This window comes from Ruoffia sp. FAM 24228, from assembly GCF_045528575.1.
Classification (GTDB): domain Bacteria; phylum Bacillota; class Bacilli; order Lactobacillales; family Aerococcaceae; genus Ruoffia; species Ruoffia halotolerans.
Map to the genome: position 1 here is coordinate 1 of NZ_JBGQQZ010000001.1, position 56,261 is coordinate 56,261.

Annotated in this window: 70 protein-coding genes, 1 other RNA gene and 1 other annotated feature (1 of these 72 running past the window's edge); of the genes, 17 read left to right on the forward strand and 54 right to left on the reverse strand. The window is 34.7% G+C overall.

Going from position 1 to position 56,261, the window contains the following annotated elements:
• Window positions 1–122: 122 nt before the first annotated feature.
• From ACEN33_RS00005 to ACEN33_RS00100, 20 genes are all read right to left on the reverse strand, one after another.
• Window positions 123–557, reverse strand: a complete 435-nt coding sequence (locus ACEN33_RS00005; protein WP_407094295.1) for a hypothetical protein — start codon at window positions 555–557, stop codon at window positions 123–125.
• Window positions 558–560: 3 nt separating this feature from the next.
• A complete protein-coding gene (locus ACEN33_RS00010; RefSeq protein ID WP_407094296.1) occupies window positions 561–1,403 on the reverse strand; it encodes a hypothetical protein in 843 nt (280 codons plus the stop codon).
• A gap of 192 nt (window positions 1,404–1,595) precedes the next feature.
• The gene (locus ACEN33_RS00015) at window positions 1,596–2,006 is read right to left on the reverse strand and encodes an ArpU family phage packaging/lysis transcriptional regulator (RefSeq protein WP_407094297.1); all 411 of its coding nucleotides are present in this window, start codon (window positions 2,004–2,006) and stop codon (window positions 1,596–1,598) included.
• An 18-nt stretch (window positions 2,007–2,024) separates the two neighbouring features.
• Entirely contained in the window at window positions 2,025–2,228 is a 204-nt protein-coding gene (locus ACEN33_RS00020) for a hypothetical protein (RefSeq protein WP_407094298.1), read from the reverse strand.
• Between the two features lie 15 nt (window positions 2,229–2,243).
• Entirely contained in the window at window positions 2,244–2,711 is a 468-nt protein-coding gene (ssb, locus tag ACEN33_RS00025) for a single-stranded DNA-binding protein (RefSeq protein WP_407094299.1), read from the reverse strand.
• Window positions 2,708–2,866: a hypothetical protein gene (locus ACEN33_RS00030; RefSeq protein WP_407094300.1), complete on the reverse strand. Its 159-nt coding sequence runs from the start codon at window positions 2,864–2,866 to the stop codon at window positions 2,708–2,710. The genes ssb and ACEN33_RS00030 overlap by 4 nt, the downstream gene beginning before the upstream one ends.
• A complete protein-coding gene (locus ACEN33_RS00035) occupies window positions 2,856–3,038 on the reverse strand; it encodes a hypothetical protein (RefSeq protein WP_407094301.1) in 183 nt (60 codons plus the stop codon). Before ACEN33_RS00035 ends, ACEN33_RS00030 begins: the two co-directional genes overlap by 11 nt.
• Window position 3,039: 1 nt before the next feature.
• Complete coding sequence (locus tag ACEN33_RS00040; RefSeq protein WP_407094302.1) at window positions 3,040–3,375, reverse strand: hypothetical protein; 336 nt, start codon at window positions 3,373–3,375, stop codon at window positions 3,040–3,042.
• Window positions 3,376–3,506: 131 nt separating this feature from the next.
• Window positions 3,507–3,701: a hypothetical protein gene (locus ACEN33_RS00045; RefSeq protein ID WP_407094303.1), complete on the reverse strand. Its 195-nt coding sequence runs from the start codon at window positions 3,699–3,701 to the stop codon at window positions 3,507–3,509.
• Window positions 3,702–3,721: 20 nt separating this feature from the next.
• Window positions 3,722–4,018: a hypothetical protein gene (locus ACEN33_RS00050; RefSeq protein WP_407094304.1), complete on the reverse strand. Its 297-nt coding sequence runs from the start codon at window positions 4,016–4,018 to the stop codon at window positions 3,722–3,724.
• Between the two features lie 19 nt (window positions 4,019–4,037).
• Complete coding sequence (locus ACEN33_RS00055) at window positions 4,038–4,514, reverse strand: hypothetical protein (protein WP_407094305.1); 477 nt, start codon at window positions 4,512–4,514, stop codon at window positions 4,038–4,040.
• A gap of 16 nt (window positions 4,515–4,530) precedes the next feature.
• Window positions 4,531–4,848 carry a MazG-like family protein gene (locus tag ACEN33_RS00060; RefSeq protein ID WP_407094306.1) on the reverse strand — a complete coding sequence of 106 codons (318 nt, stop codon included), beginning with the start codon at window positions 4,846–4,848 and terminating at the stop codon, window positions 4,531–4,533.
• Complete coding sequence (locus ACEN33_RS00065) at window positions 4,823–5,101, reverse strand: ORF6C domain-containing protein (RefSeq protein WP_407094307.1); 279 nt, start codon at window positions 5,099–5,101, stop codon at window positions 4,823–4,825. The genes ACEN33_RS00060 and ACEN33_RS00065 overlap by 26 nt, the downstream gene beginning before the upstream one ends.
• Entirely contained in the window at window positions 5,079–5,303 is a 225-nt protein-coding gene (locus ACEN33_RS00070; protein ID WP_407094308.1) for an ORF6C domain-containing protein, read from the reverse strand. The genes ACEN33_RS00065 and ACEN33_RS00070 overlap by 23 nt, the downstream gene beginning before the upstream one ends.
• On the reverse strand, window positions 5,296–6,237 hold the full coding sequence (locus tag ACEN33_RS00075) for a DUF3102 domain-containing protein (protein ID WP_407094309.1): 942 nt from the start codon (window positions 6,235–6,237) through the stop codon (window positions 5,296–5,298). Before ACEN33_RS00075 ends, ACEN33_RS00070 begins: the two co-directional genes overlap by 8 nt.
• 5 nt (window positions 6,238–6,242) lie before the next feature.
• A complete protein-coding gene (locus tag ACEN33_RS00080) occupies window positions 6,243–6,752 on the reverse strand; it encodes a Holliday junction resolvase RecU (protein WP_407094310.1) in 510 nt (169 codons plus the stop codon).
• Window positions 6,753–6,756: 4 nt separating this feature from the next.
• The gene (locus ACEN33_RS00085) at window positions 6,757–7,647 is read right to left on the reverse strand and encodes a DnaD domain protein (protein ID WP_407094311.1); all 891 of its coding nucleotides are present in this window, start codon (window positions 7,645–7,647) and stop codon (window positions 6,757–6,759) included.
• 109 nt (window positions 7,648–7,756) lie between these two features.
• The gene (locus ACEN33_RS00090; protein WP_407094312.1) at window positions 7,757–8,056 is read right to left on the reverse strand and encodes a hypothetical protein; all 300 of its coding nucleotides are present in this window, start codon (window positions 8,054–8,056) and stop codon (window positions 7,757–7,759) included.
• A 206-nt stretch (window positions 8,057–8,262) separates the two neighbouring features.
• A complete protein-coding gene (locus ACEN33_RS00095; RefSeq protein WP_407094313.1) occupies window positions 8,263–8,469 on the reverse strand; it encodes a helix-turn-helix domain-containing protein in 207 nt (68 codons plus the stop codon).
• A complete protein-coding gene (locus tag ACEN33_RS00100; protein WP_407094314.1) occupies window positions 8,466–8,789 on the reverse strand; it encodes a hypothetical protein in 324 nt (107 codons plus the stop codon). The genes ACEN33_RS00095 and ACEN33_RS00100 overlap by 4 nt, the downstream gene beginning before the upstream one ends.
• Before the next feature lie 50 nt (window positions 8,790–8,839).
• Between ACEN33_RS00100 and ACEN33_RS00105 the strand changes: the two genes are divergently transcribed.
• A complete protein-coding gene (locus ACEN33_RS00105; protein ID WP_407094315.1) occupies window positions 8,840–9,319 on the forward strand; it encodes a DUF2321 domain-containing protein in 480 nt (159 codons plus the stop codon).
• On the opposite strand, the gene ACEN33_RS00110 is transcribed toward ACEN33_RS00105, so the two are convergent.
• Both ACEN33_RS00110 and ACEN33_RS00115 read right to left on the reverse strand, forming a co-directional pair.
• Window positions 9,316–9,495 (reverse strand): hypothetical protein, encoded by a 180-nt coding sequence (locus tag ACEN33_RS00110; RefSeq protein ID WP_407094316.1) that lies wholly within the window; start codon window positions 9,493–9,495, stop codon window positions 9,316–9,318. The two genes, ACEN33_RS00105 and ACEN33_RS00110, sit on opposite strands and share 4 nt — an antisense overlap.
• A 13-nt stretch (window positions 9,496–9,508) precedes the next feature.
• Complete coding sequence (locus ACEN33_RS00115; RefSeq protein WP_407094317.1) at window positions 9,509–9,742, reverse strand: helix-turn-helix domain-containing protein; 234 nt, start codon at window positions 9,740–9,742, stop codon at window positions 9,509–9,511.
• A gap of 161 nt (window positions 9,743–9,903) precedes the next feature.
• On the opposite strand from ACEN33_RS00115, the gene ACEN33_RS00120 reads away from it, so the two are divergent.
• The 7 genes from ACEN33_RS00120 to ACEN33_RS00150 all read left to right on the forward strand — a co-directional run bounded on the left by ACEN33_RS00120 (window position 9,904) and on the right by ACEN33_RS00150 (window position 15,337).
• Window positions 9,904–10,590, forward strand: coding sequence for a LexA family protein (locus ACEN33_RS00120; protein WP_407094318.1), 687 nt, complete (start codon window positions 9,904–9,906; stop codon window positions 10,588–10,590).
• 79 nt (window positions 10,591–10,669) lie between these two features.
• A complete protein-coding gene (locus ACEN33_RS00125; RefSeq protein WP_407094319.1) occupies window positions 10,670–11,032 on the forward strand; it encodes a PH domain-containing protein in 363 nt (120 codons plus the stop codon).
• Window positions 11,033–11,462: 430 nt separating this feature from the next.
• On the forward strand, window positions 11,463–12,290 hold the full coding sequence (locus ACEN33_RS00130; protein ID WP_407094320.1) for a tetratricopeptide repeat protein: 828 nt from the start codon (window positions 11,463–11,465) through the stop codon (window positions 12,288–12,290).
• A gap of 11 nt (window positions 12,291–12,301) precedes the next feature.
• Complete coding sequence (locus tag ACEN33_RS00135; protein WP_407094321.1) at window positions 12,302–12,922, forward strand: hypothetical protein; 621 nt, start codon at window positions 12,302–12,304, stop codon at window positions 12,920–12,922.
• A 25-nt stretch (window positions 12,923–12,947) separates the two neighbouring features.
• Window positions 12,948–13,427: a S24 family peptidase gene (locus tag ACEN33_RS00140; RefSeq protein WP_407094322.1), complete on the forward strand. Its 480-nt coding sequence runs from the start codon at window positions 12,948–12,950 to the stop codon at window positions 13,425–13,427.
• A 53-nt stretch (window positions 13,428–13,480) separates the two neighbouring features.
• Window positions 13,481–14,074, forward strand: coding sequence for a DUF5067 domain-containing protein (locus ACEN33_RS00145; protein WP_407094323.1), 594 nt, complete (start codon window positions 13,481–13,483; stop codon window positions 14,072–14,074).
• 123 nt (window positions 14,075–14,197) lie between these two features.
• Entirely contained in the window at window positions 14,198–15,337 is a 1,140-nt protein-coding gene (locus tag ACEN33_RS00150; protein WP_407094324.1) for a tyrosine-type recombinase/integrase, read from the forward strand.
• An 86-nt stretch (window positions 15,338–15,423) separates the two neighbouring features.
• Here ACEN33_RS00150 and ACEN33_RS00155 read toward each other — a convergent pair whose 3' ends face one another.
• On the reverse strand, window positions 15,424–15,636 hold the full coding sequence (locus tag ACEN33_RS00155) for a YneF family protein (protein WP_138403917.1): 213 nt from the start codon (window positions 15,634–15,636) through the stop codon (window positions 15,424–15,426).
• 72 nt (window positions 15,637–15,708) lie between these two features.
• Window positions 15,709–15,957 (reverse strand): DUF896 domain-containing protein, encoded by a 249-nt coding sequence (locus ACEN33_RS00160; RefSeq protein WP_197104010.1) that lies wholly within the window; start codon window positions 15,955–15,957, stop codon window positions 15,709–15,711.
• An 88-nt stretch (window positions 15,958–16,045) separates the two neighbouring features.
• Here ACEN33_RS00160 and lexA point away from each other — a divergent pair, with 88 nt between their 5' ends.
• Window positions 16,046–16,663, forward strand: a complete 618-nt coding sequence (gene lexA, locus ACEN33_RS00165) for a transcriptional repressor LexA (RefSeq protein ID WP_197104009.1) — start codon at window positions 16,046–16,048, stop codon at window positions 16,661–16,663.
• An 83-nt stretch (window positions 16,664–16,746) separates the two neighbouring features.
• On the opposite strand, the gene ACEN33_RS00170 is transcribed toward lexA, so the two are convergent.
• The 15 genes from ACEN33_RS00170 to ACEN33_RS00240 form a co-directional block, all read right to left on the reverse strand.
• Entirely contained in the window at window positions 16,747–17,259 is a 513-nt protein-coding gene (locus tag ACEN33_RS00170) for an adenine phosphoribosyltransferase (RefSeq protein WP_407089947.1), read from the reverse strand.
• Between the two features lie 8 nt (window positions 17,260–17,267).
• The gene (gene recJ, locus ACEN33_RS00175) at window positions 17,268–19,601 is read right to left on the reverse strand and encodes a single-stranded-DNA-specific exonuclease RecJ (RefSeq protein ID WP_407089945.1); all 2,334 of its coding nucleotides are present in this window, start codon (window positions 19,599–19,601) and stop codon (window positions 17,268–17,270) included.
• Between the two features lie 5 nt (window positions 19,602–19,606).
• On the reverse strand, window positions 19,607–20,017 hold the full coding sequence (locus ACEN33_RS00180) for a lipopolysaccharide assembly LapA domain-containing protein (RefSeq protein WP_407089944.1): 411 nt from the start codon (window positions 20,015–20,017) through the stop codon (window positions 19,607–19,609).
• On the reverse strand, window positions 20,018–20,824 hold the full coding sequence (locus ACEN33_RS00185) for an SDR family NAD(P)-dependent oxidoreductase (RefSeq protein ID WP_407089943.1): 807 nt from the start codon (window positions 20,822–20,824) through the stop codon (window positions 20,018–20,020).
• A gap of 16 nt (window positions 20,825–20,840) precedes the next feature.
• Entirely contained in the window at window positions 20,841–21,764 is a 924-nt protein-coding gene (gene rnz, locus ACEN33_RS00190; protein WP_407089942.1) for a ribonuclease Z, read from the reverse strand.
• A 134-nt stretch (window positions 21,765–21,898) separates the two neighbouring features.
• Window positions 21,899–23,746 (reverse strand): acyltransferase family protein, encoded by a 1,848-nt coding sequence (locus ACEN33_RS00195; RefSeq protein WP_407089941.1) that lies wholly within the window; start codon window positions 23,744–23,746, stop codon window positions 21,899–21,901.
• Window positions 23,747–23,754: 8 nt separating this feature from the next.
• Window positions 23,755–25,065 (reverse strand): GTPase ObgE, encoded by a 1,311-nt coding sequence (gene obgE / locus ACEN33_RS00200; protein WP_407089940.1) that lies wholly within the window; start codon window positions 25,063–25,065, stop codon window positions 23,755–23,757.
• A 34-nt stretch (window positions 25,066–25,099) separates the two neighbouring features.
• The gene (glyS, locus tag ACEN33_RS00205; RefSeq protein WP_407094325.1) at window positions 25,100–27,145 is read right to left on the reverse strand and encodes a glycine--tRNA ligase subunit beta; all 2,046 of its coding nucleotides are present in this window, start codon (window positions 27,143–27,145) and stop codon (window positions 25,100–25,102) included.
• A gap of 13 nt (window positions 27,146–27,158) precedes the next feature.
• Window positions 27,159–28,043, reverse strand: coding sequence for a glycine--tRNA ligase subunit alpha (gene glyQ, locus ACEN33_RS00210; protein WP_138403928.1), 885 nt, complete (start codon window positions 28,041–28,043; stop codon window positions 27,159–27,161).
• Window positions 28,044–28,299: 256 nt separating this feature from the next.
• Complete coding sequence (gene recO, locus ACEN33_RS00215; protein WP_407094326.1) at window positions 28,300–29,088, reverse strand: DNA repair protein RecO; 789 nt, start codon at window positions 29,086–29,088, stop codon at window positions 28,300–28,302.
• A gap of 17 nt (window positions 29,089–29,105) precedes the next feature.
• Entirely contained in the window at window positions 29,106–30,011 is a 906-nt protein-coding gene (gene era / locus ACEN33_RS00220) for a GTPase Era (RefSeq protein ID WP_407089937.1), read from the reverse strand.
• A 9-nt stretch (window positions 30,012–30,020) separates the two neighbouring features.
• A complete protein-coding gene (locus ACEN33_RS00225; RefSeq protein ID WP_407089936.1) occupies window positions 30,021–30,407 on the reverse strand; it encodes a diacylglycerol kinase family protein in 387 nt (128 codons plus the stop codon).
• Window positions 30,385–30,882, reverse strand: a complete 498-nt coding sequence (ybeY, locus tag ACEN33_RS00230) for an rRNA maturation RNase YbeY (protein WP_407089935.1) — start codon at window positions 30,880–30,882, stop codon at window positions 30,385–30,387. The genes ACEN33_RS00225 and ybeY overlap by 23 nt, the downstream gene beginning before the upstream one ends.
• A gap of 17 nt (window positions 30,883–30,899) precedes the next feature.
• Window positions 30,900–33,122, reverse strand: coding sequence for an HD family phosphohydrolase (locus ACEN33_RS00235; RefSeq protein WP_407094327.1), 2,223 nt, complete (start codon window positions 33,120–33,122; stop codon window positions 30,900–30,902).
• A 22-nt stretch (window positions 33,123–33,144) separates the two neighbouring features.
• Window positions 33,145–34,104, reverse strand: a complete 960-nt coding sequence (locus ACEN33_RS00240) for a PhoH family protein (RefSeq protein WP_407094328.1) — start codon at window positions 34,102–34,104, stop codon at window positions 33,145–33,147.
• Between the two features lie 234 nt (window positions 34,105–34,338).
• Between ACEN33_RS00240 and ACEN33_RS00245 the strand changes: the two genes are divergently transcribed.
• Window positions 34,339–36,255, forward strand: coding sequence for a metallophosphoesterase (locus ACEN33_RS00245; protein ID WP_407089932.1), 1,917 nt, complete (start codon window positions 34,339–34,341; stop codon window positions 36,253–36,255).
• Between the two features lie 97 nt (window positions 36,256–36,352).
• Here the strand turns inward: ACEN33_RS00245 and ACEN33_RS00250 are convergent, their stop codons facing one another.
• The 3 genes from ACEN33_RS00250 to ACEN33_RS00260 form a co-directional block, all read right to left on the reverse strand.
• The gene (locus tag ACEN33_RS00250; RefSeq protein WP_407089930.1) at window positions 36,353–36,796 is read right to left on the reverse strand and encodes a GatB/YqeY domain-containing protein; all 444 of its coding nucleotides are present in this window, start codon (window positions 36,794–36,796) and stop codon (window positions 36,353–36,355) included.
• 21 nt (window positions 36,797–36,817) lie between these two features.
• Window positions 36,818–36,991 carry a 30S ribosomal protein S21 gene (gene rpsU / locus ACEN33_RS00255; protein WP_138403937.1) on the reverse strand — a complete coding sequence of 58 codons (174 nt, stop codon included), beginning with the start codon at window positions 36,989–36,991 and terminating at the stop codon, window positions 36,818–36,820.
• Between the two features lie 217 nt (window positions 36,992–37,208).
• Entirely contained in the window at window positions 37,209–37,664 is a 456-nt protein-coding gene (locus tag ACEN33_RS00260; protein ID WP_138403938.1) for a Fur family transcriptional regulator, read from the reverse strand.
• 62 nt (window positions 37,665–37,726) lie between these two features.
• Here ACEN33_RS00260 and ACEN33_RS00265 point away from each other — a divergent pair, with 62 nt between their 5' ends.
• Window positions 37,727–38,548 (forward strand): pyruvate, water dikinase regulatory protein, encoded by an 822-nt coding sequence (locus ACEN33_RS00265; RefSeq protein ID WP_407089929.1) that lies wholly within the window; start codon window positions 37,727–37,729, stop codon window positions 38,546–38,548.
• 62 nt (window positions 38,549–38,610) lie between these two features.
• Here the strand turns inward: ACEN33_RS00265 and ACEN33_RS00270 are convergent, their stop codons facing one another.
• The 3 genes from ACEN33_RS00270 to hisS are packed head-to-tail and all read right to left on the reverse strand — an operon-like array spanning window position 38,611 to window position 42,633.
• On the reverse strand, window positions 38,611–39,504 hold the full coding sequence (locus ACEN33_RS00270; protein ID WP_407089928.1) for a deoxyribonuclease IV: 894 nt from the start codon (window positions 39,502–39,504) through the stop codon (window positions 38,611–38,613).
• A 31-nt stretch (window positions 39,505–39,535) separates the two neighbouring features.
• The gene (aspS, locus tag ACEN33_RS00275; protein WP_407089927.1) at window positions 39,536–41,311 is read right to left on the reverse strand and encodes an aspartate--tRNA ligase; all 1,776 of its coding nucleotides are present in this window, start codon (window positions 41,309–41,311) and stop codon (window positions 39,536–39,538) included.
• Window positions 41,311–42,633, reverse strand: a complete 1,323-nt coding sequence (gene hisS / locus ACEN33_RS00280) for a histidine--tRNA ligase (RefSeq protein WP_407089926.1) — start codon at window positions 42,631–42,633, stop codon at window positions 41,311–41,313. Before hisS ends, aspS begins: the two co-directional genes overlap by 1 nt.
• A 41-nt stretch (window positions 42,634–42,674) precedes the next feature.
• Window positions 42,675–42,869 (reverse strand) — a binding site (T-box leader).
• Between the two features lie 443 nt (window positions 42,870–43,312).
• Here hisS and ACEN33_RS00285 point away from each other — a divergent pair.
• On the forward strand, window positions 43,313–44,569 hold the full coding sequence (locus ACEN33_RS00285) for an N-acetylmuramoyl-L-alanine amidase (RefSeq protein WP_407089924.1): 1,257 nt from the start codon (window positions 43,313–43,315) through the stop codon (window positions 44,567–44,569).
• Between the two features lie 56 nt (window positions 44,570–44,625).
• Here ACEN33_RS00285 and dtd read toward each other — a convergent pair whose 3' ends face one another.
• The 6 genes from dtd to ACEN33_RS00315 all read right to left on the reverse strand — a co-directional run bounded on the left by dtd (window position 44,626) and on the right by ACEN33_RS00315 (window position 50,389).
• Window positions 44,626–45,078: a D-aminoacyl-tRNA deacylase gene (gene dtd, locus ACEN33_RS00290; RefSeq protein ID WP_407089950.1), complete on the reverse strand. Its 453-nt coding sequence runs from the start codon at window positions 45,076–45,078 to the stop codon at window positions 44,626–44,628.
• A 48-nt stretch (window positions 45,079–45,126) separates the two neighbouring features.
• Entirely contained in the window at window positions 45,127–47,274 is a 2,148-nt protein-coding gene (locus ACEN33_RS00295) for a RelA/SpoT family protein (RefSeq protein ID WP_407094329.1), read from the reverse strand.
• A gap of 201 nt (window positions 47,275–47,475) precedes the next feature.
• Complete coding sequence (gene deoC / locus ACEN33_RS00300; RefSeq protein ID WP_407089923.1) at window positions 47,476–48,147, reverse strand: deoxyribose-phosphate aldolase; 672 nt, start codon at window positions 48,145–48,147, stop codon at window positions 47,476–47,478.
• Window positions 48,148–48,161: 14 nt separating this feature from the next.
• Window positions 48,162–48,911 (reverse strand): 16S rRNA (uracil(1498)-N(3))-methyltransferase, encoded by a 750-nt coding sequence (locus ACEN33_RS00305; RefSeq protein ID WP_407089922.1) that lies wholly within the window; start codon window positions 48,909–48,911, stop codon window positions 48,162–48,164.
• Window positions 48,911–49,873, reverse strand: a complete 963-nt coding sequence (gene prmA, locus ACEN33_RS00310; RefSeq protein WP_407089921.1) for a 50S ribosomal protein L11 methyltransferase — start codon at window positions 49,871–49,873, stop codon at window positions 48,911–48,913. Before prmA ends, ACEN33_RS00305 begins: the two co-directional genes overlap by 1 nt.
• A 12-nt stretch (window positions 49,874–49,885) precedes the next feature.
• Window positions 49,886–50,389 carry a DUF3013 family protein gene (locus tag ACEN33_RS00315; protein ID WP_407089920.1) on the reverse strand — a complete coding sequence of 168 codons (504 nt, stop codon included), beginning with the start codon at window positions 50,387–50,389 and terminating at the stop codon, window positions 49,886–49,888.
• A gap of 358 nt (window positions 50,390–50,747) precedes the next feature.
• On the opposite strand from ACEN33_RS00315, the gene gpsB reads away from it, so the two are divergent.
• The 3 genes from gpsB (at window position 50,748) to ACEN33_RS00330 (ending at window position 52,711) form a co-directional block, all read left to right on the forward strand.
• The gene (gpsB, locus tag ACEN33_RS00320) at window positions 50,748–51,104 is read left to right on the forward strand and encodes a cell division regulator GpsB (protein ID WP_138403948.1); all 357 of its coding nucleotides are present in this window, start codon (window positions 50,748–50,750) and stop codon (window positions 51,102–51,104) included.
• 14 nt (window positions 51,105–51,118) lie between these two features.
• Window positions 51,119–51,488, forward strand: an RNA gene (rnpB, locus tag ACEN33_RS00325) — RNase P RNA component class B.
• Between the two features lie 92 nt (window positions 51,489–51,580).
• A complete protein-coding gene (locus ACEN33_RS00330; protein WP_407089919.1) occupies window positions 51,581–52,711 on the forward strand; it encodes a class I SAM-dependent RNA methyltransferase in 1,131 nt (376 codons plus the stop codon).
• 64 nt (window positions 52,712–52,775) lie between these two features.
• Here the strand turns inward: ACEN33_RS00330 and ACEN33_RS00335 are convergent, their stop codons facing one another.
• Entirely contained in the window at window positions 52,776–53,222 is a 447-nt protein-coding gene (locus ACEN33_RS00335; protein ID WP_407089918.1) for a ribonuclease HI family protein, read from the reverse strand.
• Window positions 53,223–53,258: 36 nt separating this feature from the next.
• Here ACEN33_RS00335 and ACEN33_RS00340 point away from each other — a divergent pair, with 36 nt between their 5' ends.
• Window positions 53,259–54,224, forward strand: coding sequence for a hypothetical protein (locus ACEN33_RS00340; RefSeq protein ID WP_407089917.1), 966 nt, complete (start codon window positions 53,259–53,261; stop codon window positions 54,222–54,224).
• A 108-nt stretch (window positions 54,225–54,332) separates the two neighbouring features.
• On the opposite strand, the gene ACEN33_RS00345 is transcribed toward ACEN33_RS00340, so the two are convergent.
• Complete coding sequence (locus tag ACEN33_RS00345; protein WP_138403952.1) at window positions 54,333–54,731, reverse strand: DUF2187 family protein; 399 nt, start codon at window positions 54,729–54,731, stop codon at window positions 54,333–54,335.
• An 85-nt stretch (window positions 54,732–54,816) separates the two neighbouring features.
• Window positions 54,817–55,719: a diacylglycerol/lipid kinase family protein gene (locus ACEN33_RS00350; protein WP_407089916.1), complete on the reverse strand. Its 903-nt coding sequence runs from the start codon at window positions 55,717–55,719 to the stop codon at window positions 54,817–54,819.
• 195 nt (window positions 55,720–55,914) lie between these two features.
• Between ACEN33_RS00350 and ACEN33_RS00355 the strand changes: the two genes are divergently transcribed.
• On the forward strand, window positions 55,915–56,261 hold the 5' end (the start) of the coding sequence (locus ACEN33_RS00355) for a rhodanese-related sulfurtransferase (protein WP_407089915.1). The gene runs 628 nt beyond the window's last position; only the first 347 of its 975 coding nucleotides appear in the window; its start codon is at window positions 55,915–55,917; its stop codon lies off the right edge, out of view.

Consider the following 56,261-nt stretch of genomic DNA (forward strand, 5'->3'; position numbering starts at 1 on the left):
GTGGTGAATTAACCATATCAGAAAGGGGGTCTTTTTTCATCACCTAATGGGTGATGAAGCAGATTACTTTAAAGACTATTAAATCAATGTTAGGAAAGACTATTAGTAAAACTATGAATTATTCAGGATAATAGATTTACAATAAGAAGAACGAACACTATAAAATCTAGTACTGCCGAGAAATAAAAAGGAAAGAATAATCCTCTCAAACTCTTAAGTCCCTTTTTTTTAGAACCACTGTTATCCACAATATATACCAGGAATTCATTAGTAATCATCGCGGTCACAATAGCCACTGCGGATAGTGCAAAAGCAATTAAACCAAGATAGCCTCCTATTAATGTCATTATTAAATTGAATAATAAATCAAAGTAATTTCCTTCCGAAATAGAAAAACTTAGAAAAACACAAAATAAGATAGATAATATAAAACAAAATAACGCTCGAACAAGCCCGCTTTTACTGTATAATTCATTATAGTTTTCTTTTAACATCTTATAAAAAGTAATCTCTTTTACTGATTTAATAATCAAATCAACAGATTGTTCGCCTGCCATTTTTTATTCCTCCTCATCGTAATTAAATGCCCTATTTTGTATAAATAGAGGAGAATCTTTATTCTCTTGATTTACTGGATAAGTCTTTAATACTTCTTTGGATGTGTCGATAGAGATAGTTTTATTTTCTTCTTCTGAAAAGCCTTTTCCTTTGAATATTCCCCATCCATTACTTACGTAATCAATTAGTTCTGTTAAAATAGATGAGTTCTTATCCAAAGGTTTTCTTCGGTCACCTTTAAATGATAAGTCCACTTCTTTTGCTTCTGCATCAATCAGTGTATTACCTATATCCTCAAGTAAATCATCAGCTATTCCATTAGGCTTTACTAAAATAAATGAAGCTAAAGTTAGTTTGTCTATTCTAGATAGTTTCCTATGAAGTTCATCCTTATCAAAAATTAATTGGAAATCAACTTCTCCAATCTCTGGAAAATGTTCTTCGATTAATTTTTTAAAATAATCTAAGAACCTCTCTTTCCTGAAATCATTTTTTTGTACAAAAGCTAATTGTTGAATATCCGTTTTAAAACTAAACGGCACACTTGAAACCACATTTTTCAATAAATTAGTTTCTATTAAATTTGATTCTTCATCAGGTAATGTTTCAACTTCTACAGTTTTCGATACTTTTAACAATCTACCATTAACAGTACTTTTCTTAATATTTACATCGACTATATTTAATCGATAGAAAATATTTTCATCAACTAAATCATCTACAGATAAATTTCGATCAAGTCCATTAAATAGTATCTTCATAATGTCATTTGGGGTAGTTTCCCCGTCTCTGAATTTCTTTGAAAAATCCACTAAGTTGATTTTTGCTAAATAAATTTTTGCCATTATTTTCCTCTTTTTAGAATACTATACCAAAAACCACCCCGTCATGCGAGGTGGAAATAGGAGACTTTTAATGTCAGGTGGATATCTTCACTTATCCACAATATCATTCTACCACCCTAGACTCTCAAGTTATTCTCAACTTTCTCTCAATATTTTCTCAAATCATTCTCATTTTAGTTAAGTTGTAATTAACTACATCTCAACTATCAACTCTCCTAAGTGATAGACTTCTGCAAAAGCAAGTTGGGCTTTCTCCAGCTTTCTATAATAAGTCGCAACACTGATGTTGAACTTTGTTACTATCTCATATTCAGAAGGTGCACTGATTGTATAATGCTCCCACAATAGTTTACGCTGCTGACCATTCAACTTATTCAATGCATCGTGTATATGATTGATAATTTCAATTGCTGATACCTTTCTAGTAACCATATCTTCTACTGGCTTGCTTGTACCTCCATCGCCCTTAGGCTCCAATGTATAGCTTGCTGTAAGCTTTTGCTCGTATTGTCTACCAGCCAATCTTCGTAAACTATGATACTGCTCTAATAATTTCATTACATTTCTTCGTGTCATTTTTTCGTTTATTTCTGGTAGTAGCAATACGATTCCTCCTACAACTTATTTTCTAACTTTTTGAATATAAAATCCACATGGCATAACATCCCCATTACCATATCCAAACTTCTTCTTGCGTTTATTCTTCTTTTGTTTATTTGGATATTCAGTTAACAAATACTGATAAGCTAATCCCTTTGTCTTAAAGTATCCATGAACTAACTTCGAATCTTCAACGACTCTATAATGATAATCTTCAACTAGCAATATTAATACCCTCCCTTAAAATGGTAGATCATCGTCATCAATATCAACTGGTGTACCTTCAAATGGTTTACTTGGTTGATAATGTCGAGATGAATTCGCATCATAATTTGTAGTGCCTTGTGTATTGCTGTTTGATTTATTATTTTGGTTATTGCCTTGAATTTTGTTCTTTGACTCTAATAAGTGAAACTTATCAACGATTAGCTCAGTTGCATAGACTCGTTGACCTTCTTTGTTATCATATGTCCTTGTTTGTAATCTTCCTTGTACACCTAATAATGAACCTTTTTTCGTAAAGTTTGCTAGATTCTCTGCTGCTTTTCTCCAAATGACACAACTAATAAAATCTGCCTCTCTCTCACCATTTTTTGAAGTATAGTCTCTATTAACAGCAAGATTGAATGTTCCAACAGCAGTGCCGTTTGTTGTAAACTTCAAGTCAATATCTTTTGTAAGTCGTCCGACTAAATCAACTGAATTCAATTATTTCCACCGCCTTGTAAGTTGTCATGATGTTCATTGTATTTATTCGCTATATCAATAATCACATCTAAATTTTCACGGCAATTAATAGCATTAAATACTTCTTCTCTAAACCACGCATCTAAATCTGTTAAAGTTGTGTATTCAATCTCCATATTCCACCTCTGTTACTCTAATTACTTTTGGTTTAACGTCAAACCAATCTCCATCTGAACCCTTAAAACAATATTCAATTTCTTTAGCTGCTTCATCTTCATCATCTGCTTCAACTGGATATTCAAAATACTCTCCCTCGCTGAAAACTACGACATTAAATAATTTAGACATATTACGTCATCTCCTTAACGGTGTAGCCTTTCCATTTCTTTGGAGTTAACCGGCCATTTCCTCTTAGTAGCGCATCATAAAGTGCATCTGGATTTACTCCAGCCAATTGGATTAATTCTTTCCTAGATTCATATATTGTTCGTTTTCCATTTGGATCTATTAATACTAGTGGCTTGGATTTAGCTTTTCTTCTTCTTTCGTTTGATTTGACTTTACCACCACGAAAAAATAGCTTTAAATCATATAGTCTTACTTGCTCCGGTTTACTAAGATTTTTCATATCAAGCAGCGATAGCATTTCTAACCACTCTTCAAAATGTTCACTTGCTCTAGACATAAACTAACTTACCTTTCCGCACTTAATACAAACTCGATGATTAGAAACTTTATTTGTGTACACATCGTATCTAACATTAATTGCATAGTGATGATTGCATAATGCTTGTTTTATTCTTATTATTAAATTCTTCATTCCTTTTCCTCCCAAGTATTTTTAAATTTACAAATTAATACAAACTCCTTATTGTACTCATATGATAACTTCTTCATTTCTGTTATATACTCTTGTTGTGTGAGTGTTCCTATTTCTAGTCGGTAGAGTAAGTCCATACTTGTATGTATGTATTTTTTGTCTAGCAAGTTTATTTTTGTATTTATATCCATTCTTTTACTCCCTTACATAGTTATCTATCTTTCCCAAGCGTGCGATAAACTTCATAGTGTCCTTGAGTTCCATTAGTAACAACTTCTGGAAAATAGACTACTTGGTACAGATTTGGTCTAATATCATCTCCAGCTTCATACCAATGTACAGTTTGTGGATTAGTACCGCTTAATGTTTGTCCGAAAATTGGATCCACTGATAATTCTGAAACTTCCTCTTGAGTGTTATTCCCCATATAAATGTATAAAAGGAATGCCACTAATAAAATAACGGATATCGACAATACACCTTGAATTACTTTAAAAATGTTATTCATTCAACAGTTCACCCCAATATTAATTATCCCCAGTAAGCTCAGAAACTTTATCATTAGTATGATTTAACAACCCATTAACTTGTGCTTCAATCTGGCTCAACTGCCCATTAACTGCACCTAGTTCATTATTCAATTCATTAATACGATTTTGCTTCTCATTAATTTCTTGCTGCTTCGCTTCAATCTCTCTTTGTTTTTCTGTAATCTCACTATTCTTATTCGTGAGCTCTATAGAGTGATCTGTCTTAATTTGTTCAATATCTTGTTTTAATTGAGCTACTTCAGTTTGTAATTGTTCTTTACTTCCACTCTCACTATCTAGTTGAGCTTGTAATTGTTCAGCACGCTCTTTTTCTTGTTTAGCAAATGCGAATGTAAAATCATAGTCCTCGCGAATTTGGTTTAAACTATCAAATACATTCGAAGAGGCATAACCCGACACACCACCTAAAGCAAAAATACTTGCTGCTAATAACGCTATATATCTTTTTTTCATTTTATAATTCCTCCATTTAGTCTTTGCTTAAATCTTCCTGTTTTATAAAAATGCCGTTTCTTTTTACTCCAACTCGATCTGCAATTTCTGTATAAGCTTCATCAACACAATCTTGTATATTAAGTCCATGTTGCTGAGCTAAAATTACTAAGGTTACATAAACATCTCCAATGCTATCTATAATTAAAGGTAAGTCATTTCTAGCCATTCCAGATGCCACTTCACCTAATTCTTCAACTACCTTCAAAAACTGCTTAGAAGGCTCAGATTTATCCAATTCATGATTGATACTCCATAATTCAATCGCTCTAGTTAGTTGATTCATATCTGCCATTTTTTCTGCTCCCTTGCTTGAATATATTTATTAATTGATTGTTCTCGATGACAATTTCTTCTTTTAGTTGTTTATCTAATTCCCAATTCTCGATAAGCTCCATCGCTTCGTTATAATCTTTAGCAGGTATCTCCGCACGTCTAGGAATGCCAAAATATCGCTTAATCTCTTTGTTAATGGCTGAATATACTTTTCCTCGTATACTACGGTTGTTATAAGCACTAGACTCTTTACCCCCTCCAACTGATGACACGTTTATTAACCGCACTGGTAAGTTTCATCTCTTGAATACCGTTTACTCTCATAGTGTCCTCAACTTTAGACAGGCGTTTTTCATGATTTGTCATCTGAGTTGAAATAGCTTGTATTGCTTCGCCAATCTGTCCAATACTATTTATCAATGTAATTGCGTTAGTGTGATCCTTACTTTGTCCTACAATCTCATTTTTATTCATGTGTAAATTCCCCCTCAATAATAACTTTAGAATTTAGCTTTTTACGTAAATCAATTGCCCATGAATCCACTCTCGATAACAGTCGCTCTAGTTCATCAATCGCTAGTTTGTCTTGATTTAAAATGTCCATATCGTCCATATAGATTAAGTGCGATGCAGCATCTAAAAACTTATTCATTTCTTTGGTTGTGTCTATTAAATTGCGATATGCAGCAATCTCTTTCTGTTGTGCATTTAACTTACCTTCAGCTTTATGGATAGCTTGAGTAATCTCGTCATACTTCATAGACTTCTCTTCAACTTCTTTACGACTGTCTAGCAATTCATCGTATTGTTTCTTAATTGATTCATAGCTATCATTTAAAGATTTGTACTGACCTTTTAAATGCTCGTTTTGTTCTTTAGTCGCATCATAATCATCAGGTATAACATGTTTCTCAATAACGATTTCTTTCTCTTTTGCTAAAGTTTTATTTTGTTTCATGAGGCGATCTATATCTTTTTGTTTCGTCTCATTATCTTGTTCAGAGATTTTAAGCTGTATCTCAGCTCGTGATAACTGTTTTTTTAATTCCTGTAATTCTCTAACCGTCATTTCATCCGGTGTCTTTGTTTCGCCTTTTGAAGTAACATGTTCTTTTTCTCGTTCTTCTTCTGGAAGAGAAGCTATTAGATTTAATGCTGTAACACCTAAATGCGACAACGTTGTCGTATTTGGTAGTTCTAAAGAAACTTTCATCATTCTTTGAGCTTCACGTTGCCCAATCTTTATCTTGTCCAGCCACTTACCAAATTCACCATGCGTTAAGTTATTTGTTTTTACGTGATTTAATCTTTTACCAATCTCCCATACAGATTGACCGGCTATATTTTTATGATGCGTAATCTCCAACTCTAATTGGTTTAAGTCATTACTAAGTGATAATTCATGCATATATCTCACTCCTCTACTAATCCATCTAAAAATGGAATTAATCTACCTTGGTTTATGAGGCGATATGTTTCTAAATCCGTCTGATTAAGTGACTTCTTGCCAATGGATTCTTTAAGGCTTATCCACTCGCTGTAAGGCACTCTATAAAAGTCCTTAGCACTAAAACTAAGCAGTACAAAAGTAATAGCTCCTAGTTTATGATGCGCTTCAAGATCTAATTCTTGTTGACTACTAATCCGGTTAAATTCTATTCTTGGTGATTCCGTATGCTTCGCTTCAAAAATGACTGACGTCCCACCTGTTAAAGTTCCTGTAAAGTCTGGTTGAGCTTTTTTCTCGTATACAGCCATATACTGGCCTCTATTACGATTAAGTGCTCTAACTGGTCTCATCGGTTCAGGTGTCTTCTGTATGTAAGCTATACCTTGTTTAGAATAATGAATACATGATGCATTAATTAGATTCTCAAAAAAATCTCCGTTACGTTTAGCAGCATAAGCTCCTTTTACACTCATGTAATCACTCTCCTATCAATGCACTGAGTCGCTCTCTTAATGTTTCTTCGCTTTCACTTGATACTTCTGGTTCTTCAATTACTTCTTGTTTTTCCTTATCAGTCATCCAGCTTGGAATAATTTCTTCATAATTTGAGTTTTTCTTGAAGTTAGTTACCTTTTGTTTTCTATTTTTAAAAGCTACTTCTTCTGCTTTAACATCATCCATTGTTTTAATATTATTTTTTAACCAACGTTGCATAATGCTCTTTGCATATCCATAATTAGCATGTCTATCAACTGTTAGAGTTAAAGCATGGATAACCATGTCATAACCAAAAGTTTTATAACTGTCGATTAAATGCTCTGCAGTATTGGGCGCTAACATTCCAATGTTTTTTTGGTAGAAGTCTGAAATTTTCGCAATTTCTTCATCGCTACTTCTACTAGTATTATTATTGTTATTATTAAAACTGTTATTATTAGAACTGTTATTATTAGTACCTTCGTTTTGTATGCCTTTGTTTCCTATGCCTTCGTTTTGTATACCTTCGTTTTGTATACCTTCGTTTTGACGGTGTACTGTCTGTATACCTTCGTTTTGTAGGTATACGGTGTGAGCAATTGTGTAAACATTGTTGCTCCATCCAACTTCTTTGCGTTCTCGTTCAATTTTTATATATCCAGCTTCTACAAGTTGCTTTCTGTGTTTATATAATCTGTTTTCGCTAATTCCTAAATCTTCACAAATAAGGCTTACTGATGGAAAAGCTGTCTCTCCATTGCCTGCATAACTGCATAAGTATGCGTATATTGATTTTGCTTCAATCGAAATATTTTTGTCTTTCATTACCAACTTAGGTATAACTCCATAACCTAGAGACAAAATACCTTCTACTTTTAATTTTTCAGTCATATTATGCTTACCTTCTTTCCTGTTACGTGTCGTCATGTTATAATTGGTTTGAATATTTTATTAAGCCCGCTACGGGTTGCCGCTCTAGCGGTTTTTTTGTCTAATCGCATCATAATGCTCTACTTTCCTCAACATCATCAATCACTCCGTTTATGTATCTTCTAGGGTCATCATTAGCCATGACTACTTCGATGTTTAGCTCTTTAACTACTTCTCTTAATTCCAGTATGTCTTTGCCCATATGATCCTGTTCCCATATCGCATAACCTCTGTGATAGATTCCAGTCCTAAAGTATCCCATCATCATTTGAATGCATGCCGTATATATTTCTCCATGTTTACATGCATAGCTTTCATTTACTTCCCATCCTTCTTCTTTCTTTACAATTGTTTCTAGAATTATATTCATCTCTTTCTCCTTGTCTTAAATATGAGCAATAATATATACGGCCATCATTCCTATTACTAAAACAAAAAAATGAACAAGACTTCTAGATAATCGCTTTGATTCTAGCTCCGCTTTAACATGTCTTTGTACTTCATTTTCTATGGTGTATTTCATGTCTTTGATTTCCATTCTCACATCTCACTTTCCCTTAAATTTTGTATCATCTCTCATCTAATCACTCCGTACATAATTTCTTCTATTGTTACCCCGAAAAAATCTGCGTATTCTTCTAAACGTTCATCGCTTATTTCTAACTTTCCACTTTCCCAGTTCGATATGGTTGCATGATGTACATCAAATTCGTAAGCTAGCTCTCGGCATGTCATCCATGCACTTTCACGCAACAACCTTAAATTCTCTCCGATAAAACTCATACCACTTCCTCCCTTAGTAAATGTAAGCCATAAGCCTGAATCAATCTTGGCAAGTCATCATCGAACTTAATCGAACGACTCCCTGCATCCAGTAGCTCACGATTTTCGAAGTAGTGCGCAAAAGCGTAAATGTTATACAATGTCTTTGTGCCTTCTTCTGCCTTGTAAGGTTTAGTAGGATTGAAGTAATTAGGTCTGCTGTCGCAGAATGCTCTGAATGATGTTAATAGCTTGGTCGGGCTTTTGTAGCCAAAGATTAATGCGATGTCTTTGGGCAGTGCCCAATACTGGGGTGTGAAAGTTGCTTTGATTATATTCATTTTTATCTTCCTTTCTTTGGTATACTCTCCTTATGGAAGGAGGTGAAATAATGGGCTATTACAAAAATGCTACTATTTGCAAAAATGGCCATGTTCTTTCAGATTCAAATGCTAATTCACAAAAGTATTGTGATTTATGCGGTAAAGAAACTATCAGTGAATGTCAAAAATGTTCTACACTTATTCAAGGTGAATATGAAGTTCCTGATATTGTCTACTTAGGACCATCGACATATGATCGCCCAAACTATTGCTATAACTGTTCCAATCCGTTTCCTTGGACTCAACTCGTCATTGATAATGCAGTTGAATTAGTTGTACTAGATGAAAATTTAACTGAGGATAATAAAGAGCTAATAAAAAATATCATTCCAGATTTATTAGTAGATACTCCTACTTCTCCGATTGCTCAGGCGAAATATAAAACAACCATGCAAAAAGCAACTGATGTGGTTAAAAATGCAATGTATAATTTACTTGTCGATGTAATTAGTGAGACAGCTAAGAAAACGTTATTTCCAGATAATTAATTCTTATTCTTAACCCTCAAATACTCATTAATTACATCGGTTATTGTTGAATTATCAATATCGATTAACAAAAAGCCACTTTTATGTGCTAATTCTTTTTTACCCACTCGCCCTACTACCACACCGACTACCAATCCAGCAGTAATTAGGGTGAGTGTTTTTAATGTTGTTTTCATTAGAATCTCTCCTTTATAATCGTTCTTTTTTGGGAACGGTAGTTGTAAAAAAAATACCTAGTTCATTCTTGCTATAACCTAAAATGCTAGCCATCTTAACTAATTCATCTGCGCCAATATTAACAATACCATTTTCTCTTTTGGCATAAGGTGTTCTGGTTTTCCAGCCCATCTTTCGAGCCATTTCGTCTTGTGATAGTCCTTTAGCGACTCTCTCAGCTTTTAAGCGCAATAAATCAAGTGTCATAATACCCCCTTCTGTTCCCTTTCGGGAACACTTATAATATATTATGCTCGTTCTCGAATGTCAACACATAAACCTAAATTAAATTCAATTAATTTATTTTATCTTTATTATTGTATCCGTTTGGGAACGTTGGTATAATGTTGTCAAGGGAGGAGGTACTAATGAGAACAAACGATGAAATAGTTACAATAATAGAAGAAAGAGTTAAAGAAATGGGTATCTCGATGAGCGAGCTAGCCCGACGAGTTGATATGGCTAAATCTGCGTTATCGAGATATTTCAATCGCACGAGAGAATTTCCTATCAATAGAGCGAATGAATTTGCTAGAGTTTTAGGATTGACCCCTGAATATATATTGGGCTTTGAAAAAAATGAAGATATAATTCGCATCTACAATCAACTCGAACCGCCTAGACAAAAATATGTTTATGACGTTGCTGAACAACAATTGGAAGAACAAAACAACGTAGTGAAGTTTCCTGACGGCAAGAAAATCATTCGAGGGCGACAAACTGCAGCAGGTTCCGCGCTGTATTCTGATGATTACGGAGCACACACCGAAGTATTATCTGCTTCAATGGTTCCAAGAGGCGCTGATGAGCTAGTAGAAGTTGTTGGTAAGTCGATGGAGCCTTTGATAAAAGATGGTGAAGATGTTTATATCAGACATCAGCCACAAGTTGAAAATGGCGAGATTGCGATTGTAAGGATTGAAAATGATGGGGTTACTTGTAAGAGGTTTTATGTTGACGGTGATACAGTTACGTTGAAATCAGAAAACCCTGAATACGAAGATATGCACTTTGATCCAAGTCAAATTACTGTATTAGGTAAGGTGTTGTTATAAAAGAATACCCCAGTCAGAGCGGCCAACTCTGGCTAGGGTTATGCTATTTCAAATAAATTATACCATAGGAGGTAATATAATGGCATTAGATGTATTTGCAAATTGGGTTTTTAATCAAGAAATCAACACACCGAAAGAAATAGCTCAAATGCTTAGAAGTGATGAGCAAGTTTATAAATCTTATAAAACAGTTAGAGACGTCGCATCATTCACCAATAAAAGATTAATAGTGATTGATTCGCAAGGTCTTACAGGTAGAAAAAAAGAAATATATAGTTTACCTTATAAAAGTATCCATATGTGGTCAACTGAAAACGCTGGATCAATTGACTTTACCTCTGAAGTTCAATTATGGACAAGGGTAGGTGTGATAAAGATAAATCTTGCAAAGAAAGTTAACGTTAGAGAGTTTGATTTACTACTACAAGAAATGTGCTTATAATCATACAAAATCCCTTTCCCCTACTTTGGAGGGTAAGATATGTAAAAAATGCAACTCGTTGGTACAATGTGGTGAACAATATATTTTGGGTTTTGATGCTAATAGGAAGTTATGTTATTGCTGGAAGTCTTTCAACTACTACAACTTTTAATTCAAGTAGTTATTTCGCAAGCACGACCACTGAAACAGATTCTGGTTTATTCATATCAATATTTCTTGGCTTATCTATTACATATACTCTGTTATATGTCGTAATAAGAGTTATTATTAAATCGCATGGAGAAAAAGTACGCTCCAATTTATTGAATCAAATCATGCTAGAGAAGTTATATGATATTTCATTGAAATAAAAAATACCCCAGTCAGAGCGACCAACTCTGGCTAGGGTTATGCTATTTCAAATAAATTATACCATAGGAGGCGTTATGTCGTGTCAATATTTAGTAAGTTGTTTTCTGGCTTGTTTAGGAATAAATCTACTGAAGAACCTTACATTAACCCTAACCGAGATATGAATGAGTGGAATAAAAGGATAGAAATGTTCCCTGATATGGCGGTTAGTCCAGATATGATGATTAGAAACGAAGATGGTTTATTACCCGGTCACGTTTACCAATTATATTGGATGGACAAATATAATAGCCAACGGAGGATTCCGGTATACTTTGAATATAAATATGGTATCGATTTTTATGAAGGAAAGAAATTACTAGAGTCAAAGGGTTTAATAAAAAATTGGTCTATCACCAATCTAGGCAATGAAATTATCAATAAATATCAAAGTATCATTGATACACATCAAAACGAGCACCTTGAAAAATATAAAGTTGATAGGAAAGCCGAAATAAAAAGATTTAGGCAAGATGTGTCGAACGCAAAAAAAGCTGGTATTGAAACCAATAAAACCGTAGAAGAACATCTTGGCTACTTAGATCAATTAGAAGGAATTGGGTTTTACAAAAATAAAGATTTTGAAAAAGCTGAAAAATATTTATTGATGGCTTTTGATAAAGGTTTCTCCTCCCCTGCTTGCACTGATTATTTAGCGAAGATATATAGAAAGCGCAAAGACTATCAAAGTGAAGTTAAAGCATTGGAGCGGGGTATAAAAATTCAAATTGATAATTTTAATAAAGAGACAAAAAACGGGAAGAATCTTGCGCATGAAAATCAAAAAGTTTATTTTGAAAAATCTTTGGATAAGAATACCGAAAGATTAGAAAAAGCAAAAGTTCTATTGAATAAACAAAAGACATAGGAGATGATTAAATGAAAAAGAGTTTATTGTTACTATCAAGTTTATTTGTATTAAGTAATTTTGTATCTGTAGTGGCGCAAAGCAATGATGTTGCAGAAATCATAGAACAGCGAGAGAAAGATTATAAAGATTTAGAAGAAGTTGAACTATTCACAGGTAATTGGTTAGTCGGAACTGATGTTCCTGCAGGAAGATATGAAATTAAAGGCGATGGGTCTGGTAATTTCTTTGTTCGCAATGAAAGTGGTTCATCAGTGGTAAATGAAATTCTGGATAATGCTGATGATTGGGGTGTTCCTAGCATCACCGTTGACTTAGAGGAAGGTCACGAAATTGAAATATCAGGTTTAAATGCGGTATACTTCACTCCTTATGAGACTGAATTAAGAGAATCATTAGGTACAGGAACATGGATTGTTGGTGTAGATATAAAAGCAGGATCGTATATCGCAACAACCGAAGCGGGTTCAGGAAACTTTTTTGTCCGAAGTGAAAAAGGAGGTAAAACTAAAGTAAACGAAATTTTGGATTCCGAAGCTGAATGGGGCGTTGATAAAATTGCTTTAAACCTGGAAGATGGCCAAGAAATTGAAATAAGTGGATTGTCATCCGTGGATTTCACAGCTAGATAAAAAATAAAAATCCCACTCCCCTACTTTGGCCGGTAAGGAGTGGGATTGTGGAAGATGTATAGAAACGCCTAGACAAAAATATGTTTATGATGTTGCTGAACAACAATTGGAAGAACAAAACAACGTAGTGAAGTTTCCTGACGGTAAGAAAATTATTCGAGGAAGACAAACTGCACCGGGTTCTGCACTGTACTCTGATGATTATGGAGCTCACACCGAGGTCTTATCTGCTTCAATGGTGCCAAGAGGCGCTGATGAATTGGTGGAAGTTGTTGGTAAGTCGATGGAGCCATTGATAAAAGATGGCGAAGATGTGTATATCACACATCAGCCACAAGTTGAGAATGGCGAGATTGCTATTGTGCGTATTGAAGGTGATGGAGTTACTTGTAAGAGGTTTTATGTCAACGGTGATACAGTTACATTAAAATCAGAAAACCCTGAATATGAAGATATGCACTTTGATCCAAGTCAAGTAACGGTATTAGGCAAGGTATTATTGTAAGATAAAAAATAGCGTTCATTAACTTGGGCGCTTACTATATAGGAGGGAAAATTATGAGAAGAAGAAATGAAAGAACCAAAAAGAAAATGGGTTGTTTAAGTTGGATTGGTTTATTGGCATTAGTCTTTGTTGGTCTAGGGCTTGCAGGTGTATTTGATGACGATGACACTGAGAGCGCAAACGTTGTTGAAAGTTCGCAGGTGACAGCAAGCGATGATGTTTCAGAAGCTACAGAACCAGAACCAGTGGAAGTTGACGATAATATCATCGAGGTTGGAAAAGCTTTATCTCTGGCAGATGTTACTTTTACCATCACTGATTTATCAATAGCAGATGATTACGAAGGCAACCAAGCTTTGGTTATTACTTATGATTGGGAAAATAATTCAGAAGATTCAAAATCACCCTACCTGACATTTTCAGCTAAAGGATTCCAAGATGGAGTCGAAACGGATAGTGCTATATTTGTAGATGGTGTCGATTTAGGTAAAGGTCAAAAAGAAGTGAAATCAGGTGGTAAAATAAGCGGAGCACATACAACAGTTGGTATTGAAGATATGAGCAAGCCATTGCTTTTAGAAATTGATGAACTAATAACATTCAATAAAGATCCTTATTATATGGAAATTGATTTAAACGAACTATAATAAAACACCCCACTCCTCTAGTTTGGCGACCAATGGAGTGAGGTAAGACACACAAACAACCCACACTAGGGGCTATTTGCTAAGCCCTATTATAACACATTTTATGATAGGAGATGATATTTTATGTGGATAGTTGAAAATACAGATAAAGACAACTCTGGTAAAGTTGTAAGTTACAAGTTTGTTGAGCGTTATACAGATGAGATGACTCAAAAAACCAAATATGTTTCGGTGACTTTCAAGGATAAGAAGAGAAAAACTCAAAAGATGGCCGAAGATATTTTGAGACAAAAAATCGTTGAAAGAACTCAGGTTTCTGAAACGATAGTTTCTTTCAGTGAGTTAGGTAAAATGTGGTACGTGATATATAAGGAAAATGTCAAAGCCTCCACTGCTGGAAATGTCAAAAGTAGAATGCGTAGAATTATGAAAGCCTTAGGTACCATTGCAAGTGACAAAATAGAGCCATCTGTGATTAATAAATACCTATTAGATTGCCTACAAAAGGATAATTTACGATATTCAGTGGTATCTAATGATAAGTCAATCATTATTCGAATATTAATTTTTGGGATGCAATACGGATTTGTGAAGGAAAGAAATTACAAAGACCTTATAACCATTCCGGCACTGAATAAATCGAAGAAAGATGACTTGAAATACTTGGAAGTTGAAGAATTGGAAAGTGTGATTAAGCAGCTTATTGCTTTAGATCAAAAAGAAATAGCTCGTATGTGTCAAATTCAGGCTTCTACCGGTATGAGATATAACGAGATGGTGGCACTGGATTACAAACATGATATTGACTTAGAGAATAATATCATCAGCATAACCAAGAATTATGACCATCATAATCATATATTCACTACTCCTAAGACTGGAGAAAGCAGACAAATACATATTAACCAAGCTACAGCCGACATCATTAAAGAACAGATAAATTACGATAAAATTAAAACGGTTAAGTATAATCTGGATAGGAAAAAACCATTTTTATTCAGACAAAGAAATGGATATCCAAGACACATTCGCTACGTGAATAAAATTCTTAAAAATATTCACATAGAAAACAAAAAAATTACGACACATATTTTCAGACACACATTCATTACTTTGATGATTCAAAATAATACTAAGTCAATGCTGGTTGCTGAACATGTTGGCCATAACTCAACAAAAATGATTGATCAAGTGTATGCTCACTTTACAAATCAAATGGACGATGAATTGAAGTCCGCCATCGATTCTGTAAAAATCATTTAGTTTTGCTACCTTTTTGCTACCTAAGGTATTTTTAAACAAAAAATGGACTCCTTGCATTTACCGCAAGAAGTCCTATAAACGCTATATTAACGCTGTTTCATTGAGTTCATAATTTGTTGAACTTTCTTTTTAGATGGTTTTTGTCCCATTTGGGCCATCATTTGAGAAATCATTCTCTCGTCGATCGGTGGATTTTCCTTAAAGTAATCCATCATATACTTTCTTGATAGGAAGAAACCAGCGACAAAACCAATAATTAATGCAATAAATACGATAACTAACCATATCCAAGTTGCCATTTAACTACACCTCTCTTCTAAACTTCATGTAATACAATAATACTAAATAATCATTGTGTTGACTAGAGAAAATTATTCGTTGTCTCTATTATGTAAGCCACGTTCTTTTTGAATCTCTTTAACTTTATTAGGAGTTAAGTCTTCCCCTTCAGGATCAACGACTTTAATTCCCTCAATTTGAGCACCAATGCTATCTCTCATACTTTGAATGTATTCTTTGTGCAGGTTTTTTCTTTCAATCGATTCTTCTTCAGTGATTGTCCCTGCTTTGTTCTTTTTAGACAATTCGTTGATGCGTTTGATCTTATCCTTACTTAACATATAATCACTCCTTTACTACGAACATTTGTTTGCTAAGCGTTATTATAAATGCTATACTAAAAACAATAAAAACGAAAGAGTTGAAATTATGAAATCAATATCAGCAAAACAATTAAATATACTTGATTGTATATATAAAGCAATTGACTCTAATGGATACCCGCCAACTGTCAGAGAAATTGGAGCAGAAGTTGGATTAGCTTCGACATCTACTGTTCATGGTCATCTTTCTCGATTAGAAGGCAAAGGTTACTTAGTCCGTGACGCGAGTAAGACACGTGCGTTAGAACTGACGCCAATTGCGCTTGAAGCTTTGGGTATTTCAAGAAAGGATATCCCTTTACTTGGTCGCGTTGCTGCCGGTGCGCCTATCTTAGCAATTGAAGAGGCCGTTGATTATTATCCAATTCCACCTAATTTAGAACATTTTGATAGCAATGATTTATTCATGCTCCAAATTGACGGTGAAAGTATGATCAATGCCGGTATCTTCAATGGTGATTTAATTACAGTTCGTCGCCAACCTTCTGCTAATAATGGTGATATCGTTGTCGCTTTGACTGATGATGACGAAGCAACTTGTAAGACTTTTTACAAACAGTCTGATCACTATATTTTACGTCCCGAAAATGACGCTATGGATGACATTATTTTAAACTCAGTCCAAATATTAGGTAAAGTTATTAGCTTATACCGTGAATTTTAGATTTCAAATATATTAATTAAAACGAAATCCGAACACTATAGTAGAGTTCGGATTTTTTTGAATTTTAAAATAAAGAGTAGATATTAGTATTGCATTAAAGCTTTATAGTTATAACCTTCAATTTTTTCTCTACCGTTTAATTCTTTCAATTCAATTAAGAATGCAATTCCTACAACTTCTCCACCTAGTTTTTCAACTAAGTCGATTGTAGCTTTAACCGTACCACCTGTTGCTAATAAATCATCGATAATGATAACTTTTTGACCAGGTGTAATAGCATCTTTATGCATTGTTAATACATCAGTACCATATTCAAGTTCGTATTCGACTTCAATAATTTCACGAGGTAATTTCCCTCTTTTACGAACTGGCGCAAAGCCAATTTCCATTGCGTAAGCTACAGGACATCCGACAATAAAGCCACGTGCTTCAGGTCCAACAGCTACTTCAGCTCCTACTTCTCTTACATAGTCCACAATTTCTTGTGTCGCTTGCGCAAAAGCAGGTCCATTTGCCATTAATGGTGTAATATCACGAAACGTTACGCCTTCCTTTGGATAATCTTCGATTGAAGCAATATAATCATTTAAGTTCATTTAGTTATTTAATTCCCTTCAAAATATTCTTTAATAGCGTCTATCGGCTGATAATTTAATAAAGCCTCTGACTTATATTCACTTTCATATTGAATAAAAGTCTTTAAGTGAGGTAGATCAATTTTATTATTTGTTGCTTCTTTATTAAACTCTAACCGACCATTCTTAATTGTAACAAATTCTGCTTCTAAAAACATCAAAAACATTCCTTTTAATTTAACTGGGTGTATATTTAATGCTTTTGTTATGTTTTCAAATTCTGTTTTGTACATAAATTCTTGCTTGGCAAAGATATATTTGTACAAATCAACGAACTCTTCTCGAGAAGGGATACCTGCCATATATTTCGATTCCTGAACAAATGATCCTAGATAGACTTTCGACCAAGCTTGTGTATTCACTATCTCTTTCAATTGTTGTAATTGAATCGGCGGCTCCATTACGATGAGGTTATTATATTGGGCTAAATTAACTTTTGATGCATTCTCATATAATACAACAGCTGCACCGTTCAATTGCTTGGACATATAATCTGCAATCGGCTGATGGGCGAATAAATATAAAGCTTTATCTATACTTAACAAATCTTTGTGAATCTTGCTTGAGCGGTAATCTAACCACTGAGAGCCATTAACTCCCATATCTTTCACCATTAACTGTGGAAGACGGTTCCCGTTCCATTCATTAATATCTAACTCACCAACTACAGATACCACACTGCCGTTCTCTAAGCTTTCAGCTTGCTCTGCTTTGCCAAAGCCAATGGCTTGTAATTCGACTTTGGTATCCGTTTGGCTTAGGGCAAGTTTAACATGGTTTTTATCTACTCCAATAAATCTAATTGTGTTAATATGAGCATCTTTAACCATAAACTGCGGTTTTGGATTATCCGTACCGAAAGGCCCTAATAAGTTCACTTCATTAATAAAATCAATCGTCATTTCATTCACACTTAACGGCATATCAATGACAATTGGCTCAGGTTCGTTTAGTAATTCAGTGTAGTGTACAAAGCTTTTGTGGATGCTTTGTTTAAAGTCTTCCCAATTCTCTTCATCAATCGTTAATCCAGCTGCTTGACTGTGACCACCGAAGTAAGTTAGGTACTCATTTTGTTTAACGAGTTCTTCGAAGATATTTATCTTAGATACACTTCTTGAACTTCCTTTATATTGTTTTTTCTCTTCTATATATTGAAAGACAATCGCAGGTCTTTGGTATTTTTTAACTAAACGACTTGCAGCAATCCCTAAGACTCCGGCAGGCCAATCTTTATCTGCTTCAATAATAATATTTGGAATCGAGTCATACTGAGCCATACGATTTTCGATTTCTATAGTGATGTTTTCGGTGATAGATTTTCTTTCACGATTCTTTTCATTCACTATTTCTAATAACGATTCCGCTTCAGAAATATCTAATGTTTTCAATAACTCTAAGCCCGGCGTCGGATCTCCTAATCGACCAACTGCATTTAAACGTGGACCAATAATAAAGCCAATCGTCTCACTCGTTAAGTTATCTAAATTAACTTTTTCATTTTGTAATAATAATTGTAAACCAACGCGCATCGAGTCTTTAATTAGAGTCAATCCACTTAATACAATCGTTCGATTTTCATCCGTTAAAGACACCATATCTGCAACCGTACCGATTGCTGCCAATTCAACAGCTTCTGTGGGTACTTCACCTAATAAGGCACTGACCACCTTCAAAGCAACTCCCGCCCCACTTAATTCTGGGAAAGGATATTGACCTGAAGGATGTTTTGGATGAATAATTGAGAATGCATTCGGTAATTCACTTTGCAATTCATGGTGATCGGTAATAATACAATCCACACCTATATCATTCATTGCATCCACAGCTTCAAAACCAGCCACACCATTATCAACAGTAATGATTAATCGAATATCAAATTCGTCAACCAACTTACTCCAACGTGCTTTATTCGGTCCATAACCGTCCTTTAAGCGGTTTGGTAAATAATAATGGACATTGGCTCCAATCGTCTCTAATGTCTCATACATTATCAATGTGCTGGTAATGCCGTCTGCATCATAATCTCCATAGATTAATATGGGTTCAAACTCTTCAATCGCTGTTTGAATACGGTCAATTGTTTTGTCCATCTCAAATAATAAAAATGGATCATGATATAGTTGAGGTTTTTGATTTGTTTTTTCGATTAACTCTTCTGCACTTGTTATACCTCTAATTGAACATAGGCGTAAAAAAGTTGAACTAAAAGTTGTTTCATTATTGTCTAAAATACTTTTGGAAGCGTCTCTATTAATCTCCGGTCTGATTTGCCAATCAAACTGTGCCATATTGAACTTCACGAATATTACACTTCCTCTGTTGTATCAGTAACTACTTCTTCTTTTGACTCTGGTTTTTCATCTGATTCTACAGAAATTGTATTACGTGAAACACGCTCTTGTTCTTCAATCTTACTGCGTAACTCAGCAATTGCTGCATCTTTTTCAATCGCTGTATTTGAGTGATTATGTTTCTCTTTTGTTAATTGTTTTTCTAACTCTTTATTTTTCTTTCTGTTTGATTGAATCGCAGACATTGATGCAATCATTCCAATGATAACACCAACCAAAATACTGAATAATACAACTAAGACAAGCGATACTTCAAATTGAGTGAAAAAGAAATCAATTCCAACAACATTTGTATTTTGTAATGCAAAAACGACTACTAAGATAAGTAACATAATAATCGCTATAACTTTCCATTGTTCTTTCATCTAATTATCCTCCTTGAAATTTAACATTTCTCCTGCTAATTTATCTCCAATGTTTGGAAACACTTTATATAGTATATCAATAATATGATAATAACGGGGACGATTTAACTCTCTTTTACGACGTGATGGTTTTAAATGCTTAGTCACATCTTTCGCTAATTTTTGCGGATCTAATGCAAATGCCTTAATTCGGTCATAATACTCTTTAGAATTTGAATTATAATTAAAAAAATCCGTCTTGACTGGTCCAGGATTAATTGTGGTCACATCAATACCAAACCGCTTTAACTCCAATCTTAAACTATTCGCGTAGCCTATCACAGCAAACTTTGATGCAGAATAGACACTTGAGCTTGGTGTTGCTATTTTTCCAGCTATGGAAGAAATGAATAAAATATGTCCTGGTGTATTTTTTATAATCATCTCTCTGGCTACTAATTGGGACAAATAAATCATCGCATAAGTATTAATTTTAAAGAGTTGATCAATTTCTTTTGCCGTGAAATCTACTGCTTTTTTAAATATACCCATACCACTTGAATTAATCAAATAATCTATATGACCAAAAGCATTGATTGTTTCTTCCACCGTTTCTTCAATTCCCTTTACCTCAGACAAATCTTTTGCTAGCACAAGTGTTTGAGTATCGTATTCTCGTTTTAATGTATCTGCCAATTCAGAGAGTACTTCTTCTCTTCGAGATACTAATACAAGTTTTGCACTTTTTTTAGCCATTTCAAAAGCAATCGCTTTACCAATTCCACTTGAAGCACCCGTCAATAAAACAACCTTGTTTTTCAGAAACATAATCTCACCCTTTCAATTATATTTCAAATTCATTTAAGTCATAAGCAACTTTCGTTTGTTTGAATATAGACCGTGCATCTTTTTCTAATTGTTTTACATCTGCCCCTAAATATCTCGAGCTAATGTGATTTAAATATAATTGCTTAACATTTGATGCTTTAGCAACTTGAGCCGCTTGTTCGACCGTAGAATGGAAATAACGATTGGCCATTTTGTTCTCGCCTTTTGCATGTGTCCCTTCATGAACAAGAACATCAGCATCTTCGGCTAATTTCTTGATGTTTGCATTGGGTCTCGTATCTCCTATGATTGCAATCACTTTGCCTGGTTGGACTTCACCAACAAAATCTTTACCATCCAGTTTAGTACCATCTTCTAAAGTGACTGTTTTTCCATTTTTTAACATCCCAAATATCGGTCCGTTAGGAATATTGTATTCTTTAAGTTTATCAACCAATAACACACCATCGGATTTCGGTTCTTCAATTCTATAGCCAAATGACAGAATATTATGTTGTAGAGGTAAGTATTTAACTTTCCAGCCCTTATTTAATTGAATTTCGCCACCCTTTGGATCTAGTTCAACTATATTTACTTTATAAAGTAAATTTGATTTTGAATATTTTAATGATGCATTAATGTATTGTTCAATACCTGTAGGTCCGTAGATGGTAATAGGTTGGTTATCTCCGCCTTGAAACGAACGACTACTTAAAAATCCTGGTAAGCCGAATATATGATCTCCATGCATATGAGTAATAAATATATTTTTGACCTTACCCGGTTTTAATGTTGTTTTTAATATTTGATGTTGAGTTCCTTCTCCACAGTCAAATAGCCAAGTTTCATTCAATTCATTCAATAGCTTTAACGCTAAAGAACTTACATTACGACTTTTTGATGGAACGCCAGCGCCAGTTCCTAAAAATAATATTTCCATAGTCACTACCTTTCCTTAATACATTATATTTTACTACAATTTTTTGAGAATTTCTTTACATTTATCTTATTAAACATAAAAAGAGTGTTAGTGAGTTAATCTCCCCACCAACACTCCTCAATTAACTAATACTTTTATCTTTGACGATATATTTCTTTAGCAATAAAGACTGATAATTCATGTGCTCCTTCTTCAGTTGGATGCGCACCATCATCTCTTTGCCAACCTGTTTGGTCATTTGAGTAACTTGCCCAATCAATAATATGAACATTACCAAATCGTTGAGCCGCTGCTAATAATTGTTGATTAGCGTCAGACACCCAAGAACGCTTTGTATCGGATGTAACAAAGAAAATATCATGTTCTGGTCCAATCGCTTCAATGTAGTCATTAATTTGACCTGCTGTAAAGGTTCCATTTGATCCCATCATTGTAACAACTGTTGGTTTCAAAAGCCCACTTTGATCTAAACTATTAACAACCGACACACTATTATACAGTTGACGTCCGACTTCACCGTTAATGACCGCTTTCGGGAAGACATTTTGAATTTGTTTTGTAGCCGCTAATAAAGTAGAGTCTCCTACAAAGGTAATGTCTAATCCATTAGCATAGAGCATTTTTTGTTGGCCGAGGCCTTCAATATTGTTAACTACTTTCACATTTTCAGTATCTTCTGTCTGTGTATCTTCGGCTATTTGGGAGTTCGTTTCAATAATCGTTTGCAATTCTTCTGCCGTTTGAGCTCTTTCTTCAGGTGCAGCAAAAATTCCAATCGTACCAATGACGAAAATCACAATATAAGCACCTGTAATCACTTTAACGTTTAAAAGAGTCCCTTTATGAGATCTTAAATATTTTAATTGGTGACGTGTTTTCTTAATATTAAAGTCTTGTCCAAGTGGTAAACTAATAGTCACTTGCTCAAATAATCGGTAACTAATTTCAGCAAGTATCGCGATAATTAAAAACTGAATTGTATAGTTTGCCCATGATGGTAAACCTAAATTTTGCATCATATTAGGAATAATTAAATAAACAGGATAAAACCATAAATAATAAGAGTAACTACGTTTACCAATAAAGGTAAGCAGTGGAAAACTTAATATCTTGTTCCAAATCGTACTTGGGTGAATTGAAACAAGAATAAATAATGCACTTAAAAGCGTGAATAAACTCATCCCAAAGCGATAAGCAAAGGGTTGTGTTCCGTACATAAATTTACACATAAAGAACATCAAGACCATAATTAACGTCCCTATACCATTAAAGATCCAATTAATTTTACCTTTAATTGGCTTCGCAGTAAGATTCATCGGTAATATTAAACCGACAACCCCACCTGCTGTATAAGAGAACGCCCGTGTAAATACACTATAATAAATACGTGTAGGGTCTTCACCGTCTTTATATAAATAACCCATTAAAAATGCTGATACAACAGTAACGATGAGTAACATATTCACCGTTGTTGTTTGTTTCTTATGCCAAGAATATAATAGCAATATTATTACGGGTGTAAGTAATATTAACTGACCTAAAATTCCGACATACCATAAGTGCGTGAAGGCACTTGGGTTTGCAGCTTGAACGAAATAAGACTGTTCATTCAAGATTTGATAATAGTTGTTAAAGAAAGCAAGTCCTGATAAAGCCATATTTCTAAGGTTAAATAAAGACCCTCTTGAAAATAACAAGATAAAAGAACTTGCTGTTATAATCATGGCTAACATTGGGAAAAACAATCGACTTAACCTTTTTTTATAAAAGTTTAAGTAATTTATTTTAATTCCTTTTTGGCTAGCACTAACAAAGTGTCTAAAGTTAAAAAAACCAGCGATTAACAAGAACATATTTACCGCTAAAAATCCACCGGGTAAAATATGCTGGAAAAAATAATACACAATAATTGTGATAATTGATAGCCCTTTAAGACCATCAAAGATATCTAATCTTTTTTTGGACTTAGTTTCTTGTGACATGCTATCACCTAATCCATAAACTCAAACTGGAATGTTGATAACTCAACAATATCTCCTGTCTGAGCTCCAATATCACGAAGAGCTTGATCAATTCCCATACCACGCATTTGTCTTTGGAAACGAGCAATACTTTCATCATGTGCCATATTCGTCATCGCAAATAATTTTTCGATTTGAGCACCCGTAATGCGGTAGAAGCCTTCTTCGACTTGTTCGACTTCGAAAGGCGCTTCTTCTTGCTCTAAAGTATAATAAGCTTCTTCGATTTCAACTTCTTCTTCAAGTGGAATAAATTCTTCGTTTTGAACAAGTGAAGCTGTTTTCTTGATTAGCTGATCTACACCTTTATTTTGCCATGAGCTAATCGGGAAAATTTCTGGAACTTCTAATTCACGTTCGCCGTAATAAGCATTTAATTTTTCTTCAAAAATTTCAAGATTTTCCTCAGAGATTGCTTCGTCCATTTTGTTAGCGACAATCAACATCGGTCTCAGTAATAATCTCTCGTTATACGCTTCTAATTCATCCATAATGTCAGTGAAATCAACAAAAGGATCGCGACCATGCACTGCTCCCATATCGATGACATGTAACATAATTTTTGTTCTTTCAATGTGGCGTAAGAATTGAATTCCTAATCCAACACCTTCAGAAGCTCCTTCAATTAAACCTGGCATATCTGCGACAACAAACTCTTGTTGGTTTGCTAGTTGTACAACACCTAAGTTCGGAACTAATGTTGTAAATTGATAGTCAGCTATCTTTGGTTTTGCATTACTAATTAACGAAAGTAATGTTGATTTACCCACACTTGGGTACCCGATTAAGGCAACATCTGCAAGAACTTTTAGTTCAAGTTCTAATTCTAATTCTTCTCCGGGTTCACCATTTTCTGCAATCGAAGGTGCTGGATTTTTATGCGTTGCAAAACGAATGTTACCACGACCCCCACGTCCTCCTTTAGCAACAGTGAATTTTTGACCATTATCAACTAAATCGGCCATGAACTGACCTGTGGCAGCTGCACGAACAATCGTTCCAGGTGGAACTTTAATAATTAAATCTTCTGCTCCGGCACCGTATTTACTTTTACTCATTCCATTTTCACCATTTTTGGCTTTAAAATGACGGTTATAACGGAAATCCATTAAGGTTCTTAATCCTTCATCTACGATGAAGATAACATCTCCACCTTGACCTCCATCTCCGCCGGCTGGTCCACCATCTGGAACGTATTTCTCTCTACGGAAAGCGACCATTCCATCGCCACCCTTGCCTGCTTTGACTTCTACTTTAGCATGATCTAAAAATGTTGACATTTGACATCACTCCTTTCTTTCTATGTATAATTTTCTAAAACTTACTGTTTAACTCTCTTGGATCAATGAATTTCAATACTTTATCCGTAATAAATTTCATTGTTTTCAATCTGTTTTCTCTTATTGCTTCATTATCGTCATTAACCATATTGTTGTTGAAGTAATCGGCAATTGGATCAGACAATTTAACGAACATATCTAATGCTTTTTCTCGATCCGTAGAGAAATCTGATTTTAACATATCGAATAATCTTTGCTCTGATTCTGTTTGAGCTTTCGTTTCTTCGAATAAGCCATCTGAATTTTCTTTAACGCCTAAATTCACCACACGTGTTAAAGATTCAACTAAATTACGATACTCTTCTGGAGAGTCATTCTTAAGTTTTTGAATGCCTCTAGCAAAATTAACCCCTGCATACACATTCGCATGACGTCCATTAAGCTCTGCTTGAATGATATCATAATCAATCGCTTCTTTCTCAAGAAATTGTTGAATACGTAATTTAATAAAATCAATAAATGAGTCAATTAAATCTTCCTCGGTAACATCCATATCTTTAATCACAACTTTAACAAATTCATGCATATCAAAGTTCCAATCATACTTCTCACTGATTTCTACCATCCCCATCGCTTGACGGCGAAGTGCATATGGATCGTTTGATCCTGTTGGGATTAATCCGATGTTAAAGTAGTTTAATAGTGTATCAAATTTATCAGCAAATGCAAGCATAGCTCCAGCTAAGGTTCCTGGTAATTCTCCCCCACTACTTGTAGGCATATATTGTTGGCTAATCGTATGTGCAATTTCGTCTGATACTCCAAATTCTTTCGCATAAATTTCACCCATTCGACCTTGTAATTCGTCAAATTCATTAACTACCTGAGTCATTAAATCAAATTTATAAATTTTAGCTGCTTCACTTGCTACAGAACCAGCTTTGGGTTCATTAATTGTTTCAGCTAATTTATTAACAATATGTTCAACGCGTTTTTGCTTTTCTGCTAATGTTCCAAGTTTAAAGTGTTCTTTAACCGACCCTAATTTCTCAGTGAAGTATGCTAAATCATGAGTCATATCTTCTTTATAGAAGAATAAAGCATCTTCTAAACGTGCTTTCAACACTTTTTTATTTCCTTTAATAACATTCTCTATATGATTGTCATCACCATTACGAACTGAGATGAAATAAGGTAATAACCTATCAGTTCCTTCTTCTAAAGCGTAGAAATACCTTTGGTGGTCTCTCATCGCAGTGATTAATACAATTTGTGGAATTTCTAAATACTCGTCCTCGAATTGACCAAAGAAGGCTGTCGGCCATTCAACTAATGCAGTCACTTCATCTAATAAATCTTCAGTCATTGGAATATTCCAATGATTGTCTGAAGAAATTTGTTCGATTTGTTTGATAATAACATCTTTTCTTTCAGATGAATCAACAAGCACAAACTCATCTCTTAATTTTTCTACATAAGTATTAGGAGACGTAATTTCTGTCCTCCCACCTAGGAAACGATGACCAGTTGATGTATTTCCTGCTTCTATATTAATAAAGCTAAATGGAACAACTTCATCATCAAGTAATGATACAATCCAATGTACTGGACGGATAAAACTTTTATTGAATGAATTCCAAGTCATGCTAACTGGGAATGTCATCGTGTTTAATACATCAGCCATATTCGCTAATACCTCTTTAGCTGATAAGCCCTCTGTATGTTTATTAACGAAGATATAGTCTTCATCTTTAATTCGTTCAACAAAGATGTCATCGACAGTTAATTTTTGTCCGCGAACAAAGCCTTGTGCTGCTTTACTCCATTCACCTTCTTCGTCCTGAGCAATACGTAATGCAGGTCCTTTAACTTTCTCAGATACGTCTTCTTGACGTTCCGCAATACCTTTAACAATCACAGCTAAGCGTCTTGGTGTTGAATAAGCAACTGCATCATCATAAGTTAATCGGTTATCAGTTAAAAACTGCTCAACTTTATCTTTTAATTGGTCACTTAATTCAGTTAAAAAACGAGCAGGTATTTCTTCCATTCCAACTTCTAATAAATAATCTTTTGTCATGTCAATCGCTCCTTTACGCTTTGTCTTTATTTAATAATGGGAAGCCAAGTTCTTCACGCTCATTAACAAATGCTTGTGCAACAGAGCGAGCCATCTTTCTAATTCTACCTAAGTACCCAGCACGGTCTGACTGAGAGATCACTCCACGTGCATCAAGTAAATTGAATGTGTGCGAACATTTTAAGATGTAATCATAGGCTGGATGTGACAGTCCATTATCAATTAAATTCATTGCTTCTTTTTCAAATGCATTAAATTGAGTGAAAAGCATTTCTGTATTACTTAAATCAAATGAGTAAGTCGAGTGTTCACGTTCAGGTTGTTTAAATATTTCACCATATTTCACTCCCGGAGCCCATTCTAAATCATAAACATTATCCACATCTAGAATATACATGGCTAAACGCTCTAATCCATATGTTAATTCACTTGTTACTGGGTCTACTTTTAAACCACCTACTTGTTGGAAGTAAGTAAATTGTGTAATTTCCATTCCATCAATCCATACTTCCCATCCTAATCCTGCACAGCCTAATGATGGGTTTTCCCAGTTATCTTCAACAAAACGAATGTCATGCGCAAGTGGGTCAATCCCTAAAGCCACTAAGCTATCTAAGTATAATTCTTGAATATTTGTCGGAGATGGTTTCATCACAACTTGAAATTGATGATGTTGATATAAACGGTTTGGGTTTTCACCATAACGCCCATCAGCTGGACGTCTTGATGGTTCAACATACGCTGCATTCCAAGGCTCAGGTCCGATTGCACGTAAGAAAGTATACGGGCTCATTGTCCCTGCTCCTTTTTCAGTGTCATAACTTTGTAAAATTAAACACCCTTGTTCTGCCCAAAATTGTTGTAATGTTAATATCATTTCTTGAATTGTCTTTGCCATTGATAATTCCTCTTTTCTGTAAAATAAAAAAACTGCCCCTATGATTAGATAAAAATCTAAATCATAGGGACGAAGTAAATTCGCGGTTCCACCCTAATTCAAGCGTTAACTTGCACTTATGTCAAACGATTCAATTAAAAAAACACTTTTAAGGCTGCCTTCGATTTGGTCTAGCTTTCACTCTCCTAGACTCGCTTTACTATCTTATTTAATCACCTTAATACATAAAACATCATACTACAATTCGCTCAAATTCTCAATCAGATTTGTGTCGTTTTCTGATGACATCTTGCATGGAAGCACTTAATGTATCCAAATTATTTAAATAACTCTTGCTCTTCAAGTTAATACCGACAAATTCTTTATAAATTTCATCCATTAATCGACGTAATTCTTGGATTGTCACTTGACTGACTTGAATACTATTTATTTGATGTAAACTAGCTAAATCAAGTCGACTTGCAATAAACATTGCCTTAGGCGCAATATGCATACGAAATGGATCTTCATGAAAGTGTTTCTGACATAACACTCCTTGGAATTTCATACTGAAATCAAAAGGCTGTACCGTTGTCCCACAGATGCGACATCGATCAAAATGTATGTCAAAACCAAAATATCTTAGTAACTTAATCTCCATGCTGATCGTAATCGCTTCGTAAGAGACATCGCTATTCATTAGTTCCAATGCTTTCTTTAGCATCTCATATAATGCTTGATCGGGTGTGTTGTCATTAATCGCTGCATCGACTAATTGAGTCACATAACTTGAATATGCTTGTTTCATATAATCTGTTTGAATTTTCCGGTGAATTTCAATCGTATTCGCTTCTTTTAGAAAAGACAAGCCTTCTTCATTTATGTTGCCAATATAGTGGTTCACTGTGAGTGGTATCAGTTGACTAGTTAAGCGATGATTAGGTTTTTGTAAGCCTCTTACAAAGAACATTTTTGTTCCATAATCTTCTGTAAAAATCTTTACGAGCGCATCATGTTCCAGATGCTTTCTTTGAAACAAAACAATCCCTTCGAACCGTTCATTCAACTAATCACCTCTATCGTTTAATAATTATCTGGTTGATAACCAAAGTCATTCAATTGAGTGCGACGATCGCGCCAATTCTTTTGAACTTTCACCCATAAATCGAGATAAACTTTATCTCCTAATAGAATTTCAATATCTCGACGAGCGCGTTGTCCAATTTTTTTAATCATTGATCCTTGGGCTCCGATAATAATACCTTTTTGAGAACTACGTTCGACAATAATAGCAGCTTGAATCTCAATCTTATCATCTTCGTTACGTTTCATACTCTCAACTTGAACCGCTACTGAATGCGGAATCTCTTCGCGTGTTAATTCTAATATTTTCTCACGAATAAATTCAGCGACAATAAAGTATTCTGGATGATCCATCACTTGGTCAGCTGGATAGTATTGAGGTCCTTCTGGAATAATTTCTTTAATTCCTTTGATTAGTGCATCAACGTTATTACCTTCCGTGGCACTGATTGGATAGATTTCATCAAAATCATGTTCTTGACGGTAAGTGTCAATGATTGGTAATAATTCGTCTGGTGTTACTAAGTCAATCTTATTAATAACTAAGAACACAGGAATGTTTGCTTGTTTCACACGTTCAATCACTAAGCGGTCTCCAGGTCCGATTTTTTCAGAGGCATTCACAACTACTAAGATTCCATCTACCCCTTTAAGTGCGCTGTATGCTGCATTCAACATAAAGTCACCTAACGCATGTTTCGGTTTATGAATTCCCGGTGTATCAATGAAGACAATTTGGCTTTCTTCATCGGTCACAACCCCTTGAATTCGATTACGTGTTGTTTGCGCTTTGTCAGACATAATGGCTACTTTTTGTCCGACAAAACGGTTTAATAAAGTTGATTTCCCTACATTTGGTCTACCAATAATGGTAATAAAACCTGATTTAAATTTGTTATTTTTCATAAACACTCCTTAATTAATAAATATTAACTTCCAAATTTTTGGTATAAATATAATCATTCCAATAACAACTGACATGGTTGCAACCACTAATACTGCACCAGCGGATGCATCTTTTGCTTTTTTCGCTAGTTGATGGTACTCCTTTTGACACGCTAAATCAACTGTATGTTCGATGGAAGTGTTCAATAATTCCATACCGATGACTAAGCCGATGCAAATAACGATACTTAACCACTCTACTAAACTAATATTGAATAAAAAGCCCGCAACAATAACTAAAACTGTAATAATCATATGGATTTTAATATTTCTTTCAATTTTTACAGTCTCCATAATCCCTTGAACTGCATGATAAACAGACTTTGTAAATTTGTTATTGCCCTCGTGAAAAGCCATTTTCTTCTAGCACCTCTTCTTGTAACGAGAACATTTCTTTTTCGTCAGCTTCGGTTTGATGGTCATACCCATTCAAATGTAAGAAGCCATGGACAGCTAAGAATGCTAATTCTCTTTCGACTGAATGTCCATAATCTTCAGCCTGCTCAACAGTTTTTTCAAAAGAAATAATAATATCTCCTAAGTGTTTAGACACATCATTGCCACCTTCAATGTCAGAAAATGAATCAAAGTTGAAGTTCGGTGCCTCATCTACGTCTTCCTCTAAAGCAAAACTTAATACATCCGTTGGGCGATCAATACCACGATACTCTTTATTCAATTCATGAATAATATCATTAGATACGATTGAGATATCGACTTCGATACCTTCGCCTAATCCAAGTTTGTGAGCTGTTTGGGTAATAATGTGGTTTAACATCTCTGTATGTTCTTCAGTTAGTAACCCATCTTCATCTATTAAATCTATAATCATTAGTTGTCCTCCGTTTTTTAATCTGGATACTCCACCCGAGTATGAAATGTACTTGCTATAGTGTGTACAATTGATTTTTTAACTTTTTCTAATTCAGCGACTGTCATATGACACTCTTCAAATTGTCCTTCAGCCAATTTCCCATTAATAATATTATCAACTAAATTTTCAAATGCCGTTTGCGTATGTTCCTTAATTGTTCTAGAAGCGGCTTCAACTGAATCAGCAATCATGATAATCATCGCCTCTTTACTTTGAGGCTTAGGTCCAGGATAGCGGAACTTTTCCTCGTCCACATGATTGTTTGTTTGTTTAGCCTGATGATAAAAATACCTTACTAAAGTGGTTCCGTGATGTTGCATACAAATATCTATAACACTTTCTGGCATATCATATTCTCGTAAGATCTTTTCACCTTCAGTGACATGCCCAATAATAATGGCAGCACTCTCTTCAGCCGTCACCATTGAATGTGGAGACTCCATTCCTTCAGATAAATTCTCAACGAAAAACAATGGATGATTTACCTTTCCAATATCATGGTAATACGATGCAATTCTTACTAATAATGAATCTGCTCCGATAGCATCCGCAGCATTCGCTGAAATATTCGCTACCATCATACTATGGTGATATGAGCCTGGTGCTTTCTCTACAATACTTTTCAATAGCGGATGAGTTAAATTCGCTAGTTGGTTTAAAGTTAATGGTGCTTTACTGCTTAAAAGTTTATGCCAGTATGGTTCAATAAAGAAATAAATACCAAAGGCTATCAGTAAATTAAATAATATAAACGATAATATAACAATTGAAATTTCAGATACTAATGAAACGTTCGTCATCAACACAATCGGCATGGCAAATACAGAATGCAAGACCAATGCATATAAAAAGCCGTACCTTAATGAGTTTTTATTCTTAACTAGTAATTGATAACTTAATGAAATTAGAGAACTAAAGAAATAAAAACTTGTAATCATAAAGGTCACAGTCATACTATCGCCGTCATGAGAAATAAATAATGCAAGTAAATTGAAAAAGCCCATAAAGAATAAGGTTAATCTTATATTGGTTCTTGGTCTTAATAACATTGGGATCACATAGATTGGCAGAAATAACATGGCGTAATCAATCCCATTCAATTGCAATATATACAACACTCTCAAGACAAGAAAACTTACTGTAAAGAGTAAGCCATAACCCAGGATTTGTGTACCCAATTCAATGTCCAATAGCGCATTTTCTTTCTCTTTTACAACATAGTAAACAAGTGCGATTGCATGAATGATAATAACTGCTGCAAAAGCAATTAATAAATCATTGTTAGACTCTCGATCTAGATAACCAAGCAAATCTAATTGTCTGTAAGTCGTTTGGTTAATAATGTGCCCTTCTTGAACGATTATTTGCCCTTGTAAGATATAGCTCGGTTGAACAGCATTCTCTGCTTCTGCACGACGCTTTTCTGTCTCGCTTTCACTATAAACTACGGTTGGTACAACCAATTCTTGCATTAATTCGCTGATAATGCCCTTATTTTCAGAGTTTATATCCAATTCGCTAATATATTGATTCACATCTGATAAAATTTGATTTAAATCAGTCGATTCAATTTCACTACTTAAAACACTCGCAAGTAAATCATTGATTTGTTGTTGCATTTGATTTAAATCTTCATTATTTACTGTTAACAGTCTAGTAATAGAATCCACTGATAACGATTCATCTAATTCTTCGACCGAATCACTCTCACTCGCTAAGATTGCTTGATTATAAATAACAAGCTGTTCCGTGGCTTCTAATTGTCCAAAAGGAACAGATTGTGTCTCAGCTCGTTGACTATCTATCGAGGTGATACCCATCAGATCACTTAATACAGAATCTTCAAGCATCTCATTAATGTCAACAGTTGAGTACTCATTCTCTCTAATAGAATAAATTAAATTAAAAAACTCTTCAGTCTGCTCCACTTGTTGATCAAGAATAGCAGGATGAAAAACATATGCGTCTGGCACGCTTGAGCGTGCACGTTCCATATTAATCTCAGTCTGTTCAGTATCTTCTATCGTTACAGGAGCTTGAACTGTTTTCTCCGCAACTTGGTTGATGCGAAAGTTATATTGTTCAGGTTGCACATCTGTAAAACCTATAAAAAATATCAACACAGACATAAGCAAAATAATTAGAGGGATGAATAATGTCCCTAAAACCGTCTGTAGTTTCCGTAATTGCTGGTTCATTTTACTCCCCCTCTATATAAAATTAATCTTCAGAATAAGCTCTAATAATATCCGCTACAACTGGATGACGTACAACATCAAATTCATCAAAGTAATTAAATTTAATTTTATTTATTTTATTTAATTTTCTCTCAGCATCAATTAAGCCTGATTTAACACCTTTTGGTAAGTCAATTTGAGTTTGGTCTCCGTTAATAATCATCTTAGAACCAAAGCCAAGTCGTGTTAAGAACATCTTCATTTGTGCAATGGTTGTATTTTGAGCTTCATCTAAGATAACAAAAGCGTCATCTAATGTACGACCACGCATATATGCTAAAGGCGCAATTTCAATAATACCTCTTTCCATCAAACGATTTGTATGTTCCATCCCAAAAATAGCATAAAGTGCATCGTAAACAGGTCTCAGATATGGATCTACTTTTTCTTTCAAGTCGCCTGGTAAAAATCCAAGGCTCTCTCCGGCTTCTACGGCAGGACGAGTTAAGATGATTTTCTTAACACGGCCTTCTCTCATAGCTTGAACTGCTAAAACTACCGCTAAGAAAGTTTTCCCTGTACCTGCTGGCCCGATTCCAAACACCACATCGTGAGTTTCAACTGCTTTGACATATTGTAATTGTCCAAAATTTTTCGCACGAATCGCTGTTCCGTCATATGCTCGACCGATGACTTCTTCAAATAGTTTAATGAAATATTCAATGGTTCCATTTTTTGCCATCTTAACAGCAGTAATGATATCCATCGTTCGAGGGGTAATCCCTCTTTCTAAAAGCTCAACTAAATTCAACATGATTGCTCGTGTCATCTCAACATCATCTTCTTTTCCTGATATTGTTATGACTTCGCCACGATTACTCACCTGAATGTTAAAGTTCTCTTCGAGTAATCGAACATACTTATCATGTGTTCCTAGTATCGCTAATAACCAATCTTGGTTTGATACAATAACTTGTTGTGAAAATGCATCTGCTCCGCTCAAATAATACGCTCCTTTTATCATTGTCTTTAATTAAAATAAGATTACCATAAATACATAAAAAAATGAACTTTAGTACCTAATTATAACAAAATCCTTTAAACATTGCATGGTAGAGCAAAGTTACTTCATTTTTTCATCTTTACATCTAATTTACACAATATTTACAGGAAATTTACACTTCTATCGTATAGTTAGTGATGGAAATAACAAAAATATTGTAGAAGGAGAATGTAATTGAAATCTTTGAAAAAAATGGTCTTGTCTGCTTTACTGGCAACCACTATGTTATCAAGCGTTGGATTTAATGTTCACGCACAAGAAACAACCACAGGTTCAATCACTGAAAATACACATATCGCTAATGAGGAACGTGCGAATGACGAGGCATATTCTGAAGAAGCAATTACGGCAGAAGACGGCTTTGAATTCGATGATGAAGGGAATATTACGGCTGTAACGATTGGTGGAGAAACTGCAGATGTTACTCAAGAAAACCCAGCTAATCCGGAAACACCTGAAAATAATTCACCAAACAGAATTACAACAAACTTAACCGATGACCCTTCGACATCTATGCACTTCCAATGGCATACAACCGATGCAGATGAGAATGCAAAATTATACATTTGGGAAGAGGGGCAATCGATGGATGACGCTATTGAAGTAGATCCTGAAATCATTGAGATTGATGATGCCTTCTATAACCAAATGACAGAAGACGGGCATTACGTTTATGCTATTATGTGGGATGAGGAAGAGAATGAGCCCATAACAGACGATGATGACCCATGGATTGCAACTGAAAATCCTGATGAAGTTGTTGGATACTATACTGATGAAGTATTCTCAGATGACAACCTATTATGGTTAGACAAAGGGTTTGATAATTATTCTTTAGGTTTACCTTACCCTAGCTTTACTGAAACAGCATATAAAGCAACAGTGACTGAATTAAATCCAAACACTGTATATCACTATACAGTTGGAAATAAAGACGGTGAATTATCAGACGAAGCGACATTTACAACAGCAAGCGAATCAAGTGATGATTTCTCATTCATTCACTATACTGACACTCAAAACGCTTTCTCATCAGAAAACCAACGTTCAGAAGCAGATTATTCAAATTCAACCATTCAATCAATGTTAGAAAATCCTAATGCAGAAGATGCCCGCTTTGCACTACACACAGGTGATGTAGTTAATGATGACTGGAACGATACAGAATGGAACTTAACTTTAGATGCATTATTACCATTAAATAATGAAATGCCACATATGTTTATCACCGGTAACCATGATAATGATAACTTCTTAGATCATATTAATACCGACAATGCAGTTGAAGGGATGGATTCTGGTGCAGCTTATTCAACACGTTATAACGGTGTACAATTCATTAACTTAAACACTGAACAAGCAAATGAATCAGACGAAGATGAAGCACCAGCAATCTTAGATAACCAAATGAAGTGGTTTGAAGAAGAGTTACAAAAAGCTCAAGAAGCTAAGGACAACGGAGACATTGACTGGGTATTTGTCAGCTATCACCGCCCTCTATTCTCTTCATCTTATCATTCATTAGAAGATGAAAGTGTCCAATTAATTCGTGATGATTTAATGGCTTTACTAGATGAGTATGATGTAGACTTAGTCTTCAATGGGCACGATCATAACTTAACCGTGACTCATGCACTAACTCATAATGCTGAAACCTTCGGTAACGCAGAAGTAGCCACTGCAGGTGAAACGAATGAAGATGTGACAACGTTCAATAATCCTGAAGGAACGGTCTTCTTCATTCCTAGTACAGCGGGAACTAAGACTTATAATACGATTTATAAGCTTGAAAGTTTTGATTGGATCTTAGAAAACGAAGATATTCATGAAACATACGAAGACTTATTCGGTCATGAAATAACCGAAGAAAATATTAATAGCTTCCGCGAGTTGTTATTAACAGAAGAACAACCTTTCATTTCTTCATTCTATGCAGAAGGTCATTCAAATGCACGTGAATCAAACTTCCAACACTACTCTGTTGTAGACGTAACTTCGGATACTGTCACTTATGAATTATATCAAGTGGTTGGTGAAGATTTAGACAACCGTGAAACGACACTTGTTCATTCTTATGAAATTACAAAATAATTTTCTTTACTAGAAAAATAAAGCTGCGAGTAATATTTCTTTTACTCACAGCTTTTTCTATGGAAAATAAAAACACCCTTTCGGGTGTTTAAAAAGATTAACCTAATAGATTCTTTGTAACTTCTTTTACAAGATTACCATCAGCTTTTCCTTTTAGGTTGGCCATAGCTTTCCCCATAACTTTACCAAAGTCAGACTTAGACGTTGCATTCAGTTCGTCCATTACTTTTCGAACTTCAACTTCAATCTCTTCTTCTGATAATTGTTTAGGTAAGTAACGTTCGACTACTACAATTTCATCGGTTACTTCATCTACTAAATCTTGTCGTCCAGCTTTTTCAAATTCAGCTAAAGAATCTTTACGCTGTTTTAATTCGCGAGAAATAATCGTAATTTCTTGCTCCTCATTTAAAGGTTCAGAATGCTCTAATTGCTCCATTTGTAATGCCGACTTCAACATACGTAATACTTTTAAAGTCTCTTTATCTCTAGCCTTCATCGCTTGCTTGACGTCTTGATTAATTCGTTCAGTTAGTGACATTTCGCCTCACCTATCTGTTATTTAGAATTTTCTTTTACGAGCTGCTTCCGATTTTTTCTTACGTTTAACACTTGGTTTTTCGTAAAATTCACGTTTACGTGCTTCTCTTAAAGTACCTGTTTTTGAAACATCTCGCTTAAAGCGACGAAGAGCGTCTTCTAATGATTCGTTATCACGAACTACTGTTTTAGACATTATGAATCCCCTCCTCCCAAGCTTTTCTGACCTTACTATTTTTTATGCAAAATAATAAAGTTCTTGTAATATTATAATCAAACAACCTTGTCTTTGCAAGGTCTTAATGAAACTTTTTTCATAGAAAGTGTCAATTTATTTCCAAAAATTCGATTAAATATAGGTTTTTTATGCTGTTTATCGCAAAATTTATTAGATAAGATTTTTAATTTAAGTTTTATACTTTACACTTTGAACATAAACCAAATATTTCAAATCGATGTGTGTCAATTTGAACATCATTTAAAGCATCCGTCATTTTGGTTAAATCCATCGGGCATGTTTCTAAAGGTATTGCCATCCCACAATTTGTACAAATGAAATGATGGTGATGGTGATTGTGGTCTAAACAATTCATACGAAAATGTTGTTCTTGGTTATATTCTGTTGCTTCCAGAATACCAGCTTCGACAAAGTCATATACATTACGATACGTAGTGTTGTAACTCATTGTGGGATAATTTTCTGTTAGCTTCTCATGAACTGTTTGCGCACTTAAGTAACGATCATTACACGCAAACAGCGTTAATATTTCTTGTCTTTTTTTAGTGTTTTTAAAGCCGAATTCTTTTAATTTTAAAATTGCTTCATTAATTTTATTTTCTTCTTTTTTTGTTATAACTTCATAAGTCATTACTTGACGTCTCCTTATATAAATATGCTATGATGTAAGAACTTATAGGGGGTCATTTTAACATGAATAATAATAAAGTACTACATTATTATATTTTATCAGATTCAATTGGAGAAACTGCTCAAAAGGTGGCAAAAGCCTCTTTCGCACAGTTTCCTAATGTCAATACAGTATCACATAAATATACATTTATTTCAAACCATGAAACACTTCAATCTATTCTTGAAGATGCAAATGAACATGATGGTTTAGTGTTTATGACAATTGCCGATGCAGAACTTGCTAAATTTGCTGAAAAATATTGCATTAAGACTGGTTTAATTTGTTATAACTTAATTCAACCTTTCACTTTAGAAATTGCTCGTCGATTAGAAACTGAACCATCTGCTATCAGTGGTGCCCAATATGAATTATCAGAAGATTATTTCGATCGCATTCGTGCCATGGAATTCTGTCTAGCTTACGATGATGGTAAAGATCCTAAAGGTTTACGCGAAGCTGAGATTGTTATTCTAGGTATTTCTCGAACTGGTAAAACACCATTAAGTATGTATCTAGGTACTTTAGGCTATAAGGTCGCAAACTTACCTTTAATTCCTGAAAAGGAAGTCACACCGATTCTATACGAAATCGATCCAAAGAAAATCATTGGTTTAACGAATAGTTCTGCTGTAATAAATAAACATCGAGAATCGCGTATGAAGGAATACGGCATAGGTACGGGTTCAAAATATGCTTCTAAAACACGTGTCAATGAAGAGTTGGAATACGCTCATAAAATTTATGAAGAGTTAGGTTGTCCAATTATTAATGTTTCTGATCGTAGCATTGAAGAATCAGCGAGTATCGTCATGGAAGTCATGAATTTACCACAAAGAATCTAATATCAAAATAAACACTAACGCATACTTGGCTCTCAAAGAGCGAAATATACGTTAGTGTTTTTTTAACTTAAAATATCTGTCATTAAATTCGGATTATAAGACTTCGCTTTAAACATAGCGATTTCTTCTTTATATGGGGCAACTTTAACCTTTTCTTTCTCAGGAAGTGGCACCCAAGGTGTTTCTAGAATCTTAGGTATATGACTTAATTGTGGATGATGAACAATTACATTCAATGTGTCAAAGCCAATAGATCCTTCACCAATATTAGCATGTCTATCTTTATGGCTCTTAAAAGGATTTTTTGAATCATTGATATGTAAGACTTTTAACCGATCTAAGCCAATCACTTTATCAAATTCGTTCAAAACTCCATCTAAATCATTCACAAGATCATACCCCGCATCATAAACGTGACATGTATCTAGGGTAACTGATAATTTCTCATTGAAAGTAACGCCATCAATAATAGCGGCTAACTCTTCAAAGTTTCTACCAATCTCTGTCCCCTTACCTGCCATGGTCTCTAAAGCAATCTGAGGTGATTGTTCAGATGTTAACACTCCATTCAAGCCGTTGATAATTTGCTTAATCCCAACTTCAGCACCCGCGCCCACATGTGCACCTGGATGCATCGTAATTTGAGTGGCACCAATAGCTTCTACGCGTTCAATTTCTTCTCGTAAAAATTGCATCGCAAATTCATGGTAGCCTTCCTTCGTTGTATTAGCGAGATTAATAATGTATGGAGCATGAACGGTGAAAAATTCAATACCCTTCCCCTTCATAAACGCCTTCGCTTCTTCAATTCTAAACTCAGAGACTTCTTTACGACGCGTGTTTTGAGGCGCACCAGTGTAAATCATAAAGATATTACTTCCGTAAGATGCTGCTTCTTGAGCAGCACCTAAAAGCATCTCTTTGCCTTTCATTGAAACATGTGATCCGATATACATGATATCTCTCCTTGTTTGTTAAACCTTTAAATTACTTTTTACTTTCTTTAACTGAAATATTTAATTCACGCAATTGGTCATTACTTACTCTACTTGGAGCTTGTGACATTAAGTCTAAGCCGCGTCCTGTTTTAGGGAAGGCAATTACTTCACGAATGTTTGGTTCTTGAGCTAGAATCATAACTAAACGATCTAATCCTAATGCAATTCCGCCGTGTGGTGGGAAGCCATAATCTAACGCGTCTAATAAGAAACCAAATTGACCATATGCTTCTTCTTTAGTGAAACCTAATAAACCAAACATTTGTTCTTGCATTTCACGAGTATGGATACGAATACTTCCTCCTCCAATTTCATAACCATTTAAAACAATGTCATACGCATTTGCTAACGCATCTGCAGGATTGTTTGATAATTCAGAGATATCTGAATTTTGTGGTGATGTGAATGGGTGGTGCATGGCAACATAACGCTTGTTGTCTTCATCATACTCAAGTAATGGCCAGTCTACTACCCAAAGGAAAGCTAATTCAGATGGGTCATATAATTCGTGCTTAGATCCTAAGTGAAGTCTAAGTGCGCCTAATGAGTCTGCTACGACTTTTGTAGAGTCAGCCATAAAGAAGATGATATCTCCTACTTTAGCGTCTAACGCATTGGTTAAGTAGTTGTAGTCTTCTTCTGATGAGAAGAATTTTGCAATTGGACCGTTAAAGCCATCTTCTGAAACTTTTGTCCATGCTAGACCTTTCGCTCCATATGGTTTAACTACGTTATATAATTCGTCTGCAGTTTTACGCGTATAATCGTCTGCATGACCTTTTAAGTTGATTGCTTTTACTTGACCACCGTTATCAACTGCACCTTTGAACACTCCAAAGTCAGTTGTTTTAGCGAAGTCTGAAAGATCCACTAATTTCATTTCGAAACGAATGTCAGGTTTATCTGAACCGTATTGATCCATCGCTTCTTGATAAGTCATTACTGGGAAATCTTCAGTGATTTCAATGCCTCTAGCTGCTTTCGCTACTGCTTTTAACATATCTTCAGTAAATTCTTGAATTTCTGCTTGAGTTAAGAAACTTGTTTCAATATCAACTTGTGTAAATTCTGGTTGACGGTCTCCACGTAAATCTTCATCACGGAAACAACGTACGATTTGGTAATAACGGTCCATTCCCGCACCCATTAATAATTGTTTGAATAATTGTGGTGATTGCGGTAATGCAAAGAAATGACCTGCGTTATTTCGTGTTGGAACTAAATAGTCACGTGCCCCTTCAGGTGTTGACTTAGTTAAGTAAGGTGTTTCAACATCGATAAAGTCCAAATTATTTAAGAATTGACGAATTGTTTGAGTCACTTGGTGACGTAAACGAATGTTGTTGAACATCTTCGGACGACGTAAATCGATGAAACGATTACGTAAACGTACTTCTTCATCAGTTTCAATGCTATCTTCAACATAAATTGGCGGTGTTTTACTTTTAGCAAGAACTGTTAATTCAGTGGCTAATAATTCAAATTCACCTGTTGGAATTTTAGGGTTTACTTGCTCATCTGCACGACGTTTTAAAGTCCCTGTGACTTCAACAACGTATTCACTTCTTAAGTGATCTGCTTCATCCATTTGTTCTGGAATATATTGAGCGTTGAAGACTACTTGACAGAAGCCTTCTCTATCACGTAAGTCAATAAAGATAACGCCACCTAAGTCACGGCGCTTTTGTACCCACCCTTTTAATGTTACCTCTTTATCTACAAATGATTCATTAATTAAACCTGCATAAGTCGTTCTCTTTTTCATTAGTATTTACCTCCAAAATATTTGTCAATGGCTGATGTATCAACAGTTAATTTGCGATACTCGCCCATAAAGTCTGTCATTAAATCATCAAAAGCAACTTCGGTTTGTTTCCCAGTTCCTTGATGTTTTACTTGGACTTTTCCTGTTTCAATCTCTTGTTCTCCAATCGTAATCACAAGCGTTGTATTTAATTTATCAGCTGTCTTAAATTGTGATTTCATGCTTCGATTTAAGTAGTCACGATCAGCAACTAAACCATCTTTTCTAGCTGCATGAACAACTTGTAATGCCATCATATTTGCCTCTTCACCTAAGCTCATCACAAAGATATCTAGGCCTTCAGATTCAGGAATGTCAACGTCTTGATTCTCTAATAGAAGCATTAATCTTTCTAAACCAATACCGAAACCAAAGCCAGGTGTCTTTGGTCCGCCTAATTGTTCGACTAAGCCATCATAGCGTCCACCACCACATACAGTGGACTGTGCCCCAATAGAATCGTCAGTAGCCAGGATTTCAAAGATTGTATCTTGATAATAATCTAGGCCACGAACAATAGTTGGTGTCACAGTGAATGGAATATTCAGCGCATTTAGTAATGCTTGAACTTCATCAAAGTGTTTCTGACTTTCTTCGCCTAGAAAATCTAGAATAACTGGCGCAGACTCAGCTAAAGCTTTGTCTCTCTTATCTTTTGAATCGATAATACGCATTGGGTTATCAGCCAGACGTCTTTGCGAATCTTCACTTAATTGATCTTTAAGGGGTGTAAAGTATTCGATTAAAGCATTACGATAATTCTCACGTTCTTCAGGTTTTCCTAAAGAGTTAATGTGTAGTGATAAATTTGATAAACCTAATTCATCAAATAAATCCATCGCTAATGCAATACCTTCCACATCAGTCGCAGGATTTGTACTACCAAACACTTCGATTCCTAATTGATGGAATTGACGCTGTCTTCCAGCTTGTGGTCTTTCATAACGGAACATAGGCTCCATATAATAAACTTTTAACGGCTGTGGATGTTCAGGTCCATGCAATTTATGCTCGATATAAGCACGGGCAATTGGTGCCGTTCCTTCTGGACGTAAAGCCAGGTGACGGTCCCCTTTATCCATAAAATCATACATTTCTTTAGAAACTATATCTGTCGTATTCCCTACAGATCGTTTAAATAAATCAATCGATTCGAATAAAGGTGTTCTAATTTCTTTAAAGTTATATGAATCTAATACTGCACGAGCAGTATCTTCAACATAATGCCATTTATCAATATTAACTGGCAGAATATCTTCTGTTCCTTTTGGTTTTTTTAACATAATTTACCTCCATAAATATAAAAAAGCCCTACAGCAAGTTGCTATAGGACGTCTTCAACGCGGTACCACCTAAATTTGTAACAATATATATTATTACCTTAGAACTGTAACGTAGTTAACGGAACAACTTTGCATTGTTCATCTCCATAGTGTCTTCAATGGCTCATCTTCTACTTTCAGCGGAATGAGAAGTCTCTGTTATTGAGGCATTTACTTGGCTACTTCAACGATTTTATTAAAATACTCCTTTATTATAGAGTCTAATTAAAATTTAATCAACTAATTTATTAAAGGTTTCAAATTAAATCGTTTCCAAGCAATGTTTCTTCTACTATGATAAAATATATGAGGTAATCAGCAAATGATTTAAAACCAAACTAATGACATATTAATCGGCTTGTCTACTCTTTATATTGAAAATCTATGTTGCCTTAACGGATTTATAACAAACATATTACTATTGAGTGACAAAGGTTAATCGTATTTGAATTTATGTTACACAATTTATATAATAAAATTAATATCTTTAAAATTTTTGTAGGAGTGGGGGGATTTTATCAATACCTTCAATATATTCTTAAAACGACTTTATACTAAAAAGTATTTTCCACCTTTTATTACATTCATTTTAATTTTACTTAGTTCCATTGCTATCTTAAGCTTAACAACGAGTGAATTAATGATGATAGAAAAAGAGTCTGTCGTTTTAAGAAGTCAACCAGCAACAAATAGCCAAGCCATTGATACCATCGATATAAACTCTACTGTGAATGTTATATCCGAACGAAATGGTTGGTTACGAGTGCGTTATAAAGGAACATCTGAAGGTTGGATTCCAAAGTGGTTACTTGATAACGATAATTTAGTAACTGATCAAAATCTTGCCGCTCATTTGCTTGTTGTATCACCAATATATTCTGAGCAAACAACTGATTCACAGCAGTTAGCTGACATTGATGCGGGCACTTATTTAATTGTTAATTTCGAAAGTAATGGCTGGGTGCAAGTTGTCTATGAGAACCAATATGGCTATATTCCAACGAGTTCTGTAGAGTTAATCCATCAAGATGCGATTCCTGAATCAGTACCTGACCCTGAATCAACAGAAGAATCTTTACCAGATGAAATGACGCAAGAAGAATTAGAAGAAGCTGAAAGATTAGTAATCGTACGACAAGAAAACCAAGCCTTCTTATCAGCACCGGATTTATATTCGGACATCATCTATACACCATCTATCAATCAACGCTTTAAACTCATTGATATTACTACTGGTACAGATGAAACTGAGTTCTATTTGGTTGAAGATGAAACTGGTATTAGAGGATACATTGAATCTCGTATCGCTGCCCTTGGAAGCGACTCGTTAAATCATGTCGGCACAACCAATCCTGGTTCCTTAGCCGACGCAACCATAATGATTGACGCAGGTCATGGTGGCGAAGATTCTGGAGCGATTAGCTTAGATAATATTACATATGAAAAAGATGTTACTTTACGGACAGCAGAAATCTTACAGGAGAAATTGGAAGCTGCTGGTGCGACTGTTCTTCAAACTCGTTCAACTGATGAATTCGTTGACTTAGATGAGCGAACAATCCTAAGTAACGAAGCCAATGTCGATGCATTCTTATCACTTCACTATGATTCGTCACCTGTGCCTGATTGGCACGGGACCACGACTTATTATTTCCATGAAGATGACTTTGATTTAGCTGATAATATTAATCAACAACTGGCTCAGTTTGAATTGCCAAACAATAACGTTGTCTTTGGTAATTATCATGTTCTAAGAGAGAATAATCGACCAAGTGTTCTATTAGAGCTCGGATATATGAGTAATAGTACTGATATTGATTATATTCGTTCTCAAGAATATCTTGATCGTATTACTGACTTAATTGTCGCTGGTTTAGAAAATTACTATAATCAGTAATATAAATATAAAAATGACGCTATCACATTCAACGTGATAGCGTCATTTTTATTGATTTATAAACTTCTATTTTTTGAATCTAAGAGAATTGTTACCGGACCATCGTTTATAATTGATACTTTCATATCAGCACCAAACTTTCCGACTTCAACTTTGTAGCCGTACTCTCGCAAAGCTTGGTTAAAATCTTCATACAATGTGTTTGCCATATCAGGCTTCGCTGCATTGGTAAAACTTGGCCGGTTCCCTTTTTTTGTATTACCATATAAGGTAAATTGGCTAATCGATAGAATATCTCCACCAACATCTGATAAAGAAAGGTTAACTTTACTGTCCCCATCTTCAAAAAGTCGCATATTGGCTACTTTTCTAGCTAAGTAAGCAACATCTTCTTGAGTATCCTCATGCGTCACGCCAACTAATAACACGTAGCCTCGGTCTATTTGTCCGAAAATTTCGCCGTCGACTTTAACATGACTCTCTAAACTTCTTTGAATTAAAACTCGCATCATAACAACCTTTCTTTTGAACTATCAATAACTATTGAATAAAGAATATTATCCCGTCACACGTTTTACTTCATAGACATCTGGTATATTTTTCAATTTATTAATTAAATCATCTAACTGCATCGTATTCGAAACAGCCACTTTAAGTGATACTGTAGCGGAACTATTTTTATCTCGTTTCCCGTTAACACTTAGTAAACTTTTCACTGTATGGCTGACAACATGCAGAACATCATTAATTAAGCCGGCTCGATCAAAACCAATAATGAATAATTCTGTGATATATTCTTCGGTTGGTTGGAATTCTTGATCCCATTTAACATCAATTAATCGATCGTTTAATTCCGTTTCTGCTAACAAATTAGGGCAATCTTTACGGTGAACTGAAATCCCTCGTCCACGTGTAATATAACCAATAATTTCATCACCAGGAACTGGATTACAACATTTACTTAAGCGAATCATTAAATTATCGGCACCTTCAACCACAACACCACTCTCATGGACGGTTCTTTGGCGTTGACGATTTGAAGCCTCTTTTGAAATAGTTGTGTCATTATCAAGCATTTCTTCTTCAGCTTTTTCTTGTTTTAAATCTAAGAAGTTAATTATCGTTGACACACTAACCTCACCTAATCCAATGGAAGCAAATAAATCCGTTAAAGTATTGAAGTTAAAGCGCTCTAATAAACTAGCTTCGACTTTTTTATTATTTAATACTTTTAGTGAGTGGCCTGTTTCTTTCAGTTCTTTTTCTAAGATACTTTCGCCAAGTTCACTATTCTCTTCAAGGTCTTGGAGTTTAAAGAACCGTTTAATTCGGTTGCGGGCTTTACTCGTATTAGTAAACTTCAACCAATCACGACTGGGTCCGTTCGAATTTGAATTAGTCAATATGTTAACAATGTCACCATTCTTCAGTTTATAATCTAAGGCGACAATTCGTCCGTTAACTTTAGCACCAATTGTTTTGTTCCCTATTTCGGAGTGAATGTGATAAGCAAAGTCAATCGGACCAGAGCCTGTTGGAAGTTCCATCACTTCTCCGTTTGGTGTAAATACATAGACTTGATCTTTAAATAAATCTTCTTTAACAAAATCCATAAATTCACTGGCATCTTTAGCATCATCTTGTAATTCAACTAAATCACGGAACCATGTCATCTGTTTATTGATACTATCTTCTTCATCAACCTTACTTGTCTTACCTTCTTTATAAGCCCAATGAGCTGCCACCCCATATTCAGCAACCATATGCATTTGTTTAGTTCTAATCTGAATTTCAACGGGTTTGCCACTCGCTCCTATAACGGTCGTATGAATCGATTGATACATATTCGCTTTTGGCATGGCAATATAATCTTTAAATCTGCCAGGCATTGGCTTCCACTGCGTATGCACAGCTCCCAATACAGCGTAACAATCTTTAATTGAATCAACAATGACTCGAATAGCTAATAAGTCATAAATATCATCAAATTCTTTTCTTTGGTCCACCATCTTACGATAAATAGAATAAATATGTTTCGGTCTTCCTGAAATATCTGCTTCAATCCCTAACTCTTCAACCGCAACTTTAATCTCATCAATTGTTTCTTGAATAAAGTTCTCGCGTTCCGTACGCTTCGTGTCCATCTGATTCACAATTGAATAGTAGTATTCTGAATTAACATAACGCAATGCAATGTCTTCAAGTTCCCACTTAATGGAGCTAATCCCTAAGCGATCAGCTAACGGTGCATAAATATCAATCGCTTCTTGTGATTTCTCAATCTGCTTTTCTTTACGCTGAAATTTCATCGTTCGCATATTATGTAATCTATCGGCTAATTTTACGATAATTACTCGTAAATCTTTACTCATTGCGAGTAACATTTTTCGATGGTTTTCGGCCAAAGCCTCTTGTTTACTTTGGAATTTCAATTTACCTAGTTTAGTAACTCCGTCAACTAAAAATGCAACGACTTCACTAAATTCATTCCGGATATCATCCAATGTTCGATCCGTATCTTCAACGACATCATGTAAAAAACCTGTAGCGATTGTTGAAGGATCTAATTGTAACTCTGCCAAAATACCTGCTACTTGAATGGGGTGAATAATATAAGGTTCACCGGATAAGCGAAATTGGTCTTTATGAGCTTCCGTTGCATAATCAAGCGCACGCTGAATAAACTCCAAACTACTGTCATTCATGTACTTTGCACATAAATCAATTACCTCTTGTGCTGAAAAATCTTGTCCTTGCAAATTTATTCACCTCACTTCTTAAAATATAAGCGCAATTATAACCTAATTATACTCATTTAACAATATTGTGTTTTTTTCTTTGTATTTCATTATAACAAAAGACTGTGCCTTTGTTTAGCACAGCCTTTATTTGTGTTTTAAATTAGCTTAATAGTTATCATTAGATGTCGATAGTGTTCCTGATACAATTGCGATTCCTTTTGAAGCTCCAATACGCGTTGCTCCAGCTTCAATCATAGCGATGGCTTCATCATAATTACTTACGCCACCACTTGCTTTAACACCTAAATCTGGACCTATGGCTTCACGCATTAATTTAACATCAGCTAGCGTCGCTCCTCCAGTAGAGAATCCAGTTGAAGTCTTAACAAAGTCTGCTCCAGATTCTTTAACGACTTCTGATGCTTTACGTTTCTCGTCATCTGTCAATAAAGACGTTTCAATAATTACTTTGGTTGTAATTGACTCATCAACCGCTCCAACAACTGCTTTGATTTCTTCTAGAACATAAGCCCAGTCTCCATCTTTAGCACGAGAAATATTGATGACCATATCAATCTCATCTGCGCCATCTTTGACAGCTTGTTGTGCTTCAAAAACTTTTACTTCCGTCGCATTTGCGCCTAAAGGGAAACCAATGACCGTACAAACTAAGCTATCTGAGTCTTTTAATAATTCTTTGGATTTTGCAACAAATGCTGGGTTAATACAAACTGATTTAAAATTATATTCTGCTGCTTCTTGGCATAATTTTTCAATTTGTTCCTCAGTTGCATCTGCTTTTAATAAGGTGTGGTCAATATATTTTGCTAATTCCATTCTATCTCCTCTTTCTATACTTCTAAATGATAACTCATTGCGCTTAAAGCGTATATAGGTGCCGTTTCGGCTCTTAAAATCCGTGGACCTAAACTACATTCAATATACCCTACTTCTTTCAATTTGGCTACTTCTAACTCTGTTAAACCACCCTCTGAACCAAAGACGATGATTAAATTATCCCCTGCTTGAACTTCTTTCAAGGTTTCTTTAAGTTGGCCGTGTTGTCCTTTCTTAGCAGTCTCTTCATAAGCAATTAATTTATGCTTATAATTATCGGCTTCTTTTTGCAAAGTATCAATGGTAGATAAATGATTAATCTCTGGGATCACATTACGGTGGCATTGTTCTGCTGCTTCTTTACTAATGCGTTCCAGTCGTTCGATTCGGTTACTAATTTTATTACCTTTCCACTTTACAACATCTCTGTCCAATGCCAAAGGGATAAATTCATTCATCCCGCATTCGGTTGCCTTTTGAACAATTAAATCAATCTTGTCATTCTTTGATAAACCACAAGCAATAGTTACTTGAATGGGTAATTCAGTTTGTTGGTCTTCTAAAGCATTTATAATTCGTAAGTTTGCTACGTTATCTTCAATTGTCTCTATCTTTGCTTTATAAGCGATATTTGTTGAATCTACGATTATAACTTCGTCATCAATCTTTCCTCGCATCACTCGAACAATGTGATGATTATCAACTTTTTCTAGTTGAATCTGTTGATTAACTTCTAGGGCTTGATTTGAAAAATAACGTTGCATTAGTCCATATCTCCCTTAACAACAATATAATTTACCCATTCTCTCATCTGAGTTTTTTGATAAATTTCAAAGTTGTGAGTTTCAATTGCTTCTTCAATAAACGACGCTTTCTCATTTAAAATACCGCCTAAAATCAGATACCCATTGTCATTCAGCAATTTATGAGCATCAGAGAATAAATTTACTAGAATATGCGGCAAAATATTCGCAACAATGACATCCGCTGTTTGGTCAATCCCTTTTAGTAAATCATTTTCAATAAAGCGAATTTTTTGCGCGTCGATTAGATGACTAATCATTTCATGATTCTTTTGGGCATTTAAGTTACTAATGGCAGCATTGACTGCTTGAGGATCAAAATCCATCCCTAACACTTCTTTAGCTCCAAAAACAGAAGCAATAAAACTTAAGATTCCTGTCCCAGTGCCTACATCAAGAACGGTTTCTCCCCCTTGCATAACCATCTCAAGTGCCTGAGCACTAAGGCGAGTTGTCGGGTGATTCCCAGTACCAAAAGCAACGCCTGGATCCATAAAAATGACTTGTTCAAACGGTGCAGCTTCATAATTATCTTGCCATTCAGGCACAATGGATAAAAAGCGAGAAATTCGCTCTGGTTTATAATATTGCCTCCAATTTTCATGCCAATTTTCAGTTTCTAAATCAGCCACTTCAATCTTAAAATCACTTGTTCCAACAGTTTTTAATTGTTCTTCAAGTTTTTCTAAATCAATCTCAGATTCATAATAACCAATCACTTCGACGGGATGATTTAAGTAATCTTCAGGTAGTTCTTCTGGAATTTCACCAAATAAATTAGGATGATTTTCTAAATACCCTTGTGCATATTTAATTTCATTGCCTACTGCACCCGCTTCATTTAAATAGTAATTGACTAAATCTATATCCACTGTTTGCAAGGAATCTAACGTTACTTTTATTTCTTTCCATATTTTATCCATATTCAACACTCCTTAATTAATATCTTCATGATGTGGAAAATAAATGGGCGTTTTACTATAGCGATTGCTTTCAATTAAGCGGTTTTGGATTGCTTCAAAGTCACTCCATTTCCATTTCAATGAAAATTCTTCCACATCCGTTTCTGAAAGAAAATCAAGCCACTTGACATCAACAGAAGACGATAATTTTTTTAAGTATTTAACAATTACTAAACATTTTCCGTAATCAATTCCACGCTCACTATTCACTGGTATTGACACAATGTAATCCTTATCACTGAAGCGTTTATAACCGTCCTTGTAAATCATAATTTTTATATTATATACGAGGTCAGTTTGATGGCTGATGTTGTCATAATTATCTATAAAAGAAAGATTATTCGGATTTTCTAAATTCATTTGGAATATTAACTCAATCGCATTCTCTCGCTCTTGCCATTCAATAGCCCATTCACAATGAAAATAAGACTCCTCAATAAGTTGTTCAAACACATTTAATATATTTGCTCTATTCATTCATACACCACCTATTTAATCATTACATATTATGACTGATTTTCTAAGATAATTCAATTTAATTAACAACCACCAAGCTTATAATATGACATTAAAATTATTTGTTTTTTTCTCGCTATGTAGATATATTTTGTGAAAATATCATTTTACCCTTGTTATTCAAGACTTAACGCATTATAATGGATTAGCAATTTGTCTAATTTCATGGCATAATAAATGAAATTTAGTCTTTAAACTTAAACAAAATCGCTACTTTAGAGTTTTGCTTTGATATTTATTCAAAGTCATAGTAAACTTATAATGTGATTAATCTAAAGTGCCATTCTAATAAAAATATATAATATACGAGGTGAATATAATGGCAGAAAAAAACTTAACAGCAAAAGATATTTTGCAAAAAGAGTTTAATAAATCTGTTCGTGGATACAATACTGCTGAAGTTGATGAATATTTAGATAGTATCATCAGAGATTATGATTCTTTCCAAAAAGACGTAGTTTATTTAAAAAATGAAAACGAACGTCTCATCAGTAAAGTGGATGAATTAACTAAACAACTTGCTTTAGCTAAGAAAAGTACACCAAACTCTCCAGGGAGTGGCGTGACAAACTTTGATATCTTAAAACGCTTATCTAATTTAGAGAAGCATGTTTTCGGTTCGAAAATTGACAACACGGACAATACGATCGATTACTCTAAAGCAACAAAATATTAATAAATGACTGAGTAAATTTCGGATAATCGCGGTTATTAAATTAACTGAGGAAAGTCCATGCTCGCACAAGCTGAGATGCTTGTAGTGTTCGTGCTTAACGAAAAAATAAGTTAAGGTACCCTATTAGGTTAACGGCGAAAGAACTATCTAAGGCTTCGGCTATGATTTAGTAATTTGTAAAGTGCCACAGAGACGACGCTTATAGGAAACTATAAGATTGGAACGCGGTAAACCCCTCGAGCGAGCAACCCAAACATTGGTAGGGGCATTTCTTCGAGTAGTAAATGAACAAAAGAAGAGAACGATATTATTATCGTAGATAGATGATTATCCATTATCCCTAGTTCCTATGCTAGAGATAATGACAGGACATGGCTTATAGAAATTTACTTATTCATAGGATTATTTAATTGACTCTGGAATCAGAGTCTTTTTTTATGTAAACTTAAAGCGTAATAAATATTGGAGTGAAAATTATGAAAACTTATTCGTTATTAGCAACTTCAGCGGCTGGAATTGAAGCCCTTGTTGCTCGAGAATTAAAATCATTCGGTTACGAAACTCAAACTGAAAATGGACTGGTTCGTTTTGACGGAACTGCAAAAGATATTGCCTACGCTAACCTTTGGTTACGTACTGCAGATCGCGTAAAGATAATCTTTGGTGAATTTGATACAAAAACATTTGACGATTTATTCAACCAAACGTATGACTTACCTTGGGAAGATATTCTTCCGATGGATGCAGAATTTCCAGTAAGTGGAAAATCAATCAAATCAACATTACACAGTGTTCCTAATGTGCAACGTATTGTTAAAAAAGCCATTAGTAAGCGACTGATGGACTTCTATCACCGCCGTACTGACTTACCAGAAACTGGTGCCCTTTACCCGATTGAAGTAGCCATTAGAAAAGATCACGTCATGTTAACTTTAGATACAAGTGGATCAAGTTTATTTAAACGTGGGTACCGTGAACATAAGGGAACGGCTCCAATGAAGGAAAATATGGCAGCGGCGTTAGTTATGTTAACAACTTGGCATGATGACCGTCCTTTATATGACCCTACTTGTGGTTCAGGTACGATCCTTATTGAAGCAGCTTTAATGGGACATAACATTGCCCCTGGTTTGAAACGTGAATTTGCTGGTGAAAAATGGGATTTAATGAATGAACATTCAGATATCTGGGATAAAACACGTCAAGAAGCTAAAGAAGCAGCGGATTACGATAAAGAATTACAAATCTATGGTACTGATGTTGATGGACGGATGATTGAAATTGCGAAAGACAATGCACGCGAAGCAGGTGTCGGTGACTCCATCGAATTCAAGCAAATGCAATTATCTGATTACCGCCCTACAACTGATTATGGAATCTTAATTTCTAACCCTCCATATGGGGACCGTATGTTATCAGAAGAAGATGTCCAAAACATTTATCGCCAAATGGGTGAATTATATGAAACGATGCCTACTTGGAGTAAATACATCATCACAAGTGATGATAAATTCGAAGAATTTTATGGTAAGAAGGCTACTAAAAAACGTAAATTATATAATGGCCCATTGAAGGTAACCTACTATCAATACTGGGGAACGAAGTAACTCATACCCTTGTAGATTAACAAAAAGCTTGTTGACTGGCGTCTTGCTAAATCAACAAGTTTTTTTATAATTGCTCTAATTCTAATTCGGAATATCTTATATCCTTTGCTATCTTTCCTTCTTTTCTCAATGCTTGCCTAGCTAAGGAATCTGCGCCACGATTTTGAGCTTCAGGAATCCAATTAGCGAAAAATGTAGGCGAATCATTCAATGTTTTTAATATATAATCGAGTAACTTTTTATATTCTTTATTCTTAGCAAATTTTTTGTCTATGGATTGGATGACAATTTTACTATCTGACTGATACATGATAATCTGATTGATATCAAGATGTGTTTTAACAAAGTTTAAAGCACCGATTAATGCTAAAAACTCAGCCACATGGTTATCAACGACTTCAGATATATGTATTTTAATTAATTCTTGTTGTTTACCATGATTGATTTGGATTCCGATACCGGACTCTTGAGTTTTAGGATTAAAAGCAGCATCTGTACTTATTTTTATCATTTTTGACCTCTTATTCTTTTATGAAAGGAACTGACTATGACTGATATCACACCAATGCCTAATAATGCTGAAAATTATTATAGAAAAGCAAGCAACGCTCTAGAAAACAACCAATTCAATAAAGCGATTCAATACTTAGAAAGTAGTTATAATCTTGAATCTAACCCACTCGTTTTCACTGAATTAGTTAGATTATATATTGCTTTTAACAAGCAAGAACAGCTAACTAGATTATGGGAACAGGACCAATTTACATTGGATTTTATCTCACAATCCTCAGAGCTAACAAGTTTGTATGCCCAATCTCTACCGATTATGAGCCCAACGAGCGAAAGTTTAAATAAATTATATCAATTGAGAGATTCAATTCAAAGTTCAACTGCGACGACTGAATTAAATAAAGCCATTACAACCATTTCGGATTTATTAAATGTAAAGCAAGAAATAAATGCTTTAACAACTAAAGAAAGAATTGAGGCATATGCGAAACAGTTACTAGAGAAGTCCCATTTTGAAGTCTTATCTAAATTAAAACTCGTTTATCAAACTGATTTAGACAAGAATTTACCACTTCTGAAAGTACTTCTAAATGATGACAATCTTTTGAATTTTATTAAAAATGACATCTTACATTATATAATTATTAATGGTGAGTTTTTAGATATTGACTATACGTGGCTAAATGTAGAGAAGCATATCCAAACGAAACAGTTAAAGCCTTATACAAGTACGGACTTTTATCAAACAGGTATACGGATCATCGAAGATTATTTCTCACAAACTGATCCTCACTTTGCTAAACAAATTCTAGAATTGTTCAATTTGCATGCGATGGTTTTTTATCCTTTTTATGATGAGGCTATTTCAGATCCACAAAAATGGTTAAACTATACATTATTACAATTCGGCTTAGAAAATGAGATAATTGATATTCTTACAAAACAGGAAAAGGAGTATTACCAACTTGCTCAAGACGAATTAGCACAATTATTCCACGCGTAAATAAAGAGGCCCTCCACAATAAATGGAAGGCCTCTTTACTTATACTCTATCTAAATCTTAAAGAAATAAATTAAAGACATGCCTGACGATATTCAAGGCCTGCCTTTATTAATTTGTTGTCTTTACTTCTTCATATTCGAACATAATATCTTCGTCTTCCACTTGCTCTGGAAGCGATACAAACGATTCAATATCTTTGAAGTTTACAATTGTACGGTCTTCGCAAATATCACGCATCGTAATATCAGATTTACTCCAATATATCTCAACAACGGCACTATTAGTTAATAGTTTGATAATTATTCCGGTCATCTTACTATCTCTGAATTTAAACTCGATCTGATTACCAACTTCAGGACGAATTTTATCCTTTACACTTTCAATCTTGATAAGTCCTTTATCGTAATCAACGTCTAAAATCGCTGCAATACGGGATTTACTCGTACCTCTTCTTAGTTCACGCTCAATAATCTTACGTTCACTTGCTGTTACGTTTTCTGCACTCACGTTAATTCCCTCTTTCCTCGTTGACCTTAACGCTCACTAATACAATTATAACGTATTTTCAAATATATTGCTCACAATATGCTTTTTAGGTTTCACCAGTAATTAAAACGTCAATCGCTTGACCCAAAATCTCAATCTCTAATGGCAATTCTGGTCCATTATCCCCGTCGACGTTAGTAGTAATCGATTCATTATTGATTGACTCAATTTTAAATTTCTGGTCGGATAATCTGAAGATATTATCTGCATCTAAATTAGATAACCCAACCTCGAGTCCTGCTCGAATCGTACTTATTGGCGTATGTCCTTTTATTGCGGATAAGTAACCTTTACCGTCATTGTAATTGGCTCCTGGAACCATAAATTCAACGCCACCAATGCTGTTTGTTAGACCAACAAATAATAAATTTGTTTTAATATCTGTGGCCGTACCATCTGAAGCTGTCACTCGAACTTCATAACCTTTATCGGTAAAGAATGCTTTCATACCGTCTCTTACATAAGCAAGAGCGCCGAAGCGATTCTTATCATCTGAAGCTGTCGTCATTACTTCTTCCGCAATTGGTCCTAATGCAATTACATTAATAAATATACGATCATTTACTTTTCCAACATCTAATTTATCGATCGAAACAGTTTGAAAATCTTCAATCGCTTTTTTTGCGTTCATTTTATATCCCAATGCACGGCCTAAATCATTAACCGTCCCCATTGGAACAAAGCCAAATACCGGCTTATCTTGAGCTTCAATAATTCCATTTACCGTTTCTGACACTGTACCATCGCCACCTAAGCAAATGACTGTGTCAAATCCATCTTTTGTTGCATTTTTACTCCATTTTGTTGCATCGAATTCTTCTTCAGTAATTTTTATCTCAACTTTAGATTGATGATAATCTTCAAGAACATTCTTTAATTTTTGAGCATACTTTTCTCCATACCCTTTTCCTGCAACTGGGTTTGTTATTAACAATACGTTTTTCAGCATAAAATTCACCATCTTTGTGATATATTTATTATTATCTAAATAATATTATACCAATTTAGATAATAATTCACATCTATAATATGATTTTTCTATTACATTTATATGAATTTTAGCTAAAACCTGTTACCATTCTTGATTTAATAGTATAATATATATTCAGAAAACTGTAGTATGCAACTACAAGGAGGACAAATAATGAAGAAAGAATTTAAGGTGTTATTATACTATAAATACGAGACTATTGATGATCCTGAGCAGTTTAGAGAAGAGCATCTAGCCTTTTGTAAAAAAACTGGCCTAAAAGGACGTATTTTAGTTGGAACTGAAGGTATTAATGGAACTGTTTCTGGTACAATCGAACAAACAGAGAAATATAAAGAATTTTTACATTCTCTTCCAGGATTTGAGGACGTATGGTTCAAAGAAGATCCTGCTGATGACTATGCTCATAGTAAAATGTTTGTGCGTGTACGTGAAGAAATCGTTTCGTTAAACTTAGAGGATGACATCGATCCACTAACAACAACAGGTAAACATTTAAA

Excerpts from the sequence above, each read along its gene's own strand:
- ACEN33_RS00090 (WP_407094312.1), bottom strand. The coding sequence starts at position 8,056 with ATGAATATAATTCTAGAAACAATTGTAAAGAAAGAAGAAGGATGGGAA.
- ACEN33_RS00305 (WP_407089922.1), bottom strand. The coding sequence starts at position 48,911 with ATGCAACGTTATTTTTCAAATCAAGCCCTAGAAGTTAATCAACAGATT.
- ACEN33_RS00085 (WP_407094311.1), bottom strand. The coding sequence starts at position 7,647 with ATGACTGAAAAATTAAAAGTAGAAGGTATTTTGTCTCTAGGTTATGGA.
- ACEN33_RS00180 (WP_407089944.1), bottom strand. The coding sequence starts at position 20,017 with ATGAAAGAACAATGGAAAGTTATAGCGATTATTATGTTACTTATCTTA.
- ACEN33_RS00145 (WP_407094323.1), top strand. The coding sequence starts at position 13,481 with ATGAGAAGAAGAAATGAAAGAACCAAAAAGAAAATGGGTTGTTTAAGT.
- ACEN33_RS00055 (WP_407094305.1), bottom strand. The coding sequence starts at position 4,514 with ATGAAAAAAAGATATATAGCGTTATTAGCAGCAAGTATTTTTGCTTTA.
- obgE (WP_407089940.1), bottom strand. The coding sequence starts at position 25,065 with ATGTCAACATTTTTAGATCATGCTAAAGTAGAAGTCAAAGCAGGCAAG.
- ACEN33_RS00285 (WP_407089924.1), top strand. The coding sequence starts at position 43,313 with ATGATGATAGAAAAAGAGTCTGTCGTTTTAAGAAGTCAACCAGCAACA.
- lexA (WP_197104009.1), top strand. The coding sequence starts at position 16,046 with ATGAAATCAATATCAGCAAAACAATTAAATATACTTGATTGTATATAT.
- rpsU (WP_138403937.1), bottom strand. The coding sequence starts at position 36,991 with ATGTCTAAAACAGTAGTTCGTGATAACGAATCATTAGAAGACGCTCTT.
- ACEN33_RS00030 (WP_407094300.1), bottom strand. The coding sequence starts at position 2,866 with ATGGAGATTGAATACACAACTTTAACAGATTTAGATGCGTGGTTTAGA.
- ACEN33_RS00195 (WP_407089941.1), bottom strand. The coding sequence starts at position 23,746 with ATGTCACAAGAAACTAAGTCCAAAAAAAGATTAGATATCTTTGATGGT.
- era (WP_407089937.1), bottom strand. The coding sequence starts at position 30,011 with ATGAAAAATAACAAATTTAAATCAGGTTTTATTACCATTATTGGTAGA.
- deoC (WP_407089923.1), bottom strand. The coding sequence starts at position 48,147 with ATGGAATTAGCAAAATATATTGACCACACCTTATTAAAAGCAGATGCA.
- rnz (WP_407089942.1), bottom strand. The coding sequence starts at position 21,764 with ATGGAAATATTATTTTTAGGAACTGGCGCTGGCGTTCCATCAAAAAGT.
- ACEN33_RS00170 (WP_407089947.1), bottom strand. The coding sequence starts at position 17,259 with ATGAACTTAAATGATTATATTGCTTCAATCGAAGATTATCCAAAGGAA.
- ACEN33_RS00225 (WP_407089936.1), bottom strand. The coding sequence starts at position 30,407 with ATGGCTTTTCACGAGGGCAATAACAAATTTACAAAGTCTGTTTATCAT.
- prmA (WP_407089921.1), bottom strand. The coding sequence starts at position 49,873 with ATGGATAAAATATGGAAAGAAATAAAAGTAACGTTAGATTCCTTGCAA.
- ACEN33_RS00185 (WP_407089943.1), bottom strand. The coding sequence starts at position 20,824 with ATGTTTCTGAAAAACAAGGTTGTTTTATTGACGGGTGCTTCAAGTGGA.
- ACEN33_RS00105 (WP_407094315.1), top strand. The coding sequence starts at position 8,840 with ATGGGCTATTACAAAAATGCTACTATTTGCAAAAATGGCCATGTTCTT.
- ACEN33_RS00135 (WP_407094321.1), top strand. The coding sequence starts at position 12,302 with ATGAAAAAGAGTTTATTGTTACTATCAAGTTTATTTGTATTAAGTAAT.
- hisS (WP_407089926.1), bottom strand. The coding sequence starts at position 42,633 with ATGTTAAAAAAACCAAAAGGAACAGAAGATATTCTGCCAGTTAATATT.
- ACEN33_RS00045 (WP_407094303.1), bottom strand. The coding sequence starts at position 3,701 with ATGGATATAAATACAAAAATAAACTTGCTAGACAAAAAATACATACAT.
- ACEN33_RS00125 (WP_407094319.1), top strand. The coding sequence starts at position 10,670 with ATGGCATTAGATGTATTTGCAAATTGGGTTTTTAATCAAGAAATCAAC.
- glyQ (WP_138403928.1), bottom strand. The coding sequence starts at position 28,043 with ATGGCAAAGACAATTCAAGAAATGATATTAACATTACAACAATTTTGG.
- ACEN33_RS00265 (WP_407089929.1), top strand. The coding sequence starts at position 37,727 with ATGAATAATAATAAAGTACTACATTATTATATTTTATCAGATTCAATT.
- ACEN33_RS00155 (WP_138403917.1), bottom strand. The coding sequence starts at position 15,636 with ATGGCAACTTGGATATGGTTAGTTATCGTATTTATTGCATTAATTATT.
- gpsB (WP_138403948.1), top strand. The coding sequence starts at position 50,748 with ATGGCAGAAAAAAACTTAACAGCAAAAGATATTTTGCAAAAAGAGTTT.
- aspS (WP_407089927.1), bottom strand. The coding sequence starts at position 41,311 with ATGAAAAAGAGAACGACTTATGCAGGTTTAATTAATGAATCATTTGTA.
- ACEN33_RS00060 (WP_407094306.1), bottom strand. The coding sequence starts at position 4,848 with ATGGCAGATATGAATCAACTAACTAGAGCGATTGAATTATGGAGTATC.
- ACEN33_RS00330 (WP_407089919.1), top strand. The coding sequence starts at position 51,581 with ATGAAAACTTATTCGTTATTAGCAACTTCAGCGGCTGGAATTGAAGCC.
- ACEN33_RS00095 (WP_407094313.1), bottom strand. The coding sequence starts at position 8,469 with ATGAGTTTTATCGGAGAGAATTTAAGGTTGTTGCGTGAAAGTGCATGG.
- ybeY (WP_407089935.1), bottom strand. The coding sequence starts at position 30,882 with ATGATTATAGATTTAATAGATGAAGATGGGTTACTAACTGAAGAACAT.
- ACEN33_RS00035 (WP_407094301.1), bottom strand. The coding sequence starts at position 3,038 with ATGTCTAAATTATTTAATGTCGTAGTTTTCAGCGAGGGAGAGTATTTT.
- ACEN33_RS00075 (WP_407094309.1), bottom strand. The coding sequence starts at position 6,237 with ATGCATGAATTATCACTTAGTAATGACTTAAACCAATTAGAGTTGGAG.
- ACEN33_RS00070 (WP_407094308.1), bottom strand. The coding sequence starts at position 5,303 with ATGAATAAAAATGAGATTGTAGGACAAAGTAAGGATCACACTAACGCA.
- ACEN33_RS00295 (WP_407094329.1), bottom strand. The coding sequence starts at position 47,274 with ATGAATGACAGTAGTTTGGAGTTTATTCAGCGTGCGCTTGATTATGCA.
- ACEN33_RS00050 (WP_407094304.1), bottom strand. The coding sequence starts at position 4,018 with ATGAATAACATTTTTAAAGTAATTCAAGGTGTATTGTCGATATCCGTT.
- ACEN33_RS00100 (WP_407094314.1), bottom strand. The coding sequence starts at position 8,789 with ATGAATATAATCAAAGCAACTTTCACACCCCAGTATTGGGCACTGCCC.
- ACEN33_RS00335 (WP_407089918.1), bottom strand. The coding sequence starts at position 53,222 with ATGATAAAAATAAGTACAGATGCTGCTTTTAATCCTAAAACTCAAGAG.
- ACEN33_RS00010 (WP_407094296.1), bottom strand. The coding sequence starts at position 1,403 with ATGGCAAAAATTTATTTAGCAAAAATCAACTTAGTGGATTTTTCAAAG.
- ACEN33_RS00160 (WP_197104010.1), bottom strand. The coding sequence starts at position 15,957 with ATGTTAAGTAAGGATAAGATCAAACGCATCAACGAATTGTCTAAAAAG.
- ACEN33_RS00150 (WP_407094324.1), top strand. The coding sequence starts at position 14,198 with ATGTGGATAGTTGAAAATACAGATAAAGACAACTCTGGTAAAGTTGTA.
- ACEN33_RS00005 (WP_407094295.1), bottom strand. The coding sequence starts at position 557 with ATGGCAGGCGAACAATCTGTTGATTTGATTATTAAATCAGTAAAAGAG.
- ACEN33_RS00235 (WP_407094327.1), bottom strand. The coding sequence starts at position 33,122 with ATGAACCAGCAATTACGGAAACTACAGACGGTTTTAGGGACATTATTC.
- ACEN33_RS00120 (WP_407094318.1), top strand. The coding sequence starts at position 9,904 with ATGAGAACAAACGATGAAATAGTTACAATAATAGAAGAAAGAGTTAAA.
- ACEN33_RS00350 (WP_407089916.1), bottom strand. The coding sequence starts at position 55,719 with ATGCTGAAAAACGTATTGTTAATAACAAACCCAGTTGCAGGAAAAGGG.
- glyS (WP_407094325.1), bottom strand. The coding sequence starts at position 27,145 with ATGACAAAAGATTATTTATTAGAAGTTGGAATGGAAGAAATACCTGCT.
- ACEN33_RS00260 (WP_138403938.1), bottom strand. The coding sequence starts at position 37,664 with ATGACTTATGAAGTTATAACAAAAAAAGAAGAAAATAAAATTAATGAA.
- ACEN33_RS00250 (WP_407089930.1), bottom strand. The coding sequence starts at position 36,796 with ATGTCACTAACTGAACGAATTAATCAAGACGTCAAGCAAGCGATGAAG.
- ACEN33_RS00270 (WP_407089928.1), bottom strand. The coding sequence starts at position 39,504 with ATGTATATCGGATCACATGTTTCAATGAAAGGCAAAGAGATGCTTTTA.
- ACEN33_RS00080 (WP_407094310.1), bottom strand. The coding sequence starts at position 6,752 with ATGAGTGTAAAAGGAGCTTATGCTGCTAAACGTAACGGAGATTTTTTT.
- ACEN33_RS00040 (WP_407094302.1), bottom strand. The coding sequence starts at position 3,375 with ATGTCTAGAGCAAGTGAACATTTTGAAGAGTGGTTAGAAATGCTATCG.
- dtd (WP_407089950.1), bottom strand. The coding sequence starts at position 45,078 with ATGCGAGTTTTAATTCAAAGAAGTTTAGAGAGTCATGTTAAAGTCGAC.
- ACEN33_RS00315 (WP_407089920.1), bottom strand. The coding sequence starts at position 50,389 with ATGAATAGAGCAAATATATTAAATGTGTTTGAACAACTTATTGAGGAG.
- ACEN33_RS00110 (WP_407094316.1), bottom strand. The coding sequence starts at position 9,495 with ATGAAAACAACATTAAAAACACTCACCCTAATTACTGCTGGATTGGTA.
- ACEN33_RS00340 (WP_407089917.1), top strand. The coding sequence starts at position 53,259 with ATGACTGATATCACACCAATGCCTAATAATGCTGAAAATTATTATAGA.
- ACEN33_RS00115 (WP_407094317.1), bottom strand. The coding sequence starts at position 9,742 with ATGACACTTGATTTATTGCGCTTAAAAGCTGAGAGAGTCGCTAAAGGA.